This is a genomic window from Sphingomonas faeni (assembly GCF_024273235.1).
Taxonomy (GTDB): domain Bacteria; phylum Pseudomonadota; class Alphaproteobacteria; order Sphingomonadales; family Sphingomonadaceae; genus Sphingomonas; species Sphingomonas faeni_A.
This window is the reverse complement of record NZ_JANBVH010000020.1, coordinates 1-57,671: the sequence shown is the minus strand read 5'-3', so window position 1 is coordinate 57,671 and position 57,671 is coordinate 1. Positions and strand designations below refer to the sequence as shown.

43 protein-coding genes and 1 tRNA gene (1 of these 44 running past the window's edge) are annotated in these 57,671 nt (G+C 66.0%); 31 read left to right on the top strand and 13 right to left on the bottom strand.

What is annotated here, in order from left to right:
- The 3 genes from NLI89_RS12425 to NLI89_RS21750 all read left to right on the top strand — a co-directional run.
- A protein-coding gene (locus NLI89_RS12425; RefSeq protein ID WP_254687297.1) for an RNaseH domain-containing protein crosses the window boundary here: on the top strand, positions 1-1,030 show its 3' end. Its footprint begins 8,258 nt before the window's first position; only the last 1,030 of its 9,288 coding nucleotides appear in the window; its start codon lies off the left edge, out of view; its stop codon occupies positions 1,028-1,030.
- A complete protein-coding gene (locus NLI89_RS21895) occupies positions 1,027-2,673 on the top strand; it encodes an AAA family ATPase (protein WP_254687296.1) in 1,647 nt (548 codons plus the stop codon). The genes NLI89_RS12425 and NLI89_RS21895 overlap by 4 nt, the downstream gene beginning before the upstream one ends.
- 67 nt (positions 2,674-2,740) lie before the next feature.
- Positions 2,741-2,866 carry a hypothetical protein gene (locus NLI89_RS21750; RefSeq protein WP_302675758.1) on the top strand — a complete coding sequence of 42 codons (126 nt, stop codon included), beginning with the start codon at positions 2,741-2,743 and terminating at the stop codon, positions 2,864-2,866.
- Between the two features lie 690 nt (positions 2,867-3,556).
- Here the strand turns inward: NLI89_RS21750 and istB are convergent.
- From istB to NLI89_RS12405, 3 genes are all read right to left on the bottom strand, one after another.
- Positions 3,557-4,285 (bottom strand): IS21-like element helper ATPase IstB, encoded by a 729-nt coding sequence (gene istB / locus NLI89_RS12415; RefSeq protein WP_133032303.1) that lies wholly within the window; start codon positions 4,283-4,285, stop codon positions 3,557-3,559.
- Positions 4,272-5,780, bottom strand: coding sequence for an IS21 family transposase (gene istA / locus NLI89_RS12410; RefSeq protein ID WP_368077276.1), 1,509 nt, complete (start codon positions 5,778-5,780; stop codon positions 4,272-4,274). Before istA ends, istB begins: the two co-directional genes overlap by 14 nt.
- 151 nt (positions 5,781-5,931) lie before the next feature.
- A complete protein-coding gene (locus tag NLI89_RS12405; protein WP_254687295.1) occupies positions 5,932-6,819 on the bottom strand; it encodes a helix-turn-helix transcriptional regulator in 888 nt (295 codons plus the stop codon).
- A gap of 128 nt (positions 6,820-6,947) precedes the next feature.
- Between NLI89_RS12405 and NLI89_RS12400 the strand changes: the two genes are divergently transcribed.
- The 3 genes from NLI89_RS12400 (at position 6,948) to NLI89_RS12390 (ending at position 14,531) form a co-directional block, all read left to right on the top strand.
- Positions 6,948-9,596 (top strand): PD-(D/E)XK nuclease family protein, encoded by a 2,649-nt coding sequence (locus tag NLI89_RS12400; protein ID WP_254687294.1) that lies wholly within the window; start codon positions 6,948-6,950, stop codon positions 9,594-9,596.
- Positions 9,596-12,985 carry a UvrD-helicase domain-containing protein gene (locus NLI89_RS12395; RefSeq protein WP_254687293.1) on the top strand — a complete coding sequence of 1,130 codons (3,390 nt, stop codon included), beginning with the start codon at positions 9,596-9,598 and terminating at the stop codon, positions 12,983-12,985. The genes NLI89_RS12400 and NLI89_RS12395 overlap by 1 nt, the downstream gene beginning before the upstream one ends.
- Before the next feature lie 736 nt (positions 12,986-13,721).
- A complete protein-coding gene (locus tag NLI89_RS12390; RefSeq protein ID WP_254687292.1) occupies positions 13,722-14,531 on the top strand; it encodes a SirB1 family protein in 810 nt (269 codons plus the stop codon).
- 33 nt (positions 14,532-14,564) lie between these two features.
- Here NLI89_RS12390 and NLI89_RS12385 read toward each other — a convergent pair whose 3' ends face one another.
- The 3 genes from NLI89_RS12385 to NLI89_RS12375 all read right to left on the bottom strand — a co-directional run bounded on the left by NLI89_RS12385 (position 14,565) and on the right by NLI89_RS12375 (position 17,039).
- Positions 14,565-14,993, bottom strand: a complete 429-nt coding sequence (locus NLI89_RS12385; protein WP_254687291.1) for a hypothetical protein — start codon at positions 14,991-14,993, stop codon at positions 14,565-14,567.
- Between the two features lie 574 nt (positions 14,994-15,567).
- Positions 15,568-16,788: a tyrosine-type recombinase/integrase gene (locus NLI89_RS12380; RefSeq protein WP_254687290.1), complete on the bottom strand. Its 1,221-nt coding sequence runs from the start codon at positions 16,786-16,788 to the stop codon at positions 15,568-15,570.
- A gap of 164 nt (positions 16,789-16,952) precedes the next feature.
- Positions 16,953-17,039: transfer RNA gene (locus NLI89_RS12375), tRNA-Leu, on the bottom strand.
- A gap of 113 nt (positions 17,040-17,152) precedes the next feature.
- Here NLI89_RS12375 and NLI89_RS12370 point away from each other — a divergent pair.
- From NLI89_RS12370 to NLI89_RS12345, 6 genes are all read left to right on the top strand, one after another.
- Positions 17,153-18,106 carry a complex I NDUFA9 subunit family protein gene (locus NLI89_RS12370; protein WP_254687289.1) on the top strand — a complete coding sequence of 318 codons (954 nt, stop codon included), beginning with the start codon at positions 17,153-17,155 and terminating at the stop codon, positions 18,104-18,106.
- A 33-nt stretch (positions 18,107-18,139) separates the two neighbouring features.
- On the top strand, positions 18,140-18,949 hold the full coding sequence (locus NLI89_RS12365; protein WP_254687288.1) for an undecaprenyl-diphosphate phosphatase: 810 nt from the start codon (positions 18,140-18,142) through the stop codon (positions 18,947-18,949).
- 151 nt (positions 18,950-19,100) lie between these two features.
- Positions 19,101-20,543: an NAD(P)-dependent oxidoreductase gene (locus tag NLI89_RS12360; protein WP_254687287.1), complete on the top strand. Its 1,443-nt coding sequence runs from the start codon at positions 19,101-19,103 to the stop codon at positions 20,541-20,543.
- Positions 20,544-20,563: 20 nt separating this feature from the next.
- Positions 20,564-25,066, top strand: a complete 4,503-nt coding sequence (gltB, locus tag NLI89_RS12355; RefSeq protein ID WP_254687317.1) for a glutamate synthase large subunit — start codon at positions 20,564-20,566, stop codon at positions 25,064-25,066.
- A gap of 247 nt (positions 25,067-25,313) precedes the next feature.
- Positions 25,314-25,988, top strand: coding sequence for a glutathione S-transferase family protein (locus NLI89_RS12350; protein ID WP_056054264.1), 675 nt, complete (start codon positions 25,314-25,316; stop codon positions 25,986-25,988).
- Complete coding sequence (locus NLI89_RS12345; RefSeq protein ID WP_254687286.1) at positions 25,975-26,334, top strand: tRNA-binding protein; 360 nt, start codon at positions 25,975-25,977, stop codon at positions 26,332-26,334. The genes NLI89_RS12350 and NLI89_RS12345 overlap by 14 nt, the downstream gene beginning before the upstream one ends.
- 146 nt (positions 26,335-26,480) lie before the next feature.
- On the opposite strand, the gene NLI89_RS12340 is transcribed toward NLI89_RS12345, so the two are convergent.
- Positions 26,481-27,152, bottom strand: coding sequence for an OmpA family protein (locus NLI89_RS12340; RefSeq protein WP_302675756.1), 672 nt, complete (start codon positions 27,150-27,152; stop codon positions 26,481-26,483).
- 161 nt (positions 27,153-27,313) lie between these two features.
- On the opposite strand from NLI89_RS12340, the gene NLI89_RS12330 reads away from it, so the two are divergent.
- Positions 27,314-28,615, top strand: a complete 1,302-nt coding sequence (locus tag NLI89_RS12330) for a hemolysin family protein (protein WP_254687285.1) — start codon at positions 27,314-27,316, stop codon at positions 28,613-28,615.
- 379 nt (positions 28,616-28,994) lie between these two features.
- On the opposite strand, the gene NLI89_RS12325 is transcribed toward NLI89_RS12330, so the two are convergent.
- The 3 genes from NLI89_RS12325 to purD form a co-directional block, all read right to left on the bottom strand.
- A complete protein-coding gene (locus NLI89_RS12325; protein WP_254687284.1) occupies positions 28,995-30,308 on the bottom strand; it encodes an MlaA family lipoprotein in 1,314 nt (437 codons plus the stop codon).
- A 147-nt stretch (positions 30,309-30,455) separates the two neighbouring features.
- Complete coding sequence (locus NLI89_RS12320) at positions 30,456-31,247, bottom strand: hypothetical protein (RefSeq protein WP_254687319.1); 792 nt, start codon at positions 31,245-31,247, stop codon at positions 30,456-30,458.
- Between the two features lie 213 nt (positions 31,248-31,460).
- On the bottom strand, positions 31,461-32,723 hold the full coding sequence (gene purD, locus NLI89_RS12315; RefSeq protein ID WP_254687283.1) for a phosphoribosylamine--glycine ligase: 1,263 nt from the start codon (positions 32,721-32,723) through the stop codon (positions 31,461-31,463).
- On the opposite strand from purD, the gene xseA reads away from it, so the two are divergent.
- From xseA to NLI89_RS12300, 3 genes are read left to right on the top strand one after another with little or no spacing between them, the layout of a single operon-like run.
- Positions 32,722-34,146: an exodeoxyribonuclease VII large subunit gene (gene xseA, locus NLI89_RS12310; protein ID WP_368077275.1), complete on the top strand. Its 1,425-nt coding sequence runs from the start codon at positions 32,722-32,724 to the stop codon at positions 34,144-34,146. The genes purD and xseA overlap by 2 nt on opposite strands.
- Before the next feature lie 12 nt (positions 34,147-34,158).
- Positions 34,159-34,359 (top strand): DUF2093 domain-containing protein, encoded by a 201-nt coding sequence (locus tag NLI89_RS12305; RefSeq protein ID WP_132897415.1) that lies wholly within the window; start codon positions 34,159-34,161, stop codon positions 34,357-34,359.
- Positions 34,359-35,237, top strand: a complete 879-nt coding sequence (locus NLI89_RS12300) for a M23 family metallopeptidase (RefSeq protein ID WP_254687316.1) — start codon at positions 34,359-34,361, stop codon at positions 35,235-35,237. The genes NLI89_RS12305 and NLI89_RS12300 overlap by 1 nt, the downstream gene beginning before the upstream one ends.
- Here NLI89_RS12300 and NLI89_RS12295 read toward each other — a convergent pair.
- Positions 35,211-35,825, bottom strand: coding sequence for a hypothetical protein (locus NLI89_RS12295; protein ID WP_254687281.1), 615 nt, complete (start codon positions 35,823-35,825; stop codon positions 35,211-35,213). The two genes, NLI89_RS12300 and NLI89_RS12295, sit on opposite strands and share 27 nt — an antisense overlap.
- Positions 35,826-35,998: 173 nt before the next feature.
- On the opposite strand from NLI89_RS12295, the gene NLI89_RS12290 reads away from it, so the two are divergent.
- From NLI89_RS12290 to NLI89_RS12275, 4 genes are all read left to right on the top strand, one after another.
- The gene (locus NLI89_RS12290; protein WP_254687280.1) at positions 35,999-38,938 is read left to right on the top strand and encodes a TonB-dependent receptor plug domain-containing protein; all 2,940 of its coding nucleotides are present in this window, start codon (positions 35,999-36,001) and stop codon (positions 38,936-38,938) included.
- A 126-nt stretch (positions 38,939-39,064) separates the two neighbouring features.
- Entirely contained in the window at positions 39,065-39,328 is a 264-nt protein-coding gene (locus tag NLI89_RS12285; RefSeq protein ID WP_254687279.1) for a hypothetical protein, read from the top strand.
- A 58-nt stretch (positions 39,329-39,386) separates the two neighbouring features.
- Positions 39,387-39,578: a hypothetical protein gene (locus NLI89_RS12280; RefSeq protein ID WP_439144509.1), complete on the top strand. Its 192-nt coding sequence runs from the start codon at positions 39,387-39,389 to the stop codon at positions 39,576-39,578.
- Between the two features lie 395 nt (positions 39,579-39,973).
- Positions 39,974-43,045 carry a TonB-dependent receptor plug domain-containing protein gene (locus NLI89_RS12275; protein ID WP_254687278.1) on the top strand — a complete coding sequence of 1,024 codons (3,072 nt, stop codon included), beginning with the start codon at positions 39,974-39,976 and terminating at the stop codon, positions 43,043-43,045.
- Positions 43,046-43,100: 55 nt separating this feature from the next.
- Here NLI89_RS12275 and clpB read toward each other — a convergent pair whose 3' ends face one another.
- On the bottom strand, positions 43,101-45,680 hold the full coding sequence (gene clpB, locus NLI89_RS12270; protein ID WP_254687277.1) for an ATP-dependent chaperone ClpB: 2,580 nt from the start codon (positions 45,678-45,680) through the stop codon (positions 43,101-43,103).
- 180 nt (positions 45,681-45,860) lie between these two features.
- On the opposite strand from clpB, the gene NLI89_RS12265 reads away from it, so the two are divergent.
- On the top strand, positions 45,861-46,262 hold the full coding sequence (locus NLI89_RS12265) for an acyl-CoA thioesterase (RefSeq protein ID WP_254687276.1): 402 nt from the start codon (positions 45,861-45,863) through the stop codon (positions 46,260-46,262).
- Between the two features lie 123 nt (positions 46,263-46,385).
- On the opposite strand, the gene NLI89_RS12260 is transcribed toward NLI89_RS12265, so the two are convergent.
- On the bottom strand, positions 46,386-47,780 hold the full coding sequence (locus NLI89_RS12260) for a helix-turn-helix domain-containing protein (RefSeq protein ID WP_254687275.1): 1,395 nt from the start codon (positions 47,778-47,780) through the stop codon (positions 46,386-46,388).
- 100 nt (positions 47,781-47,880) lie between these two features.
- Between NLI89_RS12260 and NLI89_RS12255 the strand changes: the two genes are divergently transcribed.
- The 10 genes from NLI89_RS12255 (at position 47,881) to NLI89_RS12210 (ending at position 57,480) form a co-directional block, all read left to right on the top strand.
- The gene (locus NLI89_RS12255) at positions 47,881-49,407 is read left to right on the top strand and encodes an acyl-CoA carboxylase subunit beta (protein WP_187504488.1); all 1,527 of its coding nucleotides are present in this window, start codon (positions 47,881-47,883) and stop codon (positions 49,405-49,407) included.
- A gap of 57 nt (positions 49,408-49,464) precedes the next feature.
- Entirely contained in the window at positions 49,465-49,749 is a 285-nt protein-coding gene (locus tag NLI89_RS12250; protein ID WP_254687274.1) for a hypothetical protein, read from the top strand.
- Positions 49,746-49,961 carry a hypothetical protein gene (locus NLI89_RS12245; RefSeq protein ID WP_056063944.1) on the top strand — a complete coding sequence of 72 codons (216 nt, stop codon included), beginning with the start codon at positions 49,746-49,748 and terminating at the stop codon, positions 49,959-49,961. Before NLI89_RS12250 ends, NLI89_RS12245 begins: the two co-directional genes overlap by 4 nt.
- Entirely contained in the window at positions 49,958-50,476 is a 519-nt protein-coding gene (locus NLI89_RS12240; protein ID WP_254687273.1) for a hypothetical protein, read from the top strand. The genes NLI89_RS12245 and NLI89_RS12240 overlap by 4 nt, the downstream gene beginning before the upstream one ends.
- The gene (gene mce, locus NLI89_RS12235) at positions 50,473-50,898 is read left to right on the top strand and encodes a methylmalonyl-CoA epimerase (protein ID WP_248524537.1); all 426 of its coding nucleotides are present in this window, start codon (positions 50,473-50,475) and stop codon (positions 50,896-50,898) included. Before NLI89_RS12240 ends, mce begins: the two co-directional genes overlap by 4 nt.
- Before the next feature lie 10 nt (positions 50,899-50,908).
- A complete protein-coding gene (locus tag NLI89_RS12230; protein WP_254687272.1) occupies positions 50,909-51,694 on the top strand; it encodes an enoyl-CoA hydratase-related protein in 786 nt (261 codons plus the stop codon).
- On the top strand, positions 51,691-51,849 hold the full coding sequence (locus NLI89_RS12225; protein WP_254687271.1) for a hypothetical protein: 159 nt from the start codon (positions 51,691-51,693) through the stop codon (positions 51,847-51,849). Before NLI89_RS12230 ends, NLI89_RS12225 begins: the two co-directional genes overlap by 4 nt.
- A complete protein-coding gene (gene scpA, locus NLI89_RS12220; protein ID WP_254687270.1) occupies positions 51,846-54,119 on the top strand; it encodes a methylmalonyl-CoA mutase in 2,274 nt (757 codons plus the stop codon). Before NLI89_RS12225 ends, scpA begins: the two co-directional genes overlap by 4 nt.
- A gap of 125 nt (positions 54,120-54,244) precedes the next feature.
- Positions 54,245-55,231: a biotin synthase BioB gene (gene bioB / locus NLI89_RS12215; RefSeq protein WP_254687269.1), complete on the top strand. Its 987-nt coding sequence runs from the start codon at positions 54,245-54,247 to the stop codon at positions 55,229-55,231.
- 179 nt (positions 55,232-55,410) lie between these two features.
- Positions 55,411-57,480 carry an acetyl-CoA carboxylase biotin carboxylase subunit gene (locus NLI89_RS12210; RefSeq protein WP_254687315.1) on the top strand — a complete coding sequence of 690 codons (2,070 nt, stop codon included), beginning with the start codon at positions 55,411-55,413 and terminating at the stop codon, positions 57,478-57,480.
- Positions 57,481-57,671: the final 191 nt, after the last annotated feature.

Genomic DNA, 57,671 nt, shown 5'->3' with positions numbered 1-57,671 from the left:
CCTTCGTCTGCTGGGCGACGATGACAAGATCGCCACGACGCGCGGGGATTTCCTCGACAAGGCGGCTCCGTCGGAATTCGATCCGGGTTCTACGCGCCGGAAGCTCCGGCAGAATGACCTTATGCGCATCCCGGAGGGCGTGACCTGTCCGCTCACGCTCAGCCAGGAAACCGATCTGCTGCGAGACCGTGCGCCGGTCACGCTGATTTTCGGAAGTCGCTCGTCAAGCATCGAGATGGTGACTGGCGCGCTTGCGTCACTCGGCGAGGCGATTGACGGGCGGTCATCCGTGGAAGTCCACGCGCGGTCGTTCATGACCGCCGACGCGATGGTAAAGGAACTGAAGCCCGGCAAGGATCAGGTCACCCTGTATGTCGTGCCTGAACTCAGTCCCTGGGATGCAAGCTGGGTGGATCAGGCGCTTCGGTTGAAGCCTGTACGGGAAGGGCGCGTTCGCGTGATTTTTGTCGGTCGTCCTGAACACGCGCTCTCTTGGATCCAGGATCCGCGTCGGGCATCGATGGCGGGTGAGGTCAAGGTCGTACCGCTGCAGACGTGGTCGACGACGCTTGCCGATGACATGCTGGAGCGGGAGCACCTTGATACTGATATGTTCCGCGGTCAGGTGCTAGAGGCGACGGGGGGCTACAACAGTCTCGTCCAGCAGGTCTTCTCGGGAGCCTCTTCTACCGGAGCTAAGTCGTTCGGCGCACGTCTCCAGACGATGGCGAGCCGGCGCCGACGCGAGCAGTCGCTGCCCGTCGAGCTTGGGCTTGTCGGTGATATGCTAGCGGTATTTCGCGGCATCGTGGAGTTCACCAAGGGTGACGACATCACGGCGTACTACATCAAGGACGGCGTGATCGAAGGTCTCGGCCTTGATCTCTCCGGGCAGACCGTCGTGGACTACGGCCTGCTGATGGCCCTGCTTGAGGAACGGCCATTCGACAGGTCGGACGCTGCTGACGGTCGACCGTTCCGGGTGAATCCGCTCCTCAACACGCTCTTTGGCACGAAGGTCGCGCAGTGAGCGCCATCGATTGGGCGAGCGTGGACTGGTGGGACCTTCCCGGTCCGTCGCGCTTCCTCGAGGCAGCCGTTCAGCGGATCGCATCCGACGAAGGCGGCATTGTGGGACTGTCGCTGCCTGGACTGCGTCCTGGTCGGCTTATTGAGGCCCTGACGCAAGCGTTGGAGAGGGACGCCGCGCTGCGCGTCGTCACGGTGGATCCGAGCTCCACGAAGGTTGTGCGCTCCCCCGCACACACGCTGGCTGCTGCGGCCGGCGCCTCACCAGGGTCGATTCGATCGACGGCCGACCTGCTGGGGTCGCGCGATCTGGCGAATATGGTCTTCATCGTCGATGCGGTCGAGGCTGAGTCGTGGTCGTCATGGAGCATCTTCCTCCGCTCATTTAGAAGCGAGCGTCTACGGACCGGCCGTATCACGGCGCCGAGTGTGGTGGTGGTGGCGCCGCGAACACTTCCAACCGCTGAAGTGACAGCCGTGCTGGGTTCCGATCTGCTGCGCTGGCGCAGTGTAGTCGCGCGCGCCGACATGCAGCTCTACGTGGATGCAGTGCTGGGGCGGCCCACTGGTGTAGCTGAGCGCGTCGCGGCGGCCACGATCGCGGAAGTCGCGTGCTGGGACCCGAACATGGTCGGGACGCTCGCCGCATTCAAACTCGAGGATCAGATTGATTCGCGTAAGATCCTGACGGCCGCCTCGCTTCCGCTCGGCTATCCTTCATGGAGCAACGGGTTGGTCGACATCATGGACGGTGCGCCGCACGTGCACACCCTCGGCCTCTTGGATTCTCCCAAGCTCCTGGCACGGCGAATCTGGCGTGCGCACGTCAGCGTGCTTTTCCCGGCCATCGAACAGGTTCGACAGACCTTCGTCCGACGTTACCGGGCTATACTTGAACTGCATCTTCCGTTCGAAAAATCTTTTCCGAATGGCAGGGTCAGGATGTTCGAGGATCCTCTCGAGCTCGAGATCGCTGATGTGTCACGCTTCCTGCAAGACGACATTGGGTACTGGGAAAGGCGCTTGCTGCGCGACTTCGCAAGTTTGCGTACGTCGATGGCGCACATTGAGCCTGCCGAGGCATGGCGGGTAGTTCGTGCGTCCCGAGATTGGGAAACACTGCTAGAGCAGACCGATGAGGTGGCGGAGGTGGCGGGATGGGACTGGCCGCGTTGCGATCAGCGCCTCGTGATGCTGGTCGGTCCATCGGGGGCGGGCAAGTCCACCTACGCCGCGGCCAATTATCCGCCTCAATGGATACTGTCGTCAGACGCGATCCGGCAGGAACTCTCCGGCGGTATCGATATGGCGGGCAGCCAGAAATCGATCTTCGAGGTGCTGCGGCAGCGCGCTCGTGCCCGTCTGTCGGGTGGGCAATCCGTGGTGATCGACGCGACGAACCTTCGTCAGGAGGATCGGCTTATGAACGCCAACATCGTGCCCGACGACATACCGATCGACTATGTGATCATCGACCGCCCGATGGAGTACAAGGTGCGGGACGGCGGCTGGCGGCTCGAAAGAGAGGGCCTTCTGGAGAACCACGCTCGCATCTTTGCCGAGGAGATCGACAACATTTTGCAAGGCGACGAGGTGTGCAACGTTACGGTCATCGACCGAAGGATTGACGGGGGCTCGGCCTAAAGGGGCAGGCGCTACGGCCTCGAGCGCCTCGGCGACGTCGTCGAAATCGAAGCGGCAGGTGTCCTCCATGCCGAAGAACAGGGCGGGGTTCTCCTCGACGATGCTGACAAGCGCGGCGGCGCTGTTGATCAGCTTCGCCAGGTTGGACGCGAGCATGTTCTCGCGGGCGCGGTCGCGCACGCCGTTTACGTAGCACGGGACGATCGTCGTCAGCGGCATGCGGTCCGCATAGTAGACCCAATCCCGCTCGGAGTGCATTTCGCCCATCCTATTTTCCCTTCTGTGGATACTTAACGAGCAACCACATCAGTTCGAATCTGCCCCAAGACCCCCAGACTGATGGTCAGGTAGGGAGTAGGACAGCGGTTTCTTGGCAAGGTGCCGTACCGACCCGCCAGTGTACCGGTAAGCTAGGCCAGCTGAACGATCGTCCCGTTCTCCTTACCGCCAAGGCGATGATGGACACCGTGGTCTTTAGGCTCAGGACTCATTGATCGAGAATCGGAAGATGGCGGCGAGGAAGATGTAAGCACATAGGTCATAGCGTGTGCAAATGCGCCGTCAGTCTTTGGGGCGGGCGAACAAGTTCTCGATGCAGTGCCGCTAGCGGTACAGGATGACGCAGTCGCTACAAAGCAGGCTGACGCTCAAAAGAGCAGTTTGCCAAAAAGCCCGCCGGTCGTGCCGCCGGCGATCCCACCAGCGGCCAACGTGTCAATCGGCGTCCAAAAAGGACCCCCTATCGGCGTCCAAAAGAGACCCCCTTCGTTGGGCGGCGTGACGGTAACGGACGCGCCGTTCGCGCTGGTTGCGGCGTAGGGCGGGCGTAGCCCGACCGGAGGCGTAACCAGCGCGAAGCGTTCCTCTGTCGGGTTCCCGAGGGCTAGCTGCGGTGCTTGAAGCGCCAGCTGTCGTTGCCGGTTTCGACGATGTCGCAGTGGTGCGTAATGCGGTCGAGCAGCGCGGTGGTCATCTTGGGGTCGCCGAAGACAGTCGGCCATTCGCCAAAGGCAAGGTTCGTAGTGACGATGACCGAGGTCCGCTCGTAGAGCTTGCTGACCAGGTGGAAGAGCAGCTGGCCGCCCGAGCGGGCGAACGGCAGATAACCAAGCTCGTCGAGCACCACGACCTCAAGGCGTGACAGCTGAGCTGCAAGCGCGCCGGCCTTGCCGAGGCGAGTTTCCTCCTCGAGCCGGTTCACCAGGTCGACCGTGTTGAAGTAGCGGCCGCGGGCGCCGTTTCGCACGACGTTGGCGGTAATGGCGCTGGCGAGGTGCGTCTTGCCAGTGCCCGTACCACCGACGAGCACGATGTTGCGCTGGCCGGCCAAGAAGGAGCCGCTGTGCAGCGAGCGCACCAGGCCTTCGTTGATGGGCGTGCCGTCAAATACGAAGGCGTCGAGGTCCTTCACCGCCGGCAGCTTGGCGGCTGACATCCGGTAGCGGACCGACGCTGCATGGCGATGGGCCGTCTCTGCCCGCAGCAGGTCGGTCAGGATTTCCATCGTCATACGCTTGCGCTGCAGGCCGGTGGTGACCGCTTCGTCGAAGGCACCAGCCATGCCCTTGAGCCCTAACTCGGCCATGGCCGTCATCATCTCATGCCGCTGCATGGAAACCTCGCAGGCTGTCGTAGCGACCGCAGTCGGCACGAGGTGGATGGCGCAGCGCCAGGTCCTCGGGTGTGGCGATGGCCAACGGTCGTGGCGGCTCGCGCCGACGGGCGAGGATGTTGAGAATGACGTCGTCGCTGGTGATACCGGCCAGCAATGCTTCACGGACGGCCGCCTCGACGAGATCGAGCCCGTCGTCGAGCACCGCGGCAAGCACGCGCACGAACCGCCGGTCTGCATCATCGCCAGCGCCGAGCTTGCGCCGCAGTCGTGACAGCGCAGGCGGCAACTCCCAGTCCTGGAATGGCGCGCCGTTACGCAAGGCGCCGGGCTTGGTCACGAGCACCGGCAGATAGTGCCACGGGTCGTAGATGGTGCGGTCGCGACCAAAGAACCGAGGATGGTCGGCGAGTACCTCATCGCCGAGGCGCACGACGATGCGGGTAGCATAGGCACGCACCTGGACCGTGCGCCGCACTGCTTTGGCCGAGACGGAATGGCGGTTGCGGTCGAAGCTTATCAGGCACGTGCCGCTCACCGCATGCTCGCTCTCGTAGAACCCGTCGAAGGGCGCGGCGACCGGCTGGAGCACACCGCGCTCGGCAGCCCATGCCTGGGCAACCGTCAGTTCCTTCTGCTCAGGGTGCTGGTGCAGGTCGGCCCAGCGGCAACATTCCGCCTCCAGCCAGCCGTTCAGCTCCTGGAGGCTGACAAAGCGCAGGCGCGGTTGGAAGAACCGACCGCGTGCCGTCTGGACCTGGTTTTCGACCTGGCCTTTCTCCCAGCCGGCTGCCGGCGAGCATGCGGTCGGCTCGACCATGTAGTGGTTCGCCATGACCAGAAAACGCCGGTTGAAAACCCGTTCCTTGCCTGTGAACACGCTCGTCACGGCAGTCTTCATGTTGTCGTAGATGCCCCGCGTCGGCACGCCACCGAAGAAGGCGAATGCCCGCGCATGGGCGTCGAACAGCATCTCCTGCGTCTCGCGCGGATAGGCTCGCACGTACATCACCCGCGATGCGCACAGCCGCACATGCGCAACCTTCACCCGCATCGGCTTGCCCGCGATCTCGACGTCTTCGTGGCTCCAGTCGAACTGGTAGGCCTCGCCCGGCCGGAACAGCAGCGGGATGAACGCTGGCGCGTCCATTACGTCGCGACGCCGAGCCTGCCGCCAGCGGGTAGCGTAGCGGCGCACCGCATCGTACGAGCCGTCGAACCCCTCGCGCAGCAGCAGATCGTGGACACGCGTAATGCGCAGCTTCTCGCGCCGCGGTCGTGCCTCATCCTCTTCCAACAGCGCATCGAGCCGCATCTGAAACGGCCCCAATTTTGGCAACGGCTGTACTTCTCGCCGGTACTTGGTGTCCGCCTCCGGCGCCCGGATCGCCCTGCGCACGACACCGCGTGACAAATGCAGGTCTCGCATTATCGCCTTGATGGCTTTGCCCGACGCGTGCTCGCGCCGGATCCTCAATACCGTCTCCAATACCACATCCCGATCTCGCCGCCTGACATCTGCCAAGCGGACAGCCTTAGACCAACGGAATGAGGGGTCCTTTTTCGACGCCGATCACCCCGCTACCGGGGTCCTTTTTCCACGCCGATCCACAGGCCAACGCTCAACAGCCTGCGGCCCGCTGAGGTTAGAGCTTGAAGTCGGCGCGCTCCAGCGCGGCCAAGGTGGTTGGTCGGTTCAGGTCGACGATGTGCTGGGAGCGGGGGCTGAGCTTGGTCGCGTCCTCGAGCAGGCCGAGCCGCTTCAGCACGTAGAACAGCATCGCGTAGCGAACCCTGAGGACGGCCTTGCCGTCGCGCATGCCGAAATCCTTCGCGACGACCTCCTTCTGGCTGATGGTGAGGTCGGGATGCGGTCCGATGACGACATCGAACGTCTCGTTCCACTGCCGGTCGTCGGCCCCGGTGGCGCCGGGGTCCCCGGGCGCACGCTCCCCCAGAATGCGGGGCAGGAGGAAGTCCTTGAACCGTCCCTCCACGTGGCAGAAGGCGCGGGCGTGCCAACGGAAGCCGTCGTAGCCGAGGGCATGGGGCGTCATGCGCCGCCATGTCGGCGCAGCGCGGTCGCGGCTCATCGACTGGTAATGGACCTCGATCGATCGGCTGTCGCGTATCGCGTCGAGCACCGCCCGCAGGGTGTCGCTCTCCACGCGCCGGCGCGGCGTCACCGCTATGTCGACCGCCGGGGGATCTGAGATCCACGATTCCCCCGGTTCGGTCAGCCCTTCGGAGAGCGAGCGCAGTCGCGAGAGATAGGCGGCGGGGTCGGGCTTCAGGAAGACCGGCGCGAAGCCATCACCGGCGACGTACCGCTTGGCACGTTTGTCGTAGACTGCGTTCCCCGGCGCGCGCTCCTGGTATAGGGTGAGATCCTTCGAGGCCTGAGGCACCGAGACCCCAAACAGGCCAATGATGTCTGCGCGGTTCACGCCACCCTCCCAGAACAGCCTGAACTCGATAAACTCGAGCCTGCGCTCCACGCCCCACTTGAGCGTTCCGGTCTCCTCATCCGTCACGCACGCACTCCAAGTCAGCTGATGGGTATACAAAGTATATGGACATACTATAAATATCTGAATATATAGTATCCCCATCACGAGTCAGCGTCAATGGTGTCGAGGACAGTTTCAGGAGGAACAGGGGAATGCAGGCGATCCGATCCACTCTCATCGTCCATGGTCGGAACGCGATGCGCGAGGCGCGTCTTGCCGCCGCCCGCGACGGACACCACGGTCTTCAGATCATGACCTTCGAGCAGGCGGCAGTGCGTCTCGCCGGCGGCTTCGTCCGGTTGATCGACGACGAGGCGCTGCGCGAGACGATCCAGTCGGTGATGCCGGCGACCAACATGGGCGAGCTGGAGGGCATCAAGGGACTGCCGGGCATGGTCGGCGCCGCCGCCGACACCCTTCACAAGGTCTGGCGCGCGGGGATCGACCTGTCGGCACGCGCTGGCGACGATCCGCGGATCGACGCCGTGGCGAAGCTGGAGGCGGCGATCCTTGCCAGTCTCCCCGCCGGTATGCTGCGCCCGTGCGACATCGTGGCGGCTGCGTCGGCGCGCATCGCGTACGCTGCGGCCGTCCTTGGCCCGATCCGCATCTCCAGCATCACTGAGCTGGCGCCGTGCTGGCGGCCGCTGGTGCACCTTCTCGCTGCGAATGTCTCGGTGCGGTGGGAGGCAGGGCCGCGCGCTGTACCCGCGTGGCTGAGCGGCGAGACTGAGGTCGAAGCCTCAGGGCCGACCGCGCCGACGATCACGGTCGTGAGCGCCGCCACCGCCTACCACGAAGCCGTCGAGGCCATGCGCTGGGCGCGCGGGCTACTGGCGTCGGGCGTGGCGCCCTCCGACATTGCCATCGCCACGGCTTCGCCGGCGGACCACGACGATCACTTCTTTGCGCTGCGGGCTGACGCGAACATCGAGATTCACTTCGTGCACGGCGTCCGCACCGTCACCACCCGCGACGGGCAGGCGGCGGCGGCGCTGGCCGACATCCTGGTGCGTGGCATTTCGCAGACCCGCCTTCGGCGCCTAGCATCGCTGTGCCGCGACAGTCGGCCGCTCGTGTCTCTGCCCGACGGCTGGCTCCGCGTGCTGCCCACGGACGCGCCGCTCTCGACACAGGCGGCCTGGGATCGTTTGCTCGGCCGGCTTGGTGCGGCCGACTGGCCGGACGCCGTGGACCACACCCAGGAGCTGCGCGACGTGGTCGGCATCCTGGCCGGAGGGACCAGTGAGGCGCAGGCCATCGGCGAGGCGCTCCTGACCGGTCGCGCCCGCACGATCTGGCGCAAGGCGCTGCTCGCGGGACCCGCTGCGTCGATCGATGCGACCCTAGAGTCGCTTCGTCAAGACGACGGGCTCGAGGCGAGCGTGTCGGTGGCGTGGATGCCCGCGAGCGCACTCGCTGCGTCGCCGCGCGCACACGTCCGGCTCGTCGGCCTCAATTCCTCGCGGTGGCCGCGCGCGATCTCCGAGGATCGCCTCATCCCCGACCACGTGATCCTTACGTCCGAGCTCGACCCGCTGCCCGTCGCCCTTGCTGACCGGCGCGACTTCGAGACCGTGCTCGCGACCACGGGTGCGCAGGTAGTGATCTCGCGTGCCCGGCGTGACAGCGAGGGCCGCCTGCTGGGCCGCAGCCCGCTTCTGGCGGGCCTTGACGACGAGACGTATCTGCGCCGCAATGCCGTCCCGGCCCACGCGTTCAGCGAATCTGACCGCCTCACGGCTCGGCCGGGCGAGTTCTCCGGGGTGCCCCAGGCGGCATCTGCGCTGGGTTGCTGGTACCACTGGCGGCAGGAGGCGGTTACCGCGCATGACGGGCTTGTGCGCGCCGATCACCCGGTGCTGGTCGAGGCGCTCGGCCGCGTGCAGTCGGCGAGTTCGCTGAAGACACTGCTCCGCAGCCCGCTCGGGTTCGTCTGGCAGTACGCCTTCGGCTGGAACGAGCCGCAGAGCAGCGACGAGCCGCTGGTTCTCGACGCCCTCCAGACCGGAAACCTCGTTCATGCCGTCCTCGACCGCACGCTGCACGAGCTCGAGGCCGTCGGCGGCCTCGCCGCCGCGGAACCTGGGGCTGTCTCGACCGCGGTGGCCGCCGCCGCCGCGGCTGTCGCCGCCGAATGGGAGAGCCGGCAGCCGGTGCCGCCGCATGCCATCTGGGAGCGGACGCTCGACGATGCGCGCCGGCTCTCGTCCGCCGCGCTCACCTATGGCGACGCGCCTGCGCCGGGTACCCAGTCGTACGGCGAGGTGCCGTTCGGTGGATGTGAGCCTCGGTCCGAGGCGGCGATTCCGTGGAATGCGGAGACGCCGGTTGTGATCCCGGGGACGGGTTTCGCCATCAGGGGCTACATCGACCGCCTCGACGTCGCCGCTGGCGGGGGAAGCGCCCTCGTGCGCGACTACAAGACGGGCAAGGCGCCGCGGGACGCGATCCGCTTGAAGGGCGGGGCGGAGCTGCAGCGCTGCCTCTACGCCTTCGCCGTCAGGCAGCTCCTCGGCGACGGCGTCGAGATCACCGCGTCGCTGCTCTATCCGCGCGAACCGATCGATCTCCGGCTCGACGACCCGGGGGGCACGCTGGACGAGCTGACCGGATATTTGCAGGCGGCCCGCGCGTCGCTCGCCGCTGGCGCGGCACTGCCCGGTCCGGATACCGGCGGGGACTACGACGACCTCGCCTTCGCCCTGCCGGCCAACGCCGGCGCCACCTACTGCAAGCGTAAGAAGACCGCGGTCGCCGAGCGCCTTGGCGATGCGACTCTCGTCTGGGAGGCCGAATGATGACTGAGATCAAAATCCTGAAGGACGACGGCGCGCGTCGAGACGCGATCGGCCGGCACGACCGCTCCATCCTCGTCGAGGCCGGCGCTGGCTCCGGCAAGACGGCGGTGATGGCTGGGCGTGTCGCCCTCATGCTCGCCGAGGGCGTGGCGCCCCAGGCGATCGCCGCGGTCACCTTCACCGAGCTGGCCGCCAGCGAGCTGCTCTCCCGGGTGCGCGAGTTCGTGGAGGAGCTGGCCGAAGGCCGGATCGCGCCCGAACTCCGCGTTGGTCTCCCTGATGGCCTCTCGGATGGACAGCGCGCCAATCTCGCGGCGGCGGTGGCGTCGATCGACGAGATCACATGCTCGACGATCCACGGCTTCTGCCAGCGGCTGATCAAGCCCTATCCGGTCGAGGCTGACATCGATCCCGGCGCCACCGTCATGGACCGCGCCCAGGCGGACCTCGTCTTCGGCGAGATCGTCGAGACCCACCTGCGCGATCGCCTCTCGGCGGGGCAGGGCGGCATTCTCGCTGAGATGGTGCTGCACACGGACCGCGCGACGGTCGAGCTGGTCAACACCATCGCGAGCGCAATGCGCGGGAGGCGCGACCTGATCGCCCCGCCGACCGCACCGCTGGCCGGGCATCTGCAGGCGTTCCGCGATGCCGCAGCGCAGCTTTCGGCGTTCATGGGAAGGGCGCCCGCTATCGAGCCGGAGACTGAGGTCATCGCACAGCAGATGTCGGCCATGGCGGCGGCGCTGCCGGCCAACGCCGTTGCGGTCACCGCGGCCGGTTTGGTCGGTCTCCTTGTTACCCGCCCGCATCCCGAGCTCTGCAAGAAGGGCGGTGGCTTCCTGACCTACAACCGCAAGGGCAAGTGGGGCGCTGCGGCCAAGGCGGCCGGCCGTTCGACCGCGGAGGGCAACCAGCTCTCCGACCGGGCGAAGGAGCTGTACGAGGCCTGCGGCGCGGCATGGAACGGCATACTTCAGGCGGCCGCAGGCCATGTGCTCGCCGCCCTCGTCGCCGAGGCGCGTCCGATTCTCGAGGAGTTCGCGACCTACAAGCGCGCGAGCGCGCAGCTCGACTTCGACGACCTCATCAATGCGGCCCGCGACATGCTGCGCGACCATGACGCGGTGCGTCTGGCGCTCGGAGGGCGCTACCAGCGTGTACTGGTGGACGAGTTCCAGGACACCGATCCCCTCCAGTCCGAGATCCTCTGGCGCCTGTGCGGCGATCCGGGGGAGGACCCCTCCGACTGGGCCGCATTCCGCATCCGCCCGGGCGCGCTGTTCCTGGTGGGCGATCCCAAGCAGGCGATCTACCGCTTCCGCGGCGCCGACGTTGGCGCCTATGTCCGGGCGCGCGACTCCTTCTCGGTCCAGGACGCCGAGGGTATGATGTCCATCTCGACGAACTTCCGCTCGTGCGGCTCGATCCTGACGTTCGTGAACGAACGGTTCGAGGCGCTGTTGTCGAGCGATGGCCAGCCCGGCTTCACCGCGCTAGACCCGTTCCACGACGATCCTGCAGAAGGCGTCTGCGTCGCCGCGCTTGAGGTCGCAGCCGCCGACGAGAACGGTGCCGCCAACGTCGAACGCCAGCGGGACGCCGAGGCCGAGGCGGTCGCCGACCTCTGCGCGCGCCTCATCGGCAGCCACATGGTTATGGACCGCAAGGCCGGAGCCCCGCGCCCGTGCCAGCCCGGGGACATCGCGCTGCTGGCGCCCACGGGCAAGGACCTGTGGCGATACGAGGAGGCGCTCGAGCGGCATGGCGTCCCGGTGGCCACCCAGGCCGGCAAGGGACTGTTCCGCCGGCAGGAGGTGCAGGATCTAATCGCGCTGACCCGCGTCCTCGCCGACCGGCGCGACACGCTGGCCCTGGGCGCCTTGCTGCGCGGACCGCTAGTCGGACTGACGGAGGAGGAGCTGCTGGACATTGTCGGCGGGCTTCCCCGCGCCGAAGGTGCCGAGAACCGCATCCCGCGGCTGGACCTGAACGTGGATCCCGAGACGATCGCCCACGAGCTGGCCCGCGACGTGATCGGGCGGCTGCAGTCACTGCAGCGTCGTGTGAACTCGACGACGCCGCACGACCTGCTGTCCCAGGCGGTGGAGCTTCTTCGCGTGCGTCCGATCCTCCTTGGCCGCCATGGGCGCCAGGCGGAGCGGGCGCTCGCCAACGTCGACCTCTATCTCAGCCTGGCGACGGGTTACTCGGTGCGAGGCCTGCGCGCTTTCGCCGAGGCGATGGCGGCCGCGTGGCGGGACGAGACGCGCGCGGTCGAGGGACGCCCCGATGCGCAGGAGGAGGCTGTCGCCCTCTTCACGATGCATGCGGCCAAGGGCCTCGAGTGGCCGGTCGTGATCCCCGTCAACACGATGACGGCGGTGATGGCCGGGCGCAGCGAGATCGTCGATCGCGACACCGGCGCGTTCTACTGCTCGGTGCTCGGCATGCCGCCGTCTGGCTACGAGGCGGTCCGTGTGGCGGAGGCTGCGGAGCTGGAGCGCGAGCGCGTCCGTCTGTGGTACGTGGCGGCGACGCGGGCGCGTGAGCTGCTGATCCTGCCGCGCCTCGACGTGGCGCCGCCCAATAGGTCTTGGATCGGCCTCGTTAAGCTCTTAGACGGGCTTCCAGCCTTTGATGCGTCTCAATACCCCGACGATCCGCAGATCGCTGCCATCGGTGCGGGAAACGCGCAGACCCGCGAGGTCTTCGCGGACGAAGCGGCAGGCATCGTCGAGCGCCAGGTGCACCTGAAGTGGGTTGCGCCGAGCCGCGACGAGGCGCCGGCGGGACCGGTGGTGCTCGAGGAGGTGCCCGACGTATGGGCCGGCGGGGAGGCGGGGCCGCCGCCAGATCTGCCCGAGCCGCCCGCGGTGCAGGGCGGGCGGGAGCGTGGACTCGTCCTCCACAAGCTAATGGAGGAGGTGCTGACCTGCGAGCTGTCCGAGGAGCCCGCCGCGCTGGAGACGCGCGCGGCGGAACTGGTCCGCGCGCTTGGTAAGGAGCCGGTCGCGGATGCGTCGGTTGGTCTCTCGCCCCCGGAGCTCGCCGACTGCGTCGCGCGGACACTCGCCATCGACGAGGTGGTGCAGCTTCGGCCCGGGCTCCTCGCCGAATTGCCGGTCTATGCTATGGCCGCCAACGGGCGTGAGCTTCTGGCCACCTCTGGCGTCGCAGATGCGCTCGCCGTCGATGCCCAGGGCCGGCCGCTGGTGGTGGTGGACTGGAAGACTGACGTGGCGCCCGACGCCCAGACGCTCAAGCACTACCGCGCGCAGGTCCGAGCCTATCTCGACGTGACAGGAGCCACTCGCGGCCTCATTGTTCTGATGACGAGTGGCACCGTTGTCGCCGTCACGCCGACGCCGCAGGCGATTGACGCCTGATGTACCGCTGCTGGTCCTGTTCCGCCAGGTTCAGCACCAGTAGCTGGCGCTGATGTTCCGCAGGCAGGCCTACCCGGTAGCCATTCCAAGTACTTGCCGAGAGCAGTCCCAGCTGGACCAGCGTCGTAGCGAGGTAATGGCAGGCCGTCTGAAATCGCAGCCGGATCGACCAAGAGCAGTCAGACCTTAAACGGCCAATACCAACTGCAACATCGCACCTGAACCAATGGCTGGTTTCGGGACACGCTCAAACAGTGGTGAACGGCCGAAATTGGGTCTCTGCTGCCGGGAAGCTGCCAGACACGAGCCGACCAGAGTCTGTCGTTCAGCGCCACCCCGGTGAACGGCAGATTGAGGCGAAAGCTGCCGTTCGGGCTGATCGAAACGGACGGTCCGCAACGCGCCTCCTTCTCGGTCGTCCTTCCGGCTGACGCGCTACTCAATAAGCGGCCTTTCGTTCAAGCATCATTGAGAAGCTAGAAGGCGGGAAGCGGTCCGTGGAAAGGGATACGGTCGCACAACGCGTAGCGGACACAATGGATCGTTCGGCGGTGTCGCCTTCGAATGCTGAGGATATGGGGCCTTCGGGGCCAACCTACCTGCGCGGGGCATGCAGACATGGCCTCGAACGCATCGCGGTCGTTTGGCCAGCGCGAATGAATGACGCGACGTTCGCGGTGTCTCATAGCCTTGCGGTGTCATAGGAACGATCGGAAGAGCCCCCATCTACCGCGTCATGACCAATAGCATTCTTCATCTCGGGCTGATGGAAGACGGGGAGATCGAGCTCGATCTGGCCGCCCTGGAACTCGCAGCGCTCGATCATCCCGGTATCGATCTCGACGAATATATCGACGAGCTCACGGACATAGAAATAGCCCTACGCGCTGCTGATGGCGGCGCAGTGAGTAGCGCTGCTCAGGCCCAGACCCTGAGCAGCGTGATGGTAGAAGAGTTCGGATTCTCCGGCGACCGCACGCACTACGACGATCCCCAGAATGCGGACTTGATCGCTGTCGTCGATCGACGACTGGGTCTGCCGATTAGTCTCTCGATTATTTATGTGGCGATGGCACGCCGCCTTGGGTGGTCGGCGATACCGCTCAATACTCCGGGCCACGTCCTGGTCCGCCTTGGCGATGCATCGGATGCGCTGATCATCGATCCCTTTAACGATGGCCGCATCGTTGCCCCTGAACAGGTGGAAGCCTTGTTGGAGCAGATGACCGGCCAGGCACGGTTTTCCGACGGGATGCTTCCCCTGTCGAACCGATCGGCACTCGTTCGACTCCTGCTCAACCAGGCGACCCGTGCTGAGCAGGCTGGCGACCCCGCGCGCGCATTGGTCCTGTACGACCGCATGACGATCGTGGCGCCCCCGCACGCCCATGGTTGGTGGGAGCGGGCCAGACTTCAGCTAGTCGCAGGAGATGTGGCCAGCGCCCGCAGCAGCCTCAGCGCGATGCTGGAAATCACCCGAGACGATAATCTGCGCCTGCAGGTCTCGGCAGCGCTCGATGCCCTTCCCCGGCCAACGCCGTCTTGAGCGTCGCGGTGGAATGCCTCTTGCCGTGATGGCTTATTCGACGCGCGTCCATCTCCGCTCAGCCCACGCCTGGGATTGAACGATGTCTCCGAACCGCCAGAACCGGGTTTCCCGCGCATGGGGACCAGCACGAACGAGCGTCCAGCACTCGCCGGTCGGCAGCTCGACGATGCGGTGAATGTGAGCGGCATCAACATGGTAGATCTCGCCGGGGATGCGGTGAACCAGTTCGCTGTGCCAACCGCCGTTTGGATCCAGGTGGAACACCTCTTCGACATAGTCACCGTCGAGGATATCGGTGTCGAAACTCCAGGGATGATCATGCGGCGTCGCATGCGGCTCTTCCATCTTGAACCGGTGCAGCGCGCGTCCGTCATCCAGATGGTATTTGGTAAACGCCCGCGACATGCGCTCCACGCTGACGATCCGCGTGCTGTCGGGAAACCGCCCCTGCCAGGTCAACGGTTGCGCGCCTTATCGGGGGCATGGAGCGCGGGCTTGCTGTCCTGAGCGCGACCACCGACGCCCGCGTCCAGCGTCCCACCGGTCCTGATAGTATCCGCGTACGCTGCCGCGCGACTTCCCCTTGTGCGTAACGCTGCGCGCGCTGTCGCCGCGTTCCCGCGCTAGCTGTATCACCGCGTCGACGAACATCTCTGCGGGTGCGAGGCGCGGATCGGCAAGATTGTTCTCAGGCGCGTCCTTCAGGAACAGGGTGGCAAGCCGCTCTTGTCCGGGGGAATGGCCCTGCGGCAGGATCCGTCGTTCGAGCGAGCGTACCGCGCGCTGCAGTTGCGAGGGCTGCTGAGCGTTGATCTGTACGACAAGCGCGGCGCTGATCTGGCGGACACGCTCGAGTGGCGTCTGCTTGGGACCGATGACCGCGTCGACCTGCCGTATCCAATCCCATTAGAAGCGCGGTACCGGCTCCCGGTCTCGGCTAACCGAAGGCCAGCAGGCGATTAAGCTGCGTCGTTCAAGAGCTGCCCGTTCTCAGCACCCACCCGTTACGAATACAAACTCAAGTATCAGCCGTTTACGCCGCTACTTTAATTGTCGCCCGAGCACGCGCTGCTGCCCGAAGCCGATCAAGTTCGTCCGACCATGCTTGCATCATTCTAACTCGTTCGTCCCAATACTCGCCTCGGGCATATACACGTCGCACGGCATTCGTATCGACGTGGGCAAGCTGCCGCTCGATCGCGTCTGGCGTCCAGTTGCGGGATTCGTTTAGCAGCGTGCTCGCCATTGCGCGGAACCCATGCGTCGTCATCCGCCCTCCGCCATAGCCGAGCCGTTGGAGTGCGAGGTTCAGGGTGTTTTCGCACATGGGGCGATCGCGTTTCCCTTGGCAGGGAAACAGATAGCGATGCTTGCCGCTCAAGGGGCGAATGTCGTCGATGATCGCAAGCGCCTGCCTCGATAGCGGTACATGGTGCGGGCGCCGCATCTTCATCTTTTCTGCCGGGATCGCCCAGACCCCTTCGTCGAAATCGAATTCGGACCATTCCGCCTGGCGCAGTTCGCCCGGACGTACGAACAAGTGCGGCGCCAAACGCAGGGCGACGTGTGTGACACGGTAGCCGTCGAACCCGTCAATCGCGCACATCAACTCCCCGACTTCTGCCGGCTTTGTCAGTGCGGCGAGGTGCTTGACCTTCGGCGTGATCAGCGCGCCCCGCAGATCGGCACACACGTCACGTTCCGCACGCGCGGTGGCCACCGCATAGCGGAACACCTGGCTGCAGGTGCCGCGCAGGCGACGTGCCGTTTCATAATGGCCTTTAAGTTCGATACCTCGGAGTACCTCGTACACCTCATGAGCCGATATTCGGTTGATGGGGCGGGTTCCAAGCTTGGGTAGAGCGAAGTCGAGGAGCCAACGCTGCTTTTGTAACGTGATTGCCGCACGCCCTTCGCGTTCGCATTTGCTGTACCATTCGTCCGCGAGAACCTTGAACGTGATTTGCTCGGCAAGCTTGACGGCTAGCTCCTCCTCTCTGGCGACGGAAACGGGATTCTTGCCCTCGGCGAGAATTTTCCTGACGGCATCGCGCTTGGTTCTCGCGTCGGAGAGGGTGACATCCGGATACACACCCAAAGCCATCGTCTGCTGCTTTCCGTCCCACCGATAGGCGAGGCGCCAGTATCGCTGCCCGGACGGCTGAACGAGCATGAAGAGGCCGCCTGAATCGCTGACCTTGTACGGTCGCTCCCTGCCTTTGGCGGAGCGAACTTCCAGTGCGGTGAGAGCCATGTTGGTATCTCCCATTGTTGGTACCCGGAAGTACCAACAAATGTGCCAACATCGGATTGGGATGCAGTGACACGTCGCGGGCCTTCCAGAGCCAGTTTATGGCAGAAAACCGCGGTTTTTTCAATCTCTGGGGGATCATCTGGGGCCCCCTGAGCAGGGGGCCCTGGTGCCCGGAAGAGGACTCGAACCTCCACGACCTTGCGATCGCCAGCACCTGAAGCTGGTGCGTCTACCAATTCCGCCATCCGGGCACGGGGTAGGAAGGCGCCTCTAGTGGAGGGTCGCGATGCTTGTCAACACGCCTGTTGCTGGGGCAAGGGGTTATTCGCGAATGGGCAGACCAAAACAAAGTGGACGGACGGCGATGAACGACAAACTGGTGACGCTGATCGGGGGCGGCGGTTTCGTCGGCCGCTATGTCGCACAGGCGCTGCTGGCGACGGGCGCACGCGTCCGCATCGCGCAACGCGATCCGCGGCAGGCGTTCTTCCTCAAGCCGCTCGGCGGGCTCGGCCAGACCCAGTTCGTCGGCGCCGACGTCACCAAGCCCGAGACGATCGCGCATGCGATCCACGGTTCCGACGTGGTGGTGAACTTGGTCGGCGTGTTGGCCGGCGATTTCCAGCGGATCCAGGCGCTGGGCGCGCAGACGGTCGCGCAGGCCGCGGCGAAGGCCGGTGTCGGCGCGCTGGTGCATGTCTCCGCGATCGGTGCGGATCCGGAGTCCGCGTCGGCCTATGGCAAGTCGAAGGGACAAGGCGAGGCCGCCGTGCTCGCGGCGTTCCCGACTGCGACGATCCTGCGCCCCTCGATCGTGTTCGGCCAGGAAGACCAATTCGTGAACCGCTTTGCCGGCATGATCGCCAAGGCGCCGGTGGTGCCGGTGTTGCGCGCCGGGGCGAAGTTCCAGCCGGTGTTCGTCGGCAACGTGGCGGATGCGATCGTCGCGGCGGCGTCGGCGCCCGAGACCTTTGGCGGGCAGACGCTGGAACTCGGCGGGCCGGACATCATCACGATGGGCAATCTGATCCGCTGGATCGCCAAGACGATCGGCCGTAATCCCTCGATCGTCGAGCTTCCGGACTTTGCCGGCGCGATGATCGCGAAGGCCGGCTTCCTGCCGGGCGCGCCGATCACCAAGGACCAGTGGACGATGCTGCAGAGCGACAATGTCGTCACCGGCACCGATGGCCTCGCCGCGCTCGGGATCGAGGCGACGCCGCTGTCGACGGTCGCGCCGGGCTGGCTGGTGCGCTTTCGCAAGGCCGGACGGTTCGGACGTCGCGCCGAAACGCGCGCGGAAGTCTCTGTCTCCTGATACTGCCCTGACCTATCGCGCCGGAGCTCTCGCTTGACCGAACTTCTCACCGTCATTCTCCTCGGCATCGTCGAGGGGATCACCGAATTCCTGCCCGTCTCGTCGACCGGGCATCTGATCCTCGCGACGCGGCTGCTCGGCTATGACGCGGGGCGCTGGGAGGTGTTCAACGTCGTCATTCAGCTCGGGGCGATCCTCGCGATCGTCGTGCTCTATTGGCGGACGTTCTGGGCGGTCGGCATGGGGCTGATCAAGCGCGAGCCTAAGTCCTGGCTGTTCCTGCGCAACCTAGTGGTGGCGTTCATTCCGGCGGCGGTGATCGGGCTGGCGCTGCACAAGTATATCGAGGCGCTGCTCGGCAATGCCGAGGTCGTCGCGATCGCGCTGATCGTCGGCGGGTTCGCGATCCTCGCGGTCGAGCGGTTTGCACCCCGCAGCGACATCAGCGGCGTTGCGGATATTCCGCTAAAGACAGTGATCGGCATCGGTTTCCTCCAGTGCTTGGCGATGATTCCGGGCGTCAGCCGTTCGGGCGCGACCATCCTCGGTGCGCTGGCGCTGGGCGTCGAACGGCGCACCGCGGCCGAGTTCAGCTTCTTCCTCGCAATCCCGACGATGCTCGGCGCGAGCGCGCTCGAGCTGCTGAAGAACCGCGACACGATCGCGAGCGGCGGCGGTGTCGGGCTGGGCGCGATCGCGATCGGCGCGGCCGTGTCGTTCATCGTCGCGCTGCTGGTGGTGAAGTGGTTCGTCGGCATCGTCACCAAGCACGGGTTCGTGCCGTTCGCCCTGTACCGTGTCGTCGCAGGTTCTGCTGCGTTGGTCTGGCTGTTGAGCAAATAAGTCCGTTTCGGTACCAATAAGCGTAATTGCGATCGGTTCTTAGAAGGTCGAACGGTAATTTAGTTTTTATAAGGCAGCATAACTTACATATATGCGGTTTTAGCCGTGACAAGCCTCCCTCGGCGCAATAACGCGGCTGTCGGAGGCATGTATGGCGAACGATTCGATGCTAAAGTTTGTTGGACGGGAGCAATCCTACCCGGCAAAGCGCACCGCGGACGAGCGGCAGGAGGATTTCCGCGAGATCGCGCAGCGATACGCGGTCGAACCCGCCGAGGAGCAAGCCGGACGCTGTTCGCAGTGTGGCGTGCCCTATTGCTCGGTCCACTGCCCGCTGCACAACCATATCCCCGACTGGCTCCGGCTGACCGCGGAAGGACGCCTGCGCGAGGCGTATGAACTGAGCAACGCGACCTCGACCATGCCCGAGATCTGCGGGCGCATCTGCCCGCAGGACCGGCTGTGCGAAGGCAATTGCGTCATCGAATTCACGGGCCACGGCGCGGTCACGATCGGGTCGGTCGAGAAGTTCATCACCGACACCGCGTGGGAGAATGGCTGGGTCGAGCCGCTCGTCCCCGGCAGATCGCGCGGCCAGTCGGTCGGCGTGATCGGCGCGGGGCCCGCTGGTCTCACCGCGGCGGAATATCTGCGCGGGCATGGCTATGACGTGCATGTCTATGATCGCTACGACCGCGCGGGCGGGCTGCTCACCTACGGCATCCCCGGCTTCAAGCTCGAAAAGCCGATCGTCATGCGCCGCGTCGAGCGGTTGAAGGCGGCGGGCATCGTCTTCCACGAAGGCTTCGCGGTCGGCGAGGATGCGAGCCTCGACGATCTGCGCCAGCGCCACGATGCGGTGCTGATCGCGACCGGGGTCTACAAGGCGCGCGCGATGGACCTGCCGGGCGGGAACGCGAACGGCGTGGTCGCGGCACTCGACTTCCTCGTCGCGTCGAACCGCAAGGGCTTCGGCGACGCCGTCCCCGCGTTCGACGACGGGAGTCTCAATGCCGAGGGCAAGGACGTCGTCGTGATCGGTGGCGGCGACACCGCGATGGACTGCGTCCGGACCGCGATCCGGCAGGGCGCGAAGTCGGTGAAGTGCCTCTACCGCCGCGACCGCGCCAACATGCCCGGATCGCAGCGCGAGGTGGCCAATGCCGAGGAAGAGGGCGTCGAGTTCGTCTGGCTGTCGGGCCCGCAGAGCTTCGACGGCGGCGAGCGCGTATCGAGCGTCAAGGTGCGGAAAATGCGTCTGGGCGCGCCCGATGCGAGCGGCCGCCGTGCGCCCGAACCCGATCCCGCCGGCGACTATTCGGTGGATGCCGATCTCGTCATCAAGGCGCTCGGCTTCGACGCCGAGGATCTCCCGACGCTGTTCGCGACGCCCGAGCTTGGCGTCAGCCGCTGGGGCACCGTACTGGTTGACGGCAAGACGTTGATGACCTCGCTCGACGGCGTGTTCGCGGCGGGCGACATCGTCCGCGGTGCGAGCCTCGTCGTCTGGGCGATCCGCGACGGTCGCGACGTGGCGGCGACGATGCACAAATGGCTGAAGACCAAGGCTACGAACGCGAAGGTCGCGGCATGAGCAACGAACAGGGTTCTCCGATGATCGATCAACGCGCCCGCCTGGCTGCCGAAGGCATGTACCGCCCCGAATTCGAGGGCGACGCGTGCGGCGTGGGCCTCGTCGCCGCCACCGACGGCCGCGCGTCACGCCGTGTCGTGCAGTCCGCGGTCGATGCGTTGAAGGCCGTGTGGCACCGAGGCGCGGTCGATGCGGATGGCAAGACGGGTGACGGCGCTGGCCTGCACATCGACCTCCCGCTGCGCTTCTTCGACGACGCGGTCGCCGCGTCGGGCCACAAGGTCCGCCCGAACCGGCTCGCGGTCGGCATGATCTTCCTGCCGCGCACCGATCTCAGCGCGCAGGAGGATTGCCGGACGATCGTGGAAAGCGCGATCATCGAGGCGGGCTATACCATCTATGGCTGGCGCCAGGTGCCGGTCGACGTGTCGGTGATCGGCCAGAAGGCGCAGGCGACGCGGCCCGAGATCGAGCAGATCATGATCGCCGGGCCGTTGCCCGAGGAGCACGATGCCGCCGAGTTCGAAAAGACGCTGTATCTGGTCCGCAGGCGCATCGAGAAGCGCGTGATCGCGGCGCAGATCCAGGGCTTCTACATCTGTTCGCTGTCGTGCCGGTCGATCATCTACAAGGGGCTGTTCCTCGCGGAATCGCTGTCGGTGTTCTACCCCGATCTGTGCGACCAGCGCTTCGAATCGCGCGTCGCGATCTTCCACCAGCGCTATTCGACCAACACCTTCCCGCAATGGTGGCTGGCGCAACCGTTCCGCTGCCTCGCGCATAACGGCGAGATCAACACGATCCGCGGCAACAAGAACTGGATGTTGTCACACGAGATCCGGATGGCGAGCCTCGCGTTCGGCGACAATTCGGAGGACATCAAGCCGGTGATCCCGGCGGGTGCGTCCGATACCGCGGCGCTGGACGCGGTGTTCGAGGCGATCTGCCGCTCGGGGCGCGACGCGCCGACCGCCAAGCTGATGCTGGTGCCCGAGGCCGCGAGCCCGGACATGCCGCCTGAGCACCGCGCGATGTACCAGTATCTCGCCTCCGTGATGGAGCCGTGGGACGGCCCCGCCGCGCTGGCGATGACCGATGGCCGCTGGGCGGTGGCGGGCATGGACCGCAACGCGCTGCGCCCGCTGCGCTACACGCTGACGTCGGACGGTTTGCTGATCGTCGGGTCGGAGAGCGGGATGGTCGTGGTTCCCGAATCGACGATTATCGCCAAGGGCCGGCTGGGGCCGGGCGAGATGATCGCGGTCGATCTCGACGAAGGCCGCCTGCTGCAGGATCGCGCGGTGAAGGATCGCATCTCGGGCGAGGCGGATTATGCCGGGATGATCGGCGAATTCCACACGCTCGCCGACCTGCCCTCGGTCGAGGATGCGGTCGTGCGCTATGACCGCGCCGAACTCGCGCGGCGTCAGGTCGCCGCCGGGCAGACGATGGAGGATATGGAGCTGATCCTGTCGCCGATGGTCGAATCCGCCAAGGAGGCGATCGGATCGATGGGTGACGATACGCCGCTCGCGGTGATTTCGGACAAGCCGAGGCTGATCAGCCAGTTCTTCCGCCAGAATTTCAGCCAGGTGACCAACCCGCCGATCGATCCGCTGCGCGAACGCCACGTGATGTCGCTGAAGACGCGGTTCGGCAACCTCGCCAACATCCTCGACGTGCGCGACCAGCGCGAGCGCGTGCTGGTGCTCGATTCGCCGGTGCTGACGGGCGAGCATTGGTCGCGGTTGAAGGCGCATTTCGGGAATGCGGTCGCCGAGATCGACTGCACGTTCGAGGTCGGCGGGGGCCCAGAGAAGCTGCGCGCGGCGATCCAGCGGATCCGCAACGAGGCCGAGCAGGCGGTGCGGCAGGGCAAGAGCGAGATCTTCCTCACCGACGAGGCGATTTCCGAGGACCGGGTCGGCATCGCCGGGGTGCTCGCGGTGGCGGCGGTGCATACGCATCTCGTGCGGCGGGGGTTGCGCTCCTATGCGTCGATCAACGTGCGGACGGCGGAATGCCTCGACACGCATTATTATGCGGTGCTGATCGGCGTCGGGGCGACCACCGTGAACGCGTATCTGGCCGAGGCGGCGATCGTCGACCGCCAATCGCGCGGGCTGTTCGGCGATCTGGATCTTGCCGAATGCCTGCGCCGTCACCGCGTCGCGGTGGAGGAGGGTCTGCTCAAGATCATGTCGAAGATGGGCATCGCGGTGATCTCGTCCTATCGCGGCGGCTATAATTTCGAGGCGGTCGGGCTGTCGCGCAGCCTCGTCAACGACCTGTTTCCGGGGATGCCGGCGAAGATCAGCGGCGAGGGCTATGCGTCGTTGCACGTCAACGCGACCGACCGGCACGAGGCGGCGTTCGACCCGGCGGTGGCGACGTTGCCGATCGGCGGATTCTATCGCCAGCGACATAGCGGCGAGGTGCATGCCTATTCGGCGCAACTGATGCATCTGCTCCAGACTGCGGTGTCGACCGACAGCTATACGAGCTATCTGCAATTCTCGCGCGGGGTGTCCGACCTGCCGCCGGTGTACTTACGCGACCTGCTCCAGTTCAACTTCCCCGCGGAGGGCGTGCCGGTCGACCAGGTCGAGGCGATCACCGAGATCCGCAAGCGGTTCGTGACGCCGGGCATGTCGCTGGGCGCGCTCTCCCCCGAGGCGCACGAGACGCTGGCGATCGCGATGAACCGGATCGGCGCGAAGGCGGTGTCGGGCGAGGGCGGCGAGGACAAGACGCGTTTCGTGCCCTATGCGAACGGCGACAATGCGAACTCGACGATCAAGCAGATCGCGAGCGGGCGGTTCGGCGTGACGGCGGAATATCTGAACGCGTGCGAGGAGATCGAGGTCAAGGTCGCGCAAGGGGCCAAGCCCGGCGAGGGCGGGCAGTTGCCCGGCTTCAAGGTAACCGAGTTCATCGCCAAGCTGCGCCATGCGACGCCCGGCGTGACGCTGATCTCGCCGCCGCCGCATCACGATATCTACTCGATCGAGGATCTGGCGCAGCTGATCTACGATTTGAAGCAGATCAATCCGCGGGCGCGGGTTTGCGTGAAGCTGGTCTCGTCGGCCGGCATCGGTACGGTCGCGGCGGGCGTGGCGAAGGCGCATGCCGACGTCATCCTGATCGCCGGCCATGTCGGCGGCACCGGCGCGTCGCCTCAGACCTCGATCAAGTACGCGGGTACGCCGTGGGAAATGGGGCTGTCCGAGGTCAATCAGGTACTGACGCTCAACGGCCTGCGTGGACGCGTGCGGTTGCGCACCGATGGCGGCCTCAAGACCGGGCGTGACATCGTCATCGCCGCGATCCTAGGCGCGGAGGAGTTCGGGATCGGCACGCTGTCGCTGGTCGCGATGGGCTGCATCATGGTGCGGCAATGCCATTCGAACACGTGTCCGGTCGGGATCTGCACGCAGAACGACGCGCTCAGGCAGAAGTTCGTGGGGACGCCCGAGAAGGTGATCAACCTGATGACCTTCATCGCCGAGGAGGTGCGCGACATCCTTGCGCGGCTCGGCGTGAAGAGCCTCGACGACGTGATCGGGCGGACCGAATTGCTGCGGCAGGTGAGCCGCGGGGCGGAGCATCTCGACGATCTGGATCTCAACCCGATCCTGGCGAAGGTTGATGCCGACGACTCGCAGCGTCGGTTCAGCCTGTCGACCTTCCGCAACGAAGTCCCGGACAGCCTCGACGCGCAGATCATCAAGGACGCCGCCGCGGTGTTCTCGCGGGGCGAGAAGATGCAGCTGACCTATTCGGTGCGCAACACGCACCGCGCGGTCGGTACGCGGCTGTCGAGCGAGATCACGCGGAAGTTCGGCATGTCGACGCTGGCGGACGATCATGTCACGATCCGGCTGCGGGGGTCGGCAGGGCAGTCGCTCGGTGCGTTCCTGTGCAAGGGGATCACCTTGGAAGTGTTCGGCGACTCGAACGATTATGTCGGCAAGGGGCTTTCGGGGGGGACGATCATCGTACGGCCGGCGGTGAGTTCGCCGCTCGCGAGCCAGGACAATACGATCATCGGCAACACCGTGCTGTACGGCGCGACCAGCGGCCGGCTGTTCGCGGCGGGGCAGGCAGGCGAGCGGTTCGCGGTGCGCAATTCGGGCGCGAACGTCGTCGTCGAAGGCTGCGGCGCGAACGGGTGCGAATATATGACGGGCGGCATCGCGGTGGTGCTGGGCAAGGTCGGCGCGAATTTCGGTGCGGGGATGACTGGCGGGATGGCGTTCATCTACGACCCCGAGGGCGTGTTCGAAAAGCGCGCCAACCCCGAGAACATCACCTGGGACCGGGTGAAGGCGCTGCACTGGGCGGACGTTCTGCTCGACTTGGTGCGCGACCATGCCGACACCACCGACAGCAAATGGTCGAAGGGCCTGCTCGAGGACTGGGACCGGGTAGCGCCGCATTTCTGGCAGATCGTGCCGAAGGAAATGCTCACCCGCCTGAGCGATCCGCTCGACGACAGCGCGGAGTTGGTTGCGGCGGAGTAGGACGCCGTCTTTCCCCCCCCGGTGTCCGCCGGGGAGGGCAACAGTAAGATTGGTTCACGCGGAGACGCGGAGACGCGGAGCTAAATTCCCTCTGCATCTCTCCTATTGCGATTGGTGACGAAGGAGCTTCGCTCGCGCCGAACGCAACACCTCCGCGTCTCTGCGCCTCCGCGTGAACCAAATCTTCTTACGCGCCGTCCAACCCGCGCTAGTGACACAGCCGCCCCCCACCGCCTAAACGAAGCGCATGTGGCAGCTTTATCAATTCCCTCTGTGTCCGTTCTCGCGAAAGGTGCGCCTGCTGCTGGGCGAGAAGGGGGTTGGCTACGAACTGGTCCGCGAATCGCCCTGGGATCGCCGCGACGAGTTCATGGACATGAACCCCGCCGGCCAGACCCCGGTGATGGTCGACGCGTCGCGCGGTGTCGCTCCGCTGATCGATTCGATGGCGATCTGCGAGTTCTTCGAGGAAACCGTCGAGAAGGCGGCGATGATCAACGGCACCGCGACCAACCGCGCCGAAATCCGCCGGCTGGTGACGTGGTTCGACACGCATTTCTACCGCGACGTGACCGGACCGCTGCTCCACGAGCGGATGGTCAAGCGTCTCGCCCACCGTACCGCGCCCGACGCCAAGGGCTTGCGTGAAGCGATGAAGGCGGCGGTGGGGCATCTCGATTACATGGACTATCTGCTCGATCACCGGAACTGGCTCGGCGGCGCGACGATGAGTCTCGCCGATCTGGCGGCGGCTGCGCAGATCTCGGTCACCGATTATCTCGGCGGGATCGACTGGAAGGGCCATGACCAGACCGCGCGCTGGTATCGCGGTTTCAAGAGTCGGCCGAGCTTCCGCCCGCTGCTGTCCGAACGGATGGAGCTGATCTCACCGCCGGCGCATTACGACAATGTCGATTTCTGACGTGATCGCGCCTGAAATCGCGTTCGCAGACTTCGAGAAGGTCGACATCCGCGTCGGCACGATCGTCGAGGCCGAACCCTTCCCCGAAGCCCGCAAGCCAGCGTTCAAGTTGCGGATCGATTTCGGCGCGGAGATCGGCGTGAAGCGCTCCTCCGCGCAGATCACCGAGCATTATACGCCGGAGACGCTGGTCGGCCGCCAGGTCGCCGCGGTGGTAAACTTCCCGCCGCGTCAGATCGGCCCGGTGATGTCCGAGGTCCTGACACTCGGCTTCCCCGACGCGGACGGGAAGGTGGTGCTGATCTCGCCGACCGGACAGGTCCCGAATGGGGGGCGGTTATTCTGAAGAGAAATCCTCCCCCGCCAGGGGGAGGTGACTGGCGCTTGCCAGTCGGAGGGGGAGGATAGAGAAACCTCTGTTCCGTGTCCTCCCCCTCCGTCACCTTCGGCGACACCTCCCCCTTGCGGGGGAGGATAAGCCAACGCCGTTAACTACCGCATGTCGCTCTGCGTGATCGGGACGATCTTCACTTCGACGCGACGGTTTGCAGCCCGGCCCGCATCGGTATCGTTCGACGCGATCGGCTGCGTCTCGCCGTAACCGCGCGTCCCGATGCGCGCAGTCTGGACGCCGTGGCCCGCCAGATAATCCGCGACCGAGCGCGCCCGGCGCTCCGACAGCGTCTGGTTATACGCGTCGCTGCCGGTCGAATCGGTATGGCCGTACACGTCGATATAGGTCTGGTTGTACTGCGACAGCGTGTCCGCGACCTGATCGAGCGTGCGTTGGAACTGCGGCTGCACCGTCGCGCTATCATAGGCGAAGGTGATGCCCGACGGGATGTTGAGCACCAGGTCGTCGCCCTGGCGGATCACCTGCACGTCGGTGCCGGCAGTGCGCGCGCGCAGGTCGCGCTCCTGCTTGTCCATGTACGCGCCGATACCCGCACCCGCGAGGCCACCGATGCCCGCACCCAGCAGCTTCTCGGTCCGGTCGCGTCGACCACCGACCACGTCGCCGAGCAGATAGCCGCCGAGCGCGCCGCCGATGCCGCCTAGGGCCGTCTTCGAGATGGTTTGGCGACCGGTCTCCGGATCGGTGGTGCAGCCGCTGGTGGCGATGAGGGCCGCCAGTGCGGCGCCTGCGAACATCTTGGTTTTCATAGATAAACTCCCTGAGACATGATCGATGACGGCGTTATGTCCGATACGGCCGATAACCCGGTGTGGCGACGATTGTTCCGCCTGCGCACTGACCGGGATACGTCCTACGCGCAAGGACGGTTGTGCGACGGGCCGTTGTCCTGCAAAGAGGCGCGGAGCCAATGGCACCGCTTCCCCCCTTCCCCTGGATCGACGTCGCGATCATTCTCGCGCTAGTCGCGTTGAACGGTGTGTTCGCGATGAGCGAACTCGCGATCGTCTCCGCGCGGAAGGCCCGGCTCGAGGCGATGGCACGCTCGGGCAAGAAGGGCGCGCGCGCCGCGCTGGTGCTCGCCGCCGATCCCGGCAAGTTCCTGTCGACCGTCCAGATCGGCATCACGCTGATCGGTATCCTCGCCGGTGCGTATTCGGGGTCCAGCCTCGGCATGCCGACCGCCGCGCGGTTGCAGGCCTGGGGTCTGTCCGCCTCGACCGCCGAGACCGTCGGGTTCGCGATCGTCATCGGCCTGACGACCTACGCGTCGCTGATCATCGGCGAGCTGGTCCCCAAGCAGTTCGCGCTGCGGGCGCCCGAGGCGATCGCGTCGTTCATGGCGCCGGTGATGCGCTGGCTCGCGATCGGCACCGCGCCGATCGTGCTGGTGCTCGATTCGACCAGCGCGCTGATCTTCAAGCTGCTTCGTCTCAACCGCGAATCGGAAGAGCACGTCACCGCCGAAGAGCTCCACATGATCGTCGCCGAGGCGTCGAAATCGGGGATCATCGAGGAGCATGAGCGTTCGATCATTTCGGGCGTCGTCCGCCTCGCGGATCGCCCGGTGCGCGAAGTGATGACGCCGCGCACCGAGATCGACTGGCTCGACTGCGACTGGGGCCCCGACGAGATCCGCGAGACCTTGCTCGCGTCGCAGCACACCCGCCTGCCGGTCGGCGAAGGCTCGATCGACGCGGTCAAGGGCGTCGTCCAGGCGCGCGACATCGCCGCGGCGCTGTTCCGCGGCGAGCCGATCGACCTGCGCGCGCTGATGCGGAAAGCCCCCGTCGTGATCGACCAGATCGACGCGATGGACGCATTGCTGGCGCTGCGCGAGGCCGAGGTGCCGATGGCGCTGATCCATGACGAATATGGCCATTTCGAAGGCATCGTCACGCCCGCCGATCTGCTCGCGGCGATTGCCGGCGAGTTCAAGTCGGACTCGGATCCCGACGATGCACCGTCGGTGGTGGTCCGCGACGACGGCTCGCTGCTGGTGGCGGGGACGATGGCGGCGGATTCGCTCGCCGATCGCCTCGGTATCGACCTGCCCGAGGACCGCGATTACGCGACGGTGGCTGGCCTCGCGCTGTCGGTGTTCCGCCATTTGCCGGGCGAGGGCGAGAGCTTCGTCGAGCAGGGGTGGAAGTTCGAGATCGTCGATCTGGACGGGCGGCGGATCGACAAGCTGCTGGTGAGCGAGGTCTGAGGGTTCGGCGCGGAGTAGCGGGTGAAAGTGGCTAGACGCTCCCCGGTATTTCACCTCCCCGGCGAAGGCCGGGGCCCAGGTGGTGAGGTCGCGGTAACGGAGCGCTGCCCTCAGTTTGCAACGTCCCCCAACTGGGCCCCGGCCTCCGCCGGGGTGGTGGTCAGGGTTGAGTTACTTGCTTATGCCTCGTCTATGGAAGGCGCACCGACCCCCCACAACCCGTTCGTCCTGAGTAGCGGCTGAGCTTGTCGAAGCGGCGTATCGAAGGACGGGCGCGCGGAACCTGTGCTTCGATACGAGCCCTCGATACGCTCCTGACGGAGCTACTCGGTCTCTACTCAGCACGAACGGATGGAGGGCGGTAAGGCCCCTCCTTCGTTCAGGGACGAGCTTCGGATCCGCTGGTCGCGTCGCCACCGGGAGCAGTCGCGGGCGCCGCCGCAGGTACATCGACGCTAGGAGCAGCAGCCGCCGGCGCCGCCGCCGGCACATCGCCACCGGGAGCAGCAGCCGCGGGCGCCGTCGCAGGCACATCGACGCCGGGAGCAGCCGCCGCGGGCGTCGCCGCCGGCACATCGACGGCAGGTGCACCGCTGGAACTGCCGCCCGGCACCGCCAAAACCGTCCCCGAATCGGCCGCGGCGCCTGGCTCCAGATATTTCGGCACGAACGGCACCACGCTAGGCGGTGGTCCCGACATGCCTGCCGGATCGCCCTCGACACGCCCGTGGAGATGGTCGATCTCCGCCTGGCGCCGGTTGAGATAGAAGGCCCGGGTCGCCGCGTACGGATCGGGCGAATTGTCGTGCAGGTCCTTCAGCGTCTGGTCGAACTCCGACCGGTGATCGAGCGCGCCGAGGATACCCGCGGGGATCGTGTAGGTCGCGCTGGTGAAGGGCTTGCCGATGCCGACCGGCAGGATCAGGCGGTCGACCGCGCCGCCGAGAAGGTCGCGCACCGTCGTCGGTCCGACCAGCGGCAGGAACAGGAACGGGCCGTTCTTCACTCCGTAATAGCCGAGCGTGTTGGCGAACCCGTTCGAGCGCCGCGGCAGGCGGAACGGCTTGCGCTTGGCCATGTCGATCACGCCGACCGCGCCGATCGTCGAGTTGATCGCGAACCGCCCGACCGTCTCGGCCGCCTTGCCCGGCTTGAGCTGCAGCAGGAAGTTCAGGAAGACGATCGGCTCGCGCAGATTGTAGAGGAAATTGTGGATGCCGCGCCGGATCGGGCTCGGCACGGTCTTCTTATAGGTCCGCGCGACCGGGCCGATCACCGCGTCGTCGACCTTCTGCGTCACCGCGAACGACTCGGCGTTGGCCGCGCGCAGCGGATCGCCCGCGCTCTCCTTGCGGCCGGTGACGATGATGTCGGTCTGCGTGCCACGCTCGGTCGCCGGCGTGCGCAACGGTGGCGGGCCGACCGGAGGAATCGCCTGCGTGGGGAGCCCCTGCGGCGAAAACTCGACGGCGGGAAGCGAGCCGATCAGAGCCAGAGGGGACGTCGCCATCGATATCGGCATCATGACTGGCATCATGACTGGCATCGATACGGGCATCGATACTGGGATCGACGCCGGTGCGGGGAAGTCGCTGGCGAAGGGCGATGGCGTCGCGCCGGGCAGCGCGACCGGTCCGGTCGTCGGATGCACCGGCGCGGTGGTCAGCAGCATCGCACTCATCATTGCCAGCATGTGCACTCATCACCCTGTCTAAAATGCCGCCCTCATACTTCGAGGTGCGACACCGCGTGACATGCCCGTCGCGGCCCGCGCGGCATAGAGCCAATCGACATGCGTCGCGTGCGCCTGTCGTGCTGCCGGTCGATCGACCGACGCGGGTTACAGCTTGCCGAACACCGCCTCGAAGCCCGCCTTGTCGCCGGCCGCCAGCAACCGCGCCTGTTCGATCCAGCGATCGCGCCCCATCCGCCCGGTGAAATTGCCGAGCTGTGCGTCGATCGACTGCGCCTCGCTCTCCGACAGCGCGGCCATCTGGCCGACCGTCGTGACGCCGAGCGCGCCGAGCTGCGTCGCGACCTTGGGGCCGAGTCCCTTCAACTGCGTCACCGGACCATCGGCATAGGATTGCGCGGACACGGGCGGAGCGATCGGGGCGGGTTCGGCCGGCGCCGGCACCGCTGGCTCGGGAGCCGGGCTGGGCGCCGGCGGCGTGGGGGCGGCAGCGGGAGCGGGAGCGGGGGCCGGTTCGTCGATAATCGCCGGCTGCGGCGCGGCGGCCGGGGCCGTGCGCTCGATCGAGGGCGAGGGCGATGGTGCGGGAGTCGGAGCGACCGTTCGCGTTTGCGTCTGGGACTGCTCGGCCCTGCGCGGCTCGGCCCCGTGCGGCGCGGCTGGTGCCGGCGCGACGGGGGCCGGCTCGGGAGCCTGTGCACGCGGCGACTCGACTGGGACGGAGGCCGGCACAGGGGCGACGCCGGCTTCCCTGGCATTCGCGATCACGTCGCGCGACGCCTTCACCCGGCTGCGTTTCGCCTTGATGCCCCAGATCAGGCCGATCACGACGAGCACCGCCACCACGGCGATGATCGTGAAGTGGATCGCGGTCAGCGTGGCGATGCCATCGGGCAGCAGGCTCATGCCCGAGGCGGAGGTCGCGGAAGTTTCGTTCATGCTCATACTCGTAGCGCCACGCGAGGGAGGCGGCGAGCGGTAATTGGCGGGCTCGGCCTGAGCCACCGATAGTTCTGCATCCTCCCCCGCCAGGGGGAGGTGTCGCCGAAGGTGACGGAGGGGGAGGGCACGGAACAGAGGTTATCCCTTTCCTCCCCCTCCGACTGGCAAGCGCCAGCCACCTCCCCCTGGCGGGGGAGGATCAGAAGTGGATCACCCGCGTGCGATCTCGCGCCAGCCGATGTCGCGACGGTAGAAGCCTTCCGCGAAATCGATCGCCTCGACCGCGCGGTACGCGTTCGCCTGCGCCGCCGCCACGTCGTCGCCGGTCGCGGTCACCGCGAGTACGCGCCCGCCCGACGCGACCAGCCCGCCGTCCTCGATCCGCGTGCCCGCATGGAACACCGTGCCGCCCGCCGCCCGCGCCGAATCCAGCCCGACGATCGCGCCACCAGCCTTCGGCGTGCCCGGATAGCCGTTCGCCGCCATCACCACCGTCAGCGCGGTGTCGTCGCTGAACTTCGCCGCCGGCATCTCGCCGAGCCGCCCTTCCGCCACCGCCAGCATCGTCGCGAGCAGATCGCCCTGAAAGCGCATCATCAGCACCTGCGTCTCGGGATCGCCGAACCGCGCATTATATTCGATCAGCTTCGGCCCCTGCGGCGTCAGCATCAGCCCGGCATACAGCACGCCCGAGAACGGAGCGCCCTCCGCCGCCATCGCCGCCACCGTCGGCGCGACGATCTCGTCGATCGCGCGCTTCTCCAGCGCGGGCGTCAGGACGAGCGCAGGGCTGTACGCGCCCATCCCGCCGGTGTTCGGGCCGGTATCGCCCTCGCCGACGCGCTTGTGGTCCTGCGCGGAGCCGAACGGCATCAGCGCGACACCGTCGGTGAGCACGAACAGGCTCGCCTCCTCGCCCTCCAGGAATTCCTCGATCACGGCTTCCGCTTCCCCGTCGGCGAACAACGCGTCGAGCGCGGCATCGGCTTCGGCCCCGCTGAATGCGATGACGACGCCCTTGCCGGCGGCGAGGCCGTCCGCCTTGATGACGACCGGCAACGAGAAGGTGCGGGCGAGCGCGGCATCCGCCTCTGCACGGCTCTTCACACGGACATAGCCCGCGGTCGGGATGCCGGCACGAAGGCACAGATCCTTGGTGAAGCCCTTCGACCCCTCCAGTTGCGCCGCCGCCTTCGAAGGCCCGAACACCGGAATGTCCGCCGCGCGGCAGGTGTCCGCCAGCCCGTCGACCAGCGGCGCCTCGGGCCCGATCACGACCAGCCCGACGTCATGCTCGCGCACGAACGCGACCACCGCGGCATGATCCGTCGCATCCAGCGGCACGAGCGTCGCAATGCGCGCGATCCCGGGGTTGCCCGGCGCGGCATACAGCGTATCGAGGCCCCTCGATTGCACCAGCTTCCACGCGAGCGCATGTTCGCGACCCCCCGAGCCCAGCAGCAGGACGTTCATGCCCGATCCCTTTTCCGATGATGTGTCCAGCGACATGGGCCGGCTGGTAGCCGAGCCGGTGCCCGGCGACAACGCACTGGCGATGTCGGTCGGCGAACTCGCCTTCAAGCTGAAGCGGATGGTCGAGGGCGAGTTCGGCCATGTCCGCCTGCGCGGCGAGATCTCGGGCTGGAAACGCGTCGCCTCCGGGCATTGCTACATGTCGCTGAAGGACGACCAGGCGGTGATCGACGGCGTCATCTGGAAGGGCAATGCGTCGAGCCTCGCCTTCGTGCCGCAGGACGGGATCGAGGTGATCGCGACCGGCAAGCTCACCACCTATCCCGGCCGCTCGAAGTACCAGATCGTCATCGAGCGGATGGAGCTGGCGGGCGCGGGCGCGCTGATGGCGCTGCTGGAGAAATTGAAGGCGAAGCTGGCGGGCGAGGGGCTGTTCGACGGCACGCGCAAAAAGCGCCTGCCGTTCATGCCGAAGGTGATCGGCGTCGTCACGTCGGGCACGGGTGCTGTCATCCGCGACATCCTCCACCGGCTGGAGGATCGCTGCCCGACGCACGTCATCGTCTGGCCGGTGAAGGTGCAGGGCGAGGGGTCCGCCGCCGAGATCGCCGCCGCGGTGCGCGGGTTCGATGCGCTCGTCCCCGGCGGGCCGGTACCGCGGCCGGACCTCGTCATCGTCGCGCGCGGTGGCGGTTCGGTCGAGGATCTGTGGTCGTTCAACGAGGAAATCGTCGTCCGCGCGGTCTCCGCCTGCACGATCCCGATCATCTCCGCGGTCGGGCATGAGACCGACACCACTTTGTGCGATTTCGCCGCAGACCTGCGCGCGCCGACGCCGACCGCCGCCGCCGAGATCGCGGTGCCGGTGCTCGCCGACCTGCGGCTGACGATCGACAGCCACCGCAACCGCACCGAACGCTGCGCCCGCCGTCATGTCGAGCGCGGTCGCGAGCGCCTGGATGCGCTGGCGCGGTTGCTCCCGAAGCGCGACCAGTTGCTCGGGCCGCAGCGCCAGCGCGCCGACGATTTCGGTCAGCGGCTCGATCGCGGGCTGGAGCGCCGGCTGACGTTGGCGCGCGGCAGTCTCGATCGTTCGGGCGCCGCACTCCGTCCCGCCACGCTGGAGCGCAAGCTCGAGGCGAAGCGCGCGCAGCTCGATGCGACCTGGCGTCTCGTCCAGTCGCTCAACCCCGATGCGATCCTCGACCGCGGCTATGCCCGAGTCACCGCCCGGCCCGGCGGCGAGACGCTCGCCTCCGCCAAATCCGCGCGCGACGCGGGCACGCTGACGCTCCACTTCCGCGACGGCGTGGTGGACGCGGTGACGGACACCGGCCTTGAGCGCCCCGTCGCCAAAACCTATGCTGCCCCCAAGGCGAAGGCCGCGCCCGACCCGGCGCCGCGCCAGCCGACCCTGCTGTAGAGAAGACCCGCAATGCTGATGTCCAACTCCGACCGCGCCGCGCGGCTGCATTATATGGCGAACGGTTTCCGCGTGCTCAGCCCCGGTGACCACGTCCCCTGCGCCGCCACGGGCCACCGCATCGCGCTGGAGGATCTGCGCTACTGGAGCGTCGCCCGGCAGGAGGCCTATTCCACCGCCGCGGCAGCCAGCGAAGCGATGGCGCCCCGGTGATTCGAGCGGCTGTGATCCGGGCGGCGGCGCTCGTCCTGCTGGCCGCAACCGGCGCCGCCGCCCAGCAAGCGCCGCCGCCGCCAACCGCAAGCCAGTCCGCCTTCCGTTGGACCGGCACGCTCAGCCAAGGCGGCCTGATCCTGGGCACCGCTCCCGCCGGAACACGCACCGTCGCGCTCGACGGCAAGCCGGTCGCGCTATCCCCGGACGGCCGCTTCATCGCCGGTTTCGACCGCGACGCCGGCCCGCAAGCCTCACTGACCGCGACGCTCGCCGACGGTCGCAATGTTACGCAAAGTCTCACGATCGCGCCGCGCGTCTGGCGGATCGAGCGCCTGAACACGCTCCCGAAATTCCCCGCGCCCGACCCGGTGTTCACGAAACTCCGCCCGCCCGAGCTCGCGCAGATCGTCGCGGCGCGTGCGCGCGTCACCGACGCGCAGGGCTGGCGGCAGGCGTTCGCCTGGCCTGCCATCGGCCGCATCTCCGGCCTGTTCGGATCGCAGCGCATCTACAAGGGCGAACCCGGCAGCTATCACTCGGGCACCGACATCGCCAAACCAACCGGCGCGATCGTCACCGCCCCTGCCGACGGCGTCGTGATCCTCGCCGCCGAGCGCCCCTTCACGCTGGAGGGCAACCTCCTGATGCTCGACCACGGCATGGGCCTCAACAGCGCGTTCCTCCATCTGTCCCGCATCGACGTGAAGACCGGCGACCACGTCACGAAGGGCCAACCGATCGGCGCCGTCGGCATGACCGGTCGCGCGACCGGCCCGCATCTCCACTGGAGTCTCAAATGGGGTGATGCGAAACTGGACCCGATGCTGGTGGCGGGGGTGATGCCGGGCTCAGCGCAATCTCTTCACAAGAACTGAGCGTCCCTTGCCGATCGCCGCACGATAACCGCCGAGCGAGGCCTGTTTTACCAGGATCGCGGTGCCAGGCCTGGGCGGGGCGGGGATCGCGTCGATGGTCTGCCATTCGCTGCCGTCCGCCAGCCGCAGGTTCCAGCGGCCGAAGCTGTTGGAGGGCACGGCAGATCGGATTGTGGAGTCCAGCTGGTCTACCCTCGTCGCCTTGTCCGCGGCGCCTCCTCCGAAGACTTCGGTCGGAGTCCGGGGAAGGCCGAACCCCGCCCGCTTGTCCGCAACCACCTGCTTGCGGTCGATCACGAGAATGTCGCCAGAACGCTCGGCGATGCTCACCGATACGGCGGCCGCGTCAAAACAGGCGAGGCGTTTAGCGTCGGGCTTGATCGTCCGGCAGCGGGCGATGTCCGTCAGAGGATTGGGCAACCGGCCATCCTGCGCAACGGCGGGAACGGAGAGCAGAAGGCTGGCGAGCCCAAGCGGTCTTAAGGAACCCATGTCGTTATATCCGGCCTTTGCGGGAAAACCGTTGTCTGTCGGCTTTGCTGCTCGAAGTCGAGGGCCGTATCCGACGTTCGACGTACCGAGCACCATGCGTGAACGGAGTGTGACACAAATGGTACATTCGTTCACAAATTGGCAAGACCGATACAATCGACGTTGTGCATTCGGGCCAATATCAGCAATCTTATGCCAACCGCGGCATGCCGCAGGTGCGACCATTCGGGGTAAATCCGAAGAGCGCGGGCAAATAAAAGGGGTTTTGCATGACGAACATTTTCCGGGGGCGCTTGCTCGCGTCCAGTCTCTTGGTAGGGATTGCGTTGGTTGCGAGCGGCGCTGCGCAGGCGCAGGACGCCGGTCAGATCTCCACGCCCAACGGCGCCGCGCCGGCTGCCGACCAAGACGCGACCGCGAATGGTGGCGATATCGTCGTCACCGGCACGCTGGTTCGCAATCCGAACCTGGTGCAGTCGTCGCCGATCAATTCGGTGACGTCGGAAGAACTGCAGCTTCGCCAGACCAACGTCGCCGAACAGTTCCTGCGCGAACTCCCGGGTGTCGTTCCTTCGATCGGCAGCTCGGTGAACAACGGCAACGGCGGCGCATCTTACGTCAACCTTCGCGGCCTTGGTTTTAACCGCAACCTGGTTCTGCTCGATGGTCAGCGTATCGCGCCGGCGGGTCTGGACGGCGTGGTCGATCTCAACAACATCCCGCTGGCGCTGGTCGAGCGTACGGACATCCTGACCGGCGGTGCATCGACCACCTACGGTGCCGATGCCGTGGCCGGCGTCGTGAACTTCGTGACCAAGCGCGATTTCTCGGGCGTCGAAGCCAATGTCAGCAATCAGATCACGCAGCGTGGCGACGGCAACGTCTTCCGCGCCGACCTGACGATCGGCGCAAACTTCGGCGATGGTCGCGGCAACGCGGTGTTCAGCATCGGCTATCAGCAGGCTGACCCCGTCACGCAGGGCGAGCGCGACTTTTCCATCAACAACATCGATTCCTACACCGGCCTGGCAGGCGGATCGGGCACGACCGTTCCTGGGCGCTTCACCGGCCTGGGTCTGGGGGCAAACCAACAGATCGATCCGGCCACCGGGCGGCTGGTGCCGACCTTTGCCCTGTTCAACTTCAACCCGCAGAACATTTTCCAGACGCCGTTCACGCGTTACAACATGTTCGGCGCGGCGCATTATGAAGTGGCGCCGGGTATCGAAGTCTATAACCGTGGCCTCTTCTCGCGTAACACGGTCCAGACCGTCATCGCGTCGTCCGGTACGTTCGGCAATGCGTTGACGATCAACTATTCGAACCCCTATCTGCCTGCCGCTGCGCGGAGTCAGATTTGCGCGGCAAACGGTTTGACCGTGGCACAGTGCGCCGCAGCAGCTGTCGCTGCGCCCGGAAGCGCGGACTACCGGACCTTTACGACCGCTGCTTCACGGCGCTTCATCGAGGCCGGGCCGCGTCTGTCGACCTACACCACGACGGTGTTCGACTATACGGCAGGCGTCCGCGGAGACATCACCGACACGATCGGCTTCGATTTCGGCGGTAACTATGGCGAGAGCGAGAATGTTCAGCGTCAGTCCGGCAACGGCACGCTGACCCGCTTGCGCCAGGCGTCGCTGGCGACCAGCACCACCGCGTGCGTCGATGCGTCCAACGGGTGCGTCCCGATCAATTTGTTCGGTGCAGCCGGAACGATCACCCCCGATCAGCTGGGCTATCTTCTGGGTGTCACGAACAGCACGGCCACCCGCACGACGATCGCGCAGGCCCACGGCGTCGTGAATGGTGATTTCGGCGTGTCCAGCCCGTTCGCAACACAGGCGATTTCGTTCGCGCTCGGTGCCGAATATCGCAAGTATACTGCCTCGGTGGTCTCCGACGAACTGACGCAGCGTCCGAACGAAGTGCTGGGCAACGGCGCGGCATCGCCCGACGTCTCCGGCGGGTACAACGTCAAGGAGGCTTTCGCCGAATTGATCATGCCGCTTGTCGAGGACAAGCCGTTCTTCCACAGCCTGACCTTGGAAGCCGGTGGCCGTGTCTCCGATTATTCGACGGCCGGCACCAACTGGACCTGGAAGGTCGGCGGCTCGTGGGAGCCGGTCCGCAGCCTGAAGATCCGTGGTAACTACCAGAAGGCAGCGCGTGCGCCGAACATCAACGAACTGTTCGCGCCGCTGGTCACCGCTCTCGACAATTCGGCCAGCGATCCCTGCGCGGGCACCGGCGTAACCGCCGGCAGCGCCTTGGGGGGCGTCTGTGCCGCCCAGATCGTTGCGGGTGGTGCCACGCCGGCTCAGGCCAATGCTCTTGTGGGCAACATTCCTGTGCCATCGGCCGGGCAGGTTAACACCAGGCAGGGCGGCAACGCCGCTCTGGGTGTCGAAACCGCGAATACCTGGACTGTCGGCGCCGTGTTCCAGCCGGATTTCATTCGCGGCTTCAACATCAGCGTCGATTACTTCAACATCCGCGTGCGCGATGCGATCACTAACCCGACAGTCGGCGATGTGTTCGGTGCCTGCTATACGCCGCTTCAGGCGGCAACGTCGGCCGGTTGCCAGGCGATCACGCGTAATCCGATCGACGGCAGCCTGAACGGTAGCGCCGACGGCCTGCAGTTGCCGCTTTCGAACCTGGGTCGCCTATCGACCGACGGCATCGATCTGGCGGTCAACTATCGCAACGATCTCGGCTTCGCTAAGCTCGCATTGTCGTTCGTCGGTACCTGGACCAACAGCAATAAGTTCCAGGCGACGCCGACTTCGGTCAACCGCGAATGCGTTGGCTATTACAGCGTGAACTGCGAATCGATCCAGCCGGAGTTCAGCTTCAACCAGCGGACCACGCTGACGATCGGTGCGGCAGACGTCTCGCTGTTGTGGCGCTATGTCGATGCGGTGAAGTACGAGCCGCTCGCGCTCGCAGACGACATTGCTGCCGGTGGCGGTCCGCTGGAGCAGTTCCAGCGCATCGGTGCGGAGCATTATTTCGATCTGACGACCCGGTTCGGTGTCACGGACAATTTCGACCTGACGCTGTCGGCAATGAACCTGCTCGACAACAAGCCGAAGGTAGTTGGTTCGACGATCGGATCGACGGCCTACAACAGCGGCAACGTCTATCCCTCGACGTACGACGCCCTGGGTCGCCGTTTCGCAGCAAGTGCCCGCCTTCGGTTCTGATCTGAGGCGGATCTGACTAACCAACTATATGACGGAGGTGGGCCAGTCCCGCCTCCGTTTTTGTTTGAGCGTAGCGATCGGCGTTGATAGTCTTCGATGTCAGATGGCGTAATCGAAGGAATAGCGATGACGATCGGCATTATCCTGTTGGCGTTGACCGTGGCCGGCGCGCCGCCAGCGCTCCAAATTAACGCCTCGGCCAATGAACCGGCAGCACAAGCGGCTAAAGACGAGCCAAAGCCGATCTGTCGTCGCTATGCGCAAGTTGGATCGAACATCGCGCGGCGAAAGGTCTGCATGAGCAAGACCGAGTGGGACCAGATGGCGCGCTCCAGCCAAGCGTTGGGACGAAGCATGCTACCCGCCCTGACGGTTCCCGGCGCTCAGTAGGAGTTCCGGCGAAACGCGCAGCTGGCGCGTCGGCGGGGCGTGGGCGTTCGACGATACGATCGAGCACGAGGCGTGGAACCGCTCCGATCGGCTGCGTGCGATCCTGATCTTCGATGTCTGGGACGCGCATATCACCGGGAAGAACGCATGCTGTTGCGCGCGTTCCTCCCGGTGGCGGACGCCAATGGTTATGACCTGCGTACGCAGATCGGGGATTAGCCGGCAGCGCGAACGAGCCGGCGCGACATAGCAACGCGCTCCGCGTCGGGCCGAGCCGCGGGTCGGCCCTTCTGATCGCGTCATCGCCGTTTCGCCGCGCTGCGTCCCGACGGCGATCGGCTGCCCCTGAAACGTCCCCACATGGCCGGCGCAATGCGGCAGCGGCCAAGCCTAATCATTGTGCGCTGCACAAAGAACGCTACCATATTTGAGTAGCTTGTAAGAATGAAAGACAGTCATTGTGTCTTTATTATTACACTGAATGACGAAAGCGACGACCTGACTCGCGGAATTCTTTACAGAATGCGTCAGCATATCCATCCTATCCTCATGTCCTAGGGGTCGCATTTTTATGCGATTGAGGGGGCGCGACATTGCCCGGCGGATTGCGAAGTGACCGCAGGGTTCAGGCGAGGATATGCTCACGTGACCAGAATTTCGACTTTTGCGCAGCTCGGCTTGCGCGGCAGCACGGCGCTACAGGCGTTGGCCCTGATGGGCGCAGGCGTTGCCTTTGCCGGCCCCGCGGTCGCCCAGACCGCACCGGCGCCCGCACCGGCGCCCGCTCCGACTTCGGCGCCTGCTCAGGCTGAATTGCCGCGTCAGCCAGTCGCCGCCACGCCCGAACAGGCCGATGAGATCGTCGTCACGGGCTCACTGTTCCGCGGCGCCGATACCGGCCCGTCGCCCGTCACCACGCTGACCGCGACGACGCTTCAGGAGCGCGGCATCAACACGGCTGCCGAGGCGGTGCAGCGTCTGACCTCGAACGGCGCCGGCACGATCAGCCAGGGCTGGAACACCGGCAGCAACTTCGCGACGGGTGCGACCGCCGCCTCCCTGCGCGGTCTGTCGGTGCAGTCGACGCTGACGCTGTTCGACGGCCTGCGCATGGCGCCGTATCCACTGGCCGACGACGGCCAGCGCAACTTCGTCGACATGAACACGATCCCGAGCGCGCTGGTCGACCGGATCGAAGTCTTGAAGGACGGGGCCTCCTCGACCTACGGCGCGGACGCGGTCGCTGGCGTGATCAACGTGATCATGAAGAAGCAGATCGAGGGCCTTCACCTGAATGGCTCGGCCGGCATTTCGGATCGCGGCGATGGCGCCGAACAGCGTCTCGACGCCACCTGGGGCTATGGTGATCTCGCGACGCAGGGCTTCAACTTCTACGTCAATGGCGAGTATCAGAACACCGCCGCTGTGAACGCAAGCGATCGCGGCTATCCGTTCAATTCGTCGGATCTCAGCCGTATTTGCAACGACGCGGGCAGCTGCATCCAGCAGCCGGCCGGCGCTCGCAACTTCTTCAACGCCGACGGGACGTTCTCTGGATTGGCGTCGACGACGGTGGCGTTGGTGCGTCCCGTCGATGCAACGGGTGCCGCGCTCGGACGGTACAACATTCTCAACACCGCCGATGGGTGCCGCGACCTGAATCCCGTGACGGTTCTGCCCGGACAGAGCCCGACGGCCGGCTCGGTCGTCTGCCAGCAGGATTTCCGCAAGCAGTACCTGCAGGTGCTGCCGCAGCAGGAGCGTTATGGTTTTGCCGGTCGCTTTACCGCCAATGTCGGTGAAAACGCGCAGGCCTATGTGTCCGGCAACTATTACCGGACCAATACCTTCACGCAGCTGAGCCCGCTCGGCTTCAACAACCAGACCACGCCCCCAGGCGCAGTCGTGCTGAACCCGCTGTACCTTCCGGCCTATGTCTGCGCGAACGGCGTCGGGACGCTCACGATGCTCGACACCGGCTGCACCGCGGCGAACGGTGTCGCCAACCCGAACAATCCGTTCGCTGCCACCGGCGGCCGGGCGCAGCTTCTGAGCCTGTACGATCGTCCGCGCACGATCGAGACGAACTCGCGCGCGCTGCGCCTCGCAGCGGGGATCAAGGGTTCGTTCGGCGACGACTGGAACTACAATGCGGACTTCACGGCGTCGAACACGCAGCTCGACGTTATCCAGAAGAACTATCTGATCCCGCAGCGCCTGCTCGATGTGATCGCTCGCGGCACGTATAACTTCATGAACCCGAGCGCGAATTCGGAAGAGATCCGCAACTACATCTCGCCCGAGAACCGGACGCGCTCCAACGCAAAGCTCTGGCAGGTCCAGGGCACGATCTCGAAGTCGCTGTTCACGCTTCCCGGCGGCCCGTTGCAGGTCGCCGTGGGCGGTGCGTACCGCAAGGAGTCGATCGACAACCCGAGCGCCAACCCGCAGAACGACGCGTATCCCTATGATCGCTATTACGGCGTGAACTCGGTCGGCGCGGTGGGCAGCCGCAACGTGAAGTCGGCGTTCTTCGAAATCAACGCACCGGTCCTCGACCAGCTCGTAATCAACGGGTCGGGCCGCTATGACGATTACTCGTCGGGCCAGAGCAATTTCTCGCCGAAGATCGGCGCGAAATTCACCCCGATCGAGCAGTTCTCGCTGCGTGGTACCTTCTCGAAGGGCTTCCGTATCCCGAGCTTCAACGAAGCCAATGGCCTTCCGACCACGGGCTACGTGACGCGCTCGCTCGATCCGAGCGTGCCAGCGCAGGCGGCGTTCATCGCAGCGCATGGCGGCAACGCGTATGCGACCAGCCAGTTCTCGGTTGGCAACACGTCGACCGGCAATCCGGATCTCGATCCCGAGAAGTCGACCAGCTGGACGCTTGGCGCGATCTTCCAGCCGACGTCGCGGATCAACTTCACCGTCGATTACTTCAACATCAAGGTGAAGGGCATCATCAACCCCGCGAGCTCGGCGGGCGCATTCGAGCAATATTATGAGAACAACGGCGTCGTGAACCTGCCTGGCGTGGTCGTCCGGCCGGGTCTGGCGGACAACGACAACCCCGCCGCACTGCCGCAGATCGGCTTCATCGAGGTGTCGTACCAGAACGCAGACGAGCAGCGCGTGTCGGGTATCGATTTCGGGGCCAATGCGCGCTTCCCGATCGGCGACAACGTGACGTTCATAACGTCGGCCGACGCATCGTACCTGCTCAAGTTCGAGAAGCAGACCGCAGACGGCAATGTCGAGCGTTATGACGGCACGCTCAGCCCCTGCAACAACACGTCGTGCTCGGGTTCGCCCAAGTGGCGCGCCACGTGGCAGAACACGCTCGAAGTCGGTGCGGCGACGATCTCGGCGACGGCCTATTACACCGGTGGGTATGATCTGGCGTCGACCGACGTTTCGAACGGCTACAGCGGCGTGAAGGGCGATTGCGAAGCCAGCATCGGTTCGTCGGTAGTAACGTATCAGGACGGTTCGCCGGTACTTTGCAACGCGAAGGCGACGTGGAACGTCGACATGACCGCAACGGTCAAGGTCAACGACCGGTTCACGCTGTACACCAACGTGCTCAACATCCTCGACATCAAGCCTCCGTTCGATCCGAGCGGCGGGTACAGCATCAACCAGTACAACCCTGCCTGGACGACGGCCAACGTCCTGGGTCGCTTCTTCCGCGTCGGCGCCCGCGTCGACTTCTAAGAACCGGTCTAAGAAAAGTGGGCGGCTTCCTCGCGGAAGCCGCCCTTTTTTTGTGTCAGGCGACCTCAAGCACCAGCTTTCCGTCGCCTTCGTCGATCTTGACGGTCGCGCCGTCCTTCACCTCGCCGCGCAGGATCATGTCGGCGAGCGGGTCCTGGAGATAGCGCTGGACCGCGCGCTTCAACGGCCGCGCGCCGTACACCGGGTCGTAGCCGACGCGGCCTAGCCAAGCCCTCGCGGCGTCCGTCAGGTCCAGCACGATCTTGCGATCCGCCAGCAGCTTGTCGACGCGGCTCACCTGGATGTCGACGATCGGTGCCATGTGCGACTGGCCGAGGCGATGGAACAGGATCACCTCGTCTAGGCGGTTGAGGAACTCGGGCCGGAAGTGCGCGCGGACGATCTCCATCACCTGCGGCTCGACCGACGATACGTCGTCGCCCTCCGCCATGTTCGCCAGATACTGGCTGCCGAGGTTCGACGTCAGGATGATCAGCGTGTTGCTGAAATCCACCGTGCGGCCCTGCCCATCGGTCAGCCGACCGTCGTCGAGCACCTGCAACAGCACGTTGAACACGTCCCCATGCGCCTTCTCGACCTCGTCGAACAGGATCACCTGATACGGCCGCCGGCGCACCGCCTCGGTCAGCACGCCGCCTTCCTCGTATCCGACATAGCCCGGAGGCGCACCGATCAGCCGCGCGACCGCGTGCTTCTCCATGAACTCGCTCATGTCGATGCGGACCATCGCGGAGGGATCGTCGAACAGGAATTCGGCGAGCGCCTTGGTCAGCTCGGTCTTGCCGACGCCGGTCGGTCCAAGGAACAGGAACGAGCCCAATGGCCGGTTCGGATCCTGCAACCCGGCGCGAGCCCGGCGGACCGCGGTCGAGACCGCCTTCACCGCATGCGCCTGACCGATCACGCGTTTGCCGATCGTCGCTTCCATCGCGAGCAATTTGTCGCGCTCGCCCTGAAGCATCCGCTCGACCGGAATGCCGGTCCAGCGGCTGACCACACCGGCGATGTCGTCCGCGGTCACTTCCTCGCGCAGCATCGCGCCCTTGGTCGCGCCCGCCGCCTCGTCGAGCTGGCGCTGCAACCCCGGAATCGTGCCGTAGGAAAGCTCGCCCGCCTTGGCGAGATCGCCCGAGCGCTGCGCCTGCTCCAGCTCCAGCCGCGCGGCATCGAGCTGTTCCTTCAGCCGTGCCTCGGCGTTGATCTTGTCCTTCTCGCCCTTCCAGCGCGTCGTCAGCTCGGCGGATTGCTCCTCCAGGTTGACGAGTTCGCCCTCCAGCGTGTCGAGCCGGTCGACCGAGGCGTCGTCGGTCTCGCGCTTCAACGCCTCGCGCTCGATCTTGAGCTGGATGATCCGCCGGTCGAGGTTCTCGATCGCCTCGGGCTTCGACTCGACCTCCATGCGGATGCGCGAGGCGGCCTCGTCCATCAGGTCGATCGCCTTGTCGGGGAGGAATCGATCGGTGATGTAGCGGTTCGACAGCGTCGACGCGGCGACGATCGCGCCGTCGGTGATCCGCACGCCGTGATGCAGCTCGTACTTTTCCTTCAGCCCGCGCAGGATCGAGATCGTGTCCTCGACCGTCGGTTCGCCGACCATGACGGGCTGGAACCGGCGCTGCAAAGCGGGGTCCTTCTCGACATATTTGCGGTATTCGTCGAGCGTGGTCGCGCCGACGCAGTGCAATTCGCCGCGTGCGAGGGCTGGCTTGAGCAGATTGCCCGCGTCCATCGCGCCCTCGGATTTACCCGCGCCGATCAGCTGGTGCATCTCGTCGATGAACAGGATGATGTCGCCCTCGGCGGCCTTCACCTCGTCGAGCACGCCTTTCAGCCGCTCCTCGAACTCGCCGCGATATTTCGCGCCCGCGATCAGCGAGCCGAGGTCGAGCGACATCAGCCGGCGATCCTTCAGTGTATCGGGCACGTCGCCATTGGCGATGCGCAACGCAAGCCCCTCGGCGATCGCGGTCTTGCCGACGCCGGGTTCGCCGATCAGCGCGGGGTTGTTCTTGGTCCGGCGCGCGAGGATCTGGATGGTGCGGCGAATCTCCTCGTCGCGACCGATGACCGGATCGAGCTTGCCGTCGCGCGCCGCCTGGGTGAGGTCGCGCGCAAACTTCTTGAGCGCGTCATAGCGATCCTCGGCGCCTGCGGTGTCGGCGGTTCGGCCCTGGCGCAGACCGTTGATCGCGGTGTTCAGCCCCTCGGGCGTCACGCCGCCCGCCTTCAAGGCTTTGCCCGCCGCGGTGTTGAGCGACAGCGCGAGCGCGACCAGCAGGCGCTCGACGGTGACGAAACTGTCGCCCGCCTTGGTCGCGATCTGCTCGGCCTGGTCGAGCACGCGGACGGCGTCGTTGTCGATCCCCGGCGTGGTCTGCGCGCCCGAGCCCGACACGACGGGGATCTTCGCCAGCGCTAGGTCAGTCTCGGAGGTCGCACGCTTGGCGTCGCCACCCGCGGCCGCGATCAGCCCGGCGGCCATGCCCTGCTCGTCTTCCAGCAGCGCCTTCAACAGATGTTCGGGCGCGATCCGCTGATGGTTCATACGGATCGCGACGGTCTGCGCGGATTGCAGGAAGCCCTTCGCGCGGTCGGTGAATTTGTCGATGTTCATGACGAATTCCTGTGGAATTGATTCGGTGTTGGCCGAGAGATGGTGTTGTATTTGGGCAACACAAGGGGCGGCGCTGATCGGATGCTAGGGCGTGTGCGACGTCGCCGGAATAGCGTTTATTCTCGGTATCTAAGCCGCGCCGTCATCGCTATGTTCAGGTTCGCATGCTATATGTCACGCGTGACAACAGCCATTCCCCATAGCTACGCCATCGGCATCGAGCCGGACGACATCGACTTCATGGGTCATGTCAACAATGCGAACTATCTGAAGTGGGTGCAGGCCGCGGTGATCGACCATTGGCAGCGCCTCGCGCCTGCCGAGGCGGTCGCCGGGCACCTGTGGGTCGCCTTGAAACACGAGATCACGTACCGGAAGCCGGCGTTCCTCGATGACGACGTGATCGCGACGGTGTTGCTGGAGAAAGTCCAGGGGGCGCGGGCGTTCTACGAGACGATCATCAAGCGTGGCGAGGATGTGCTGGCCGAGGTGAAGTCGAGCTGGTGCTGTTTGGACGCGGAGACGTTGCGGCCGTCGCGACTGACGAACAACGTGATCGAGCATTTCTTCCGTAAGGAGTGACCCTTCTAGCTCCCCTCCCTGAAAGGGAGGGGCTGGGGGTGGGTAGGCCAGCTCGAGCCCCGCCGGTTGGATCATGCGGAAACCGACCCACCCCCGACCCCTCCCTTCCAGGGAGGGGGGAATTCAAACTACCTCGTACGGCACCGCGCCACGGCGATCCGGATCGACGCGTATCCCGCTCGCCGCCGGCGGAAACGCCCGCTGGTCGCAGTCCGTCCGCAAGCAAACCCGGCACGAAGACCCGATCGGCGTCGCGATCCCGCCCGTCCCGAGCGCATCCGCATAGATGAACTCCGACGCATTAGCCTCCTCGCACCCCAGCGCCACCGCGTAGCGCCGCGCCGGCCGCGTGTACGTCTCGGACGGCTTCACCAGACCCTTTGCCATCGAGACGTAGCGGATGCCGTCGGTCGTCTCGATCAGCTGCGTAAGGATCCGGTCCGGGATCGCGACCGCCTCGTGGACGATCCACAACGGACACGCGCCGCCGAACCGCGCGAATTGCAACCGCGTGGCGGAGTGGCGCTTGGTGATGTTCCCCGCCATGTCGACGCGGCAGAAGAAGAACGGGATGCCGAGCGCCCCCGGTCGCTGCAACGTCGACAGACGGTGACAGGTCTGCTCGAAGCTCGTCCCGAAAATTCGCCGCAGCCGGTCGATGTCGTGACGCACGCTTCGCGCCTCCGTCCGGAAGCGGGTGTAAGGCATAACGATCGCCCCCGCTGCGTAGTTGGTCAGCCCCGCGGCCAGTAGCGCGCGCGCCGTTTCGGACGCCATCTCCGACGCCGCGACGATCCCGCCGATGACGTCGCCGAACTCATGCCGCGCGACCTGATGCGCGAGCGAGAACAAGGTCGTCTCCCCCGGTTGCGACCCGTCTAGCCGCAACGTCGCGCCGTCATAATCGCGCAGCGGCGCGGCTAACGCTCCCGAAATCGCCACCGAGACTCCCCGGGCCGCGAGCCTTGCCTCAAGTGCTGCGACGCGATCCGCCCCGAGCGTCTCGCCGATCTCCTCCGCCCGCCGGTCGAGCGTATCGACATAATTGCCCTCCGCGTGAAACCAGTCGCGCACGTCCTCCCACGGCAGCAACCCCGGCGCCCCCGATCCCGCCACCAGCCGGTCGTCGAGCGCGCGCAACTGCTCCTGCGCGCGCCGATATGCGTCGTGCATTGCAACCAGCCGTTGTGCCAACAGAGGCTGGTGTTTCACCGCACGCCGCACTGCGGTCTCGTCGAGCGCAGGCGCCTCGACGCTGGTATCCGACACCGCCTCCAGCGTCGCGATCAGCAGCGCGGTGTCGTCCGCCGCGTCGATGCTGCCCCAATCCGCCGGAAATTCGCGCGCGAGCGTGATCAGCACGCCCTCGGTCACCGGGCGGTCGCCATTCTCGATCTGCGAGAGGTAGCTGACCGACAGCCCGATCCGCGCGGCCATCGCCGCCTGGCTGATCCCGAGAACGCGGCGCAGGTCGCGCAGGCGATGTCCGACGAAGAGGCGACGTGCGGGCAGGGTCATGCCTCCGCCTAGTTTGCAAACATGCCGCGGACAAGTTTGCAACATTGCATTTGCGCATCGCATCCCGCTCTGTGAAGGCAACCAGCAGGACGGAGAGACGATGTCATCGACGATCGAAGAGCTTGAACGCCGCCGCGAAGCCGCCAGAGTCGGCGGAGGCCTCAAGCGGATCGGAGCGCAGCACGCCAAGGGTAAGCTCACCGCGAGGGAGCGCCTTGACGTGCTGCTGGACGAGGGATCGTTCGAGGAGCTCGACATGTATGTCGAGCATAATTGCGTCGATTTCGGCATGCAGGATCAAGTGATCCCCGGCGACGGCGTGGTCACCGGATCTGGCACGATCAACGGCCGCCTCGTCTTCGTCTTCAGCCAGGATTTCACCGTCTTCGGCGGGTCGCTGAGCGAGCGTCATGCGCAGAAAATCTGCAAGGTGATGGACAGCGCGATGAAGGTCGGCGCGCCGATCATCGGTCTCAACGACAGCGGCGGCGCGCGCATCCAGGAGGGTGTCGCCTCGCTCGGCGGCTATGCCGAGGTATTCCAGCGCAACGCGCTCGCCTCGGGCGTCGTGCCGCAGCTCTCGCTCATCATGGGGCCCTGCGCAGGCGGCGCGGTCTACTCCCCCGCGATGACCGACTTCATCTTCATGGTGAAGGATTCGAGCTACATGTTCGTCACCGGCCCCGACGTGGTGAAGACGGTGACCAACGAGGTCGTGACGCAGGAGGCGCTCGGCGGCGCGGTGACGCACACGACCAAGACGTCGGTCGCCGACAACGCGTTCGAGAACGACATCGAGGCCTTGTTGGCCGCGCGCGACTTCTTCGACTTCCTGCCCGCGTCGAACCGTGACGGTGTCCCCGAACGCCCGACCGCGGACGAATGGGACCGGATCGAGGAGAGCCTCGACACGCTGATCCCGGCGTCGGCGAACCAGCCCTACGACATGCACGAGCTGATCCGGAAGACCGTCGACGAAGGCGATTTCTTCGAGACGCAGCCGGCGCATGCGGCCAACATCATCACCGGCTTCGGCCGCATCGAGGGCCGCACGGTCGGCTTCGTCGCGAACCAGCCGATGGTGCTCGCCGGCGTGCTCGACATCAATTCGTCGAAGAAAGCCGCGCGGTTCGTGCGCTTCTGCGACGCGTTCGAGATCCCGATCGTGACCTTCGTCGACGTCCCAGGCTTCCTGCCCGGCACCGCGCAGGAGCATAACGGCATCATCAAGCACGGCGCCAAACTGCTGTTCGCCTATGCCGAGGCGACCGTGCCCAAGATCACCGTCATCACGCGCAAGGCGTATGGCGGCGCCTACGACGTGATGGCCTCGAAGCATCTGCGCGGCGACCTCAACTATGCGTGGCCGACCGCCGAGATCGCGGTGATGGGGGCCAAGGGCGCGGTCGAGATCATCTTCCGCGGCAAGACGCCGGAAGAGATCGCCGAGCGCACCGCGGAATACGAGGCAAGGTTCGCCAACCCGTTCGTTGCCGCGTCGAAGGGCTTCATCGACGAGGTGATCCAGCCCCACTCGACGCGTCGTCGTATCGCGCTGGGTCTGCGGAAACTCCGCGGCAAGGCGCTAGAGAATCCGTGGAAGAAGCATGACAATATCCCGCTGTGAGTCATGCTTGTTCGGTGATGATAAGCACATTATCATGTCATGCGAAGGAGTCGTGACATGCAGACCGAACGCGTGACATTTCTGACCACCCCCGATCACAAGGCCGCGCTCGATGCCTATGCCGCGAATAGTGGCATGTCGGTCGGCCGCGTCGTGCGAGAAGCGACGACGCGGTACATCACCGAACCCGCGTCGCACGGCGAGGAGGCCGCGTTGGCATTGCTCGCGCCGGAGATCGAGGCCGCGGTCGACGACATGAAGGCGTCGATCCGATCGATGCGCGAGAATATCGCGCGCACCTGCGCTGTGGTTGATGCGGTGCTGGCGGGCGAAAGAGCATGAGCGCCGGTGAAAAAGCGTTCGGCGTTTTCAAGACGATCCTGACCCTGAAAGATCAGCTCGATGGCCTCGATCGGGACGTCGCTCAGCTTGGCGGGCGGCTCGCTGGTCTCGCCGGCGCGCATGGCGACCTGCGCGATCGGGTTTCTCGCTTGGAAGGGGTGATCGAGGGCGCTGCAATGGCGGCGGCCCAGCAGCGGAGGATCGAGCAATGATCGCGTTTCTTCTGCTTCAAGCCGCGACCGTGGGGGCGCCTGCACCTGCACCTGCACCGGCTTGGAAGCTCGCCGATCGCACCAACGCGGCGGGCGTGCGCAGTATCTCAGCATCGGTCACCGGCAATGATGGTCTCTCGCGGTTCGTGGTCAAGTGCGACGTCGCGTCCGAGCCGATCGTGTCGATCCAGTTCATCCAGCCGCAGCCGCTCGGGTCGGGCGCGGACAAGCCGGTTGCGGTGCGCTTCGATGGCGGGCCGGCGTTTACCTATAACTGGCAGTTTCCGGGGACCGGTACGTACATCGCCGATCCCGCGGCAATCACCAAGCTGACCAGTTTCCTGGTGAAGTCGAAGACGGTGCGCGTCGAGACGACTAACGGCGCGAACTTCGCGGTTCAGGCGAACTTCGTCGCGCCGACCAGCGATGCGATGGTCCGGCAGGTGCTCGGCGTTTGCGGCTACACGCTCGGTGTCGTCCCCGCGCCGCCGCCAGTACCCAAGGATGCGCCATGAGCCTCGGTCGCCTCAATCATGTCGGGGTCGCGACGCCGTCGATCGCGAAGTCGGTCGAGACGTATCGCCTGTTGCTCGGCGCGACCGCGATCGGCGAACCGTTCGACCTGCCCGCGCAGGGGGTGAAAGTGTGCTTCATCGATGCGCCCAATACGCAGATCGAGCTGATCGAGCCGTATGACGAGAGTTCGCCCATCGCTGGCTTCCTGCGCAAGAATCCGGCGGGGGGGCAGCATCATGTCTGTTTCGAGGTCGCGGATATCCACGCAGCGGTCGCCGACCTGAAGGCGAAGGGGGCGACCGTGCTGGGCGAGCCGCGGATCGGCGCGCATGGCACGCCGATCGTGTTCGTGCACCCGAAGGACTTCGGCGGCATGCTGGTCGAGTTGATGGAGACGCCGGGCGATACCGGCGCGCACTAGGAGAGATCTGATGGCCGCGTACGAGCATATTCTGAGCGAGCGGCGCGGGGACGTGCTCGTGCTGACGCTGAACCGGCCCGACCGGCTGAACGCAGCGCCGCCAGCGATGTTCGAGGAATTGCGTGCGGCGCTGAGTGACCTCGGCGGGGCCCGCGCAGTTTTGATTGTAGGTGCTGGTCGCGCGTTCTGTTCGGGGGCGGATGTCGGCGGTGGCGCGCTCGGCTCGGACAATCCGGGCGAGGCGACGTTCGCGGCGCTGACCGAGAGCTATAATCCGACGATGGCGGCGATCGCCGACCTGTCGGTGCCGGTGGTGAGCGCGGTGCGCGGTCCCGCGGCGGGGATCGGGTGCAGCCTCGCGCTCGCCGCCGATTTCTGCGTCGCGAGCGAGAGCGCGTATTTCCTCCAGGCGTTCGTGAACATTGGGCTGGTTCCGGACGGCGGCGCATCGTGGATGCTGCCCCGCCTGATCGGCAAGGCGCGTGCGACCGAGATGATGATGCTCGGCGAGCGCGTTCCGGCGGCCAAGGCGCTCGACTGGGGCATGGTGCACAAGGTCGTTTCGGACGATGTGCTGGAGGCCGAGGCGTTTGCGCTGGCCGAGCGGCTGGCGGCGATGCCGACGGTCGCGCTGGGGTTGATGCGGCGGGCGATCACGGCGGCGTACGAGACGGATTACGCGACCGCGATGCAGGCCGAGGCGGCGAACCAGCGGGCCGCGCGGGGGTCTGCGGACTCGATGGAAGGCGGTCGTGCTTTCCTGGAGAAACGCAAGCCGGTGTTCACCGGGCGATGACTTCCGCCTCCAACACCACCCCGGCGGTTTCAAACACCACCCCGGCGAAGGCCGGGGCCCAATTGGGCAACGCCCCATTGGCTGGTGCTGCGCTCAATTACTTCGACCTTTCCAATTGGGCCCCGGCCTTCGCCGGGGTGGTGTTTTCAGCATGACCGACAAGCCCGAAACCGCTCCAACCCTCGCCGACTGGCAGGCGCTCGCCGCCAAGGAAGTAAAGGGCGCCGACCTCACCTGGCCGACCCCCGAGGGCATCGACGTCAAGCCGCTCTACACCGCGGACGACGTGACCGCCGACCCCGGCCTCCCAGGTTTCGCGCCCTTCACCCGCGGCGTCCGCGCGTCGATGTACGCCGGCCGCCCCTGGACGATCCGCCAATATGCCGGCTTTTCCACCGCCGAAGCCTCCAACGCGTTCTACCGCCGCAACCTCGCCGCCGGCCAGAAGGGCCTGTCGGTAGCGTTCGATCTCGCCACCCACCGCGGCTACGACTCGGACCACCCGCGCGTCACCGGCGACGTCGGCAAGGCAGGCGTCGCGATCGACTCCGTCGAGGACATGAAGATCCTCTTCGACGGCATCCCGCTCGACAAGATGTCGGTCAGCATGACGATGAACGGCGCGGTGATCCCGATCCTCGCCTTCTTCATCGTCGCCGGCGAGGAACAGGGCGTCGACCGGAAGCTGCTCGACGGGACCATCCAGAACGACATCCTCAAGGAGTTCATGGTCCGCAACACCTACATCTACCCGCCCGAGCCGAGCATGCGGATCATCTCGGACATCTTCGGCTACACCAGCCGCGAGATGCCCAAGTTCAACAGCATCTCGATCAGCGGCTATCACATGCAGGAGGCCGGCGCGACGCAGCTTCACGAGCTCGCCTTCACGATCGCCGACGGCATGGAATATGTGAAATACGGTGTCGCGTCCGGACTCGACATCGACAAGTTCGCCGGGCGTCTGAGCTTCTTTTTCGCGATCGGCATGAACTTCTTCATGGAGATCGCCAAGCTCCGCGCCGCCCGCGTCCTCTGGCACCGCGCCATGACGCAGCTAGGCGCGCAGGACGAGCGCTCGAAGATGCTGCGCACGCATTGCCAGACCTCGGGCGTCTCGCTCACCGAGCAGGACCCGTACAACAACGTCATGCGCACCACGATCGAGGCGATGGCGGCGATGCTGGGCGGCACGCAGTCGCTCCACACGAATGCGCTCGACGAGGCGATCGCGTTGCCGACCGACTGTTCCGCGCGGATCGCGCGCAACACGCAGATCGTGATCCAGGAAGAGACGGGGATGACCAAGGTCGTCGATCCGCTCGGCGGCAGCTATTATATCGAGAGCCTGACGCAGTCCCTGGTCGACGGCGCGTGGGAGTTGATCGAGCGGATCCAGGCCGAAGGCGGCATGGCGAAGGCGGTCGCGGCGGGCTGGCCCAAGGCGATGATCGAAGAAGCCGCGGCTGGGCGACAGGCAAGAGTCGATCGCGGCGAGGACGTCATCGTCGGCGTGAACAAGTACAAGCTTGCCGAACAGGACGCGATCGAGATCCTCGACGTGGATAATGTCGCGGTGCGTGCCGGCCAGATCGAACGGATCGAGCGGGTAAAGGCGACGCGCGACGAAGCGGCATGCCAAGCCGCCCTGAATGCCCTCCGCGAAGGCGCGCGAAATCCTCCCCCGGCGGGGGAGGTGGCATCGCGCAGCGATGACGGAGGGGTTGCGGCCCATCGAGAGGGCGATACCCCTCCGTCAGTCGCCAGCGCGACTGCCACCTCCCCTTCCAGGGGAGGATCGGAAACGAACCTCCTCGCGCTAGCCGTCGACTGCGCCCGCGCCCGCGCCACGCTTGGCGAAATATCCTCCGCGATGGAGGACGTGTTCGGCCGCTATGGCACGCAGCCCACCCCCGTCTCGGGCATCTACGGCGGTGCCTACGGGGACGACGCACGCTGGACCCGTCTCACCGACGGCGTCGAGGCGACCGAGCGCCGGATGGGCCGCAAACCCCGCATGCTAGTCGCCAAGATGGGCCAGGACGGTCACGACCGCGGCGCCAACCTCGTCTCGTCGATGTTCGGCGACCTGGGCTTCGAGATCGTCCCCGGCCCGCTGTTCCAGACCCCCGCCGAAGCCGCTGCGCTGGCGCTCGAAAACGACGTCGACATCGTCGGCGCCTCGAGCCTCGCCGCCGGCCACAAGACGCTGATCCCCGAGCTGATCGGCTACCTCCGCGAGGCGGGCCGCGCGGATATCAAGGTGATCGCGGGTGGCGTTATCCCCGCACAGGACTATCAGGCGCTGCGCGACGCCGGGGTGCAGGCGATCTTCGGCCCCGGCACCAACCTGATCCAGGCCGCCGAGGACGTGTTGAAGCTCCTCGGCCACAACATGGCCCCGCAAGAGGAAGCCGCTGAATGACGAATGCAATCGAACTCCCCTCCCTGGAAGGGAGGGGCCGGGGGTGGGTTGGCCCGTTGGCTGACGATACCGCGCCTCATGCGCCGACCCACCCCCAACCCCTCCCTTCCAGGGAGGGGAGCGAAGTGCGGACCGACTGGACGCGCCCCGAAATCGCCGCGCTCTTCGACCTCCCGTTCGACGAACTCATGTACCGCGCGCAGACCGTCCACCGCGCGCACCATGCGATCGGTGAGGTCCAGCTCTGCACGCTGTTGTCGATCAAGACCGGCGGCTGCCCCGAGGATTGCGGCTATTGCTCGCAGTCCGCGTCCTCCGACTCCGGCCTGAAGGCGGAAAAGCTGATGGACGTCGACGCCGTCCTCGCCGATGCAGCCCAAGCCAAGGCCGCCGGATCGCAGCGCTTCTGCATGGGTGCCGCCTGGCGTAACCCGAAGCCGCGCGACATGCCGAAGGTCGTCGCGATGGTCGAGGGCGTCCGCGCGATGGGGCTGGAGACGTGTATGACGCTCGGTATGCTCGACGCGGATCAGGCCAAGCAACTCGCCGACGCGGGCCTCGATTACTACAACCACAATATCGACACCTCGCCGGAGAATTACGGCAACGTCATCACCACGCGCACCTTCGGCGACCGGCTGGAGACGCTGGCGAACGTGCGTGACGCAGGCATCTCGGTCTGCTGCGGCGGGATCGTCGGGATGGGCGAGACGCGCAGCGACCGCGTCGGCTTCGTCCACGCGCTCGCCACGCTGCCCCGCCACCCCGAGAGCGTCCCCGTCAACGCGCTGGTCCCGGTCAAGGGCACGCCGCTCGGCGACATGCTCGCGGGTACGCCGATGGCGCAGATCGACGACATCGAGTTCGTCCGGACGGTCGCGGTCGCGCGGATCACGATGCCGCTGAGCATGGTGCGGTTGTCCGCCGGGCGCGAGAGCATGTCCGAGGCCACCCAGGCGCTGTGCTTCATGGCGGGCGCGAACTCGATCTTCACCGGCGACAAGCTGCTGACCACCGGCAACGCCGGCGACAGCGCGGACGCGACGCTGCTGGCGAAGCTGGGCATGAAGCCGATGGTCGGCCCCGAACCGATGCGGGCTGCGGCGGAGTAAAGACTTAGCTCCCCTCCCGTATGCGGGAGGGGTTGGGGGTGGGCTCGCGCTCACCGCAGACGATACCGTAGCAGGAGGCCGGGCGCCCACCCCCGACCCCTCCCGCATACGGGAGGGGAGTAGATAGGTTGTTCAAGAAAATCCTGGTCGCCAATCGGGGCGAGATCGCGTGTCGGGTCATGCGGACCGCCAAGGCGATGGGCATCAAGACCGTCGCGGTCTATTCCGACGCCGACGCGCGCGCGCCGCATGTGCTGATGGCCGACGAGTCCGTCCGGCTCGGGCCGGCACCCGCCGCCGACAGCTATCTCAAGGCCGAGCTGATCCTGCTCGCGGCCAAGGAAACCGGCGCGGACTGCATCCATCCCGGCTACGGCTTCCTCTCCGAACGCGAGAGTTTCGCGCTGGCCTGCGCCGAGGCCGGGATCGCGTTCGTCGGGCCACCCGCGAACGCGATCGCCGCGATGGGCGACAAGATCGAATCGAAGAAGCTCGCCAAGGCCGCGGGCGTCAACGTCGTGCCGGGCTATCTCGGCGAGATCGACAGTACCGATCACGCGGTCGAGATCGCCGGCGGGATCGGTTATCCGGTGATGATGAAGGCGTCCGCCGGCGGCGGCGGCAAGGGCATGCGGCTCGCCTATAGCGAGCAGGACGTCCGCGAAGGCTTCGAGGCGACCAAGCGCGAGGGGCTGGCGAGCTTCGGCGACGACCGCGTGTTCATCGAGAAGTTCATCGAATCGCCGCGCCACATCGAGATCCAGCTGATCGGCGACCAGCACGGTAACATCGTCTATCTCAACGAGCGCGAATGCTCGATCCAGCGGCGGCACCAGAAGGTGGTCGAAGAGGCGCCGTCGCCGTTCGTCACGCCCAAGATGCGTAAAAGCATGGGCGAGCAGGCGGTCGCACTCGCGCAGGCCGTGGGCTATTATTCGGCGGGGACGGTCGAGCTGATCGTGTCGGGTGCGGATACCACGGGCGAGGGGTTCTACTTTCTCGAGATGAACACCCGGCTTCAGGTCGAGCATCCGGTGACGGAGGAGATTACCGGGCTCGATCTGGTCGAGCTGATGATCCGCGTCGCCGCTGGCGAACCGCTCGGGTTTACGCAGGACGAGGTTAAGCTGAACGGCTGGTCGATCGAGAACCGGGTGTATGCGGAGGACCCGTATCGCGGGTTCCTGCCGTCGATCGGGCGGCTGGTTCGGTATAACCCGCCCGAGACTTCCCCCCTCCCGCAGGCGGGAGGGGCCGGGGGTGGGCACGCGCTTTCCTCCACCGCTAACGTTGCGTTCGAGGACGGCGCGAGCCCACCCCCCAGCCCCCTCCCGCTTGCGGGAGGGGGGGCAGAAGAACCTCGAGTCCGCGTCGACGACGGCGTGCGCGAGGGGGGCGAGGTCAGCATGTTCTACGACCCGATGATCGCCAAGCTCATAACCTGGGCCCCCACCCGCGACGGCGCGATCTCCGCGCAGATCGCCGCGCTCGACGCGTTCGAACTGGAGGGGCCGGGCAACAACATCGATTTCCTCTCCGCGATCATGCAGCACCCGCGCTTCCAGTCGGGCGCGCTCACCACCGGCTTCATCGCCGAGGAATATCCCGACGGCTTCCACGGCGCCCCCGCCGACGCCGAACTGCAGAAGACGCTCGCCGCCGTCGCCGCCTTCGCCGCCACCGCGGAGGCCGACCGCGCCCGCCGCATCGACGGCCAGCTCGGCAAGCGCCTCCGCCCGCCCGCCGATTGGGTGGTGACGATTGGCAAGGTCGACCACGCGGTGACGGTCTCGACCGATGGCATCATGGTCGATGATGAAGACCTCGACCTAGCGCTCGAATACACGCCGGGCGACCGGATGGTCGTTGCCGACGGTCACGGCGCAGACGGCGACGAGCACCTCACGATCCGCATCGCCAAGGCGCGCGCCGGTTTCAAGCTGACGACCCGCGGCGCGAGCCACGTCGTCCGCGTGTTGCCGGCCCGCGTCGCGCCCTACACCGCGCACCTGATCGAGAAGGTCGCGCCCGATCTGTCGAAGTTCCTGATCTGCCCGATGCCGGGGCTGCTGGTCCGGCTCGACGTCGCCGCGGGCGACAGGGTCGAGGCGGGGCAGCCGCTCGCGGTGGTCGAGGCGATGAAGATGGAGAATATCCTGCGCGCCGAGAAGACCGGCGTGGTGAAGTCGGTCGCGGCGAAGACCGGGGATAGCCTCGCGGTGGATCAGGTGATCCTCGAGCTGGACTGAGCGACGCGGGACCAGTTCTGCCCCAGCCAACGCCTATTCCGCCTCGTCATGCCGGACTCGTTCCGGCATCCACCGTCCCGCATATCCGAGCGAAATGGGTGTGCGGGACGGTGGGCCCCGGCCTCCGCCGGGGTGACGGTGAAGGGGGGCGCGCCTTACTGCAAGCGCGGTCGGGGGGAGGCTGACCGCAT

Excerpts from the sequence above, each read along its gene's own strand:
- NLI89_RS21750 (WP_302675758.1), top strand. The coding sequence starts at position 2,741 with ATGCCGAAGAACAGGGCGGGGTTCTCCTCGACGATGCTGACAAGCGCG.
- istB (WP_133032303.1), bottom strand. The coding sequence starts at position 4,285 with ATGCAGCGGCATGAGATGATGACGGCCATGGCCGAGTTAGGGCTCAAG.
- NLI89_RS12400 (WP_254687294.1), top strand. The coding sequence starts at position 6,948 with ATGCAGGCGATCCGATCCACTCTCATCGTCCATGGTCGGAACGCGATG.
- NLI89_RS12395 (WP_254687293.1), top strand. The coding sequence starts at position 9,596 with ATGACTGAGATCAAAATCCTGAAGGACGACGGCGCGCGTCGAGACGCG.
- NLI89_RS12390 (WP_254687292.1), top strand. The coding sequence starts at position 13,722 with ATGACCAATAGCATTCTTCATCTCGGGCTGATGGAAGACGGGGAGATC.
- NLI89_RS12380 (WP_254687290.1), bottom strand. The coding sequence starts at position 16,788 with ATGGCTCTCACCGCACTGGAAGTTCGCTCCGCCAAAGGCAGGGAGCGA.
- NLI89_RS12370 (WP_254687289.1), top strand. The coding sequence starts at position 17,153 with ATGAACGACAAACTGGTGACGCTGATCGGGGGCGGCGGTTTCGTCGGC.
- NLI89_RS12360 (WP_254687287.1), top strand. The coding sequence starts at position 19,101 with ATGGCGAACGATTCGATGCTAAAGTTTGTTGGACGGGAGCAATCCTAC.
- gltB (WP_254687317.1), top strand. The coding sequence starts at position 20,564 with ATGATCGATCAACGCGCCCGCCTGGCTGCCGAAGGCATGTACCGCCCC.
- NLI89_RS12350 (WP_056054264.1), top strand. The coding sequence starts at position 25,314 with ATGTGGCAGCTTTATCAATTCCCTCTGTGTCCGTTCTCGCGAAAGGTG.
- NLI89_RS12345 (WP_254687286.1), top strand. The coding sequence starts at position 25,975 with ATGTCGATTTCTGACGTGATCGCGCCTGAAATCGCGTTCGCAGACTTC.
- NLI89_RS12340 (WP_302675756.1), bottom strand. The coding sequence starts at position 27,152 with ATGAAAACCAAGATGTTCGCAGGCGCCGCACTGGCGGCCCTCATCGCC.
- NLI89_RS12330 (WP_254687285.1), top strand. The coding sequence starts at position 27,314 with ATGGCACCGCTTCCCCCCTTCCCCTGGATCGACGTCGCGATCATTCTC.
- NLI89_RS12325 (WP_254687284.1), bottom strand. The coding sequence starts at position 30,308 with ATGCTGGCAATGATGAGTGCGATGCTGCTGACCACCGCGCCGGTGCAT.
- NLI89_RS12320 (WP_254687319.1), bottom strand. The coding sequence starts at position 31,247 with ATGAACGAAACTTCCGCGACCTCCGCCTCGGGCATGAGCCTGCTGCCC.
- xseA (WP_368077275.1), top strand. The coding sequence starts at position 32,722 with ATGCCCGATCCCTTTTCCGATGATGTGTCCAGCGACATGGGCCGGCTG.
- purD (WP_254687283.1), bottom strand. The coding sequence starts at position 32,723 with ATGAACGTCCTGCTGCTGGGCTCGGGGGGTCGCGAACATGCGCTCGCG.
- NLI89_RS12305 (WP_132897415.1), top strand. The coding sequence starts at position 34,159 with ATGCTGATGTCCAACTCCGACCGCGCCGCGCGGCTGCATTATATGGCG.
- NLI89_RS12295 (WP_254687281.1), bottom strand. The coding sequence starts at position 35,825 with ATGGTGCTCGGTACGTCGAACGTCGGATACGGCCCTCGACTTCGAGCA.
- NLI89_RS12290 (WP_254687280.1), top strand. The coding sequence starts at position 35,999 with ATGACGAACATTTTCCGGGGGCGCTTGCTCGCGTCCAGTCTCTTGGTA.
- NLI89_RS12285 (WP_254687279.1), top strand. The coding sequence starts at position 39,065 with ATGACGATCGGCATTATCCTGTTGGCGTTGACCGTGGCCGGCGCGCCG.
- clpB (WP_254687277.1), bottom strand. The coding sequence starts at position 45,680 with ATGAACATCGACAAATTCACCGACCGCGCGAAGGGCTTCCTGCAATCC.
- NLI89_RS12260 (WP_254687275.1), bottom strand. The coding sequence starts at position 47,780 with ATGACCCTGCCCGCACGTCGCCTCTTCGTCGGACATCGCCTGCGCGAC.
- NLI89_RS12255 (WP_187504488.1), top strand. The coding sequence starts at position 47,881 with ATGTCATCGACGATCGAAGAGCTTGAACGCCGCCGCGAAGCCGCCAGA.
- NLI89_RS12250 (WP_254687274.1), top strand. The coding sequence starts at position 49,465 with ATGCAGACCGAACGCGTGACATTTCTGACCACCCCCGATCACAAGGCC.
- NLI89_RS12245 (WP_056063944.1), top strand. The coding sequence starts at position 49,746 with ATGAGCGCCGGTGAAAAAGCGTTCGGCGTTTTCAAGACGATCCTGACC.
- NLI89_RS12240 (WP_254687273.1), top strand. The coding sequence starts at position 49,958 with ATGATCGCGTTTCTTCTGCTTCAAGCCGCGACCGTGGGGGCGCCTGCA.
- mce (WP_248524537.1), top strand. The coding sequence starts at position 50,473 with ATGAGCCTCGGTCGCCTCAATCATGTCGGGGTCGCGACGCCGTCGATC.
- NLI89_RS12230 (WP_254687272.1), top strand. The coding sequence starts at position 50,909 with ATGGCCGCGTACGAGCATATTCTGAGCGAGCGGCGCGGGGACGTGCTC.
- NLI89_RS12225 (WP_254687271.1), top strand. The coding sequence starts at position 51,691 with ATGACTTCCGCCTCCAACACCACCCCGGCGGTTTCAAACACCACCCCG.
- scpA (WP_254687270.1), top strand. The coding sequence starts at position 51,846 with ATGACCGACAAGCCCGAAACCGCTCCAACCCTCGCCGACTGGCAGGCG.
- NLI89_RS12210 (WP_254687315.1), top strand. The coding sequence starts at position 55,411 with ATGCGGACCGCCAAGGCGATGGGCATCAAGACCGTCGCGGTCTATTCC.